Genomic DNA, 57671 nt, shown 5'->3' on the forward strand with positions numbered 1-57671 from the left:
TTCTATTGTAGATTTATGCTCTTCACTTCCAGCATAAAGATAAAATTTTCCAGAATCATTAACTATCGCATCACCTTCTAACACTGCACCAGCATACACCCACGAACTCGCATTACCATTAATAGTTAGGTCGTATACATAGCCATCAGGATATATCTCTTGAACAGCATTATCATGTAAAGTAACAGTGATAGCTGTACCTCCTGCAAAAACACGCTGCTTTCCATTCTTAAAAACTTCAGTATCTACCGCAAAACCACCCTCTCCCTTATTTCCTTGATAAATATTTTGTACTCCTCCTTGCATCACTTTTGTATTCCATGCTACCCCACCTTCATATATATTCTGTTGTCCTAGTTTTCCATCTTGACCGTAAATTACAGTGCCATTAGCAACACTCCCCGTCATTTGGCCGTTAACATTACCTTCCCCGAAAACAAACTGTTTACCACCATAAATTTGCGTTCCTTCTACTTTTCCTCCACTTTCAACCTTTTGTTGTCCACCTTTGTAAATAACAGCATTCTTTGAAAAGCCTTGTTTACCTATTGAAGCTTGAACAGTTTCAATACCACCATTCTCAATTTTAGTACCTTCACTAAAACCACCTGCATAAATATAAAGTTTTCCATTATTTCCAACTTTATTATCGATAGACTTACCTGGACTATCTTTCTCGCCACCATTTCCAACATAAACTCTAATGTCCTTATCTATCATTAAATTTTTTAGAACTGCTCCATCTTGAATAACAGTTGTTTGACCTTTTCTAAAAATTGCAATATTTTCTTCTTCCTCATTATTATCAGGTTTTAATATTGTAAAATTCTGATCCATCATAGCGTCGTCAAAAACACTAAAACTGTTTAACTCATTAGAAATTGGCAGAGTCATATCATTTCGAATTTTACTAAACTCTTTACATTTTTCAGTCTTCTCTACTTCATAAGTTCCATTTATGCTATAGTCTAAAGACCAACAAAAAGATTGGATTTCATTTTTATTTGCGTTTGCAACTCCCACAAAAGAGCTACTTATCATAAGTACCCAATAACCTAACTTCCACTTGTATTGCATAACTACATCCTTATTATTCTGTCTCGGACAAACTAATGGGAGTAAGTAGCTCTGCAAAATCACATTTCAACCAGAACTCATCAAAATTTACCAAGGGATATCATAAAGTATATGGGCATTTAATGGCTTGTGTTCGAAGGCATAAAACCATTCCACCTTTTCAAATCTTGCACTTGCGCTCTCAACACTCTATAAAAGAATGTCTTTCATTTTAATAAGCATATATTTTATTGCCTTATCCTTTTAAGAATCATTTTCAATGAATTAGATAATATACGTTTAATATTTTTTAAAACATCAAACTGTTTATTTTTATGATTATAAAGAATATATCATACATAAAAAAATCGAAAATCAGAACTTTTGATGACATTTCAACACGCTATTCTGAATTTTGGTGCAATATAATTTAAGATTTGACTAATGCTAATAAAATTCATCGGATACAAGTAAACGGATATTAGACTTATATCACAAAATAAAATTAAACATATTAGGAAGAACACTCTCTATTGCTTTCGAAGAATTATCACCATAAACATCAAAGATGTCTGCAAAATAACTTTAATCTGATTTTTGAAACGATATCAGACAAAAATAAAATATATTAATAAAATCAATATAAATCACAAGAATAAAACTATTTTACTTTTTAAGTAAACTATCAAAAATTAAACTATAACCTTTTAATAAAGGATTATTATTTAAAATAATTTATGTATCTACAAAATTTATGAGAAATGCTAAATTCTGATAGCATTTGGTAATTTTATTCAATAAAATACAGGCTTATCTGCACGCCTTTCTCACTATGCTCAACCTTACCACGTTCTAATGAAGTTGAATCTTTTAGAAAGCTCCTCTTGAAGTTTTTTCTAAAAGCCACCTATACACAAAAATCACATAAAATAAAACTTAAATTTTAACTAACTATAGCCATTTCTTTTGAGGATTAACTTTGAATCTTCTGGTTTGCAAATAGGCTTCTCTAACATCTCGAATGATTATTATAATTTCCTCCCTTTATTTACTGATAAGCCAACACTTTTAGCGAAGTTTTCATAATCCTTATTATCAATTGCTTCACAATCTTTAGCTGAGAGATGCCCTTTGATTTTGCACATAAACTTATAGATATCTTTGCACACTGAAGGAGAGGATTCTAAAATTTCTCTCTGCTCACCTTGTTGGCACGCTAAGAATATTTTGCACTCCTTGAATGGTTATTTTACCATTTTTCTAGAACACACTTCTAGCTGTTTTTCTAGTTCTTTAAAATACCGCCTCTAAAATTAGTTTTATACTCATCAACTGCTTGACTGAATTCAGATAAACTCCTTTCAGCATTTCTACACTTTGCATTTTATACCCAATAATTTCCTCTCCGTAAATTGAGAAATAGATTTAGGAGAATCTAAAATCTATTTAGCAAGTTGTGGATCAAAATCTGGAAAGATATTAATATGTTCCATCTCTATTTGCAATAATTCTGAATTGCTATAAATCAAGTTTTGAATAATGCTTTACATCTCTTTATTTCACTTCGACAAAAGCATTTTTAAATTTTTAAACCTTCTTGAATTTTATTATCGCTTACAGAACTAATTTTTGTGCTCAATTCTTCTACTTCTGACGTAGCAACAGCCGTACTATCATAAAATGTAAAGATTCACTACGAGTATGTCCAGCCATTCAAATACATTTCTAAATAAGCATTTATGAATCTCTTTTAGATAAGAGGAATCAAATCGCTTCTGCAACATTTTTAGGCTCAGATTAATAAATGCTTTTGTTACCTCATACGCACTTCTCTTATGAAGAGTAGCTGAATCTGTTATTTCATATTTATTCATATTTAGTTGTTAGCAGTTCGTTTTAGGATAAATCTTATCAAGAGTTAGATGTTTCTTTCGCACTTTTGCTTTTATTCTAGTTGCTTTCTTCACAGATTCGACAGAATTATTCATTCGAGTATTAAATTCCTCTAGTGAACAATCTCGGTTCGCATATTTTTCTCAAATGTAGAGCACTTTAAAAGGGTCGAGAGTATACCCTTCAATCATATGCGCGTTAATCACTGAATCAACAAATCACGGCGTTTTTGTAACATTTTTTAAGAACAGGATAAACATCTTCAGCTTTTTTTATGAATCCTGCTTAATCCTTTATTCTAAATCGCCTCTTACAACCATCATTTAACTCTCTTCAATTGCACCTAGAACATAGATGAAAAACACATCTTTATACCTTACTTTCTCTAATTTATACATTACTTTCTCTAAAGAAAATTATCAGAAAGTTCCTTTTTCTAACTAATTATGCATAAACGTTCAAATTTTGCAAAAAAAGATTAGTAATCACCAACTCATACGATAGATTTTTTAATGTTTTAAACATTTTTTCTTAATTTTGAAGTAAAAAAACATAAAAACTGATGATTTTGTATTAAAAAATATAATATAGTCCTACATCCTTCTTAACTTATAGTTGATATTTGCTCACATTAGCCTTTTACTTCTCATAAATATCAAAATATAATATTCGATGTACGATTAAAAATAAAACACTATTCATATGAATATGTAATCTTTCGTTCTCTTTTATATATTTATAATCCACAGCGATCATTAAAATCGATAGAGATAATGCTCGACACTGATATGAATTTTTTATAATCATAACGGTTTTGTAATTTAATTTTTATACACTAAAAGGAACCTTCTATCCATGTCTACAAACATAGAAAAATGTAGCACTAATCGACAATCTTCACCCGGCCGAATTTTGTTCGCGAGTTTTATTGGCACAACAATAGAATATTTTGACTTTTATGTTTTTTCAACTGCTGCAGCACTCATATTTCCTCGATTATTTTTCCCATCTCAAAATGAGCAACTCGCTATTTTGCAATCCTTTCTCGTTTTTGGTGTTGCCTTCCTCTCTCGCCCTCTAGGATCAGTTATTTTTGGGCATTTTGGTGATAAAATTGGACGAAAAATAACACTCATTGCCTCTCTCCTTACAATGGGTATTTCAACAATTATTATTGGTATCCTACCGACCTATGAAACAGCTGGTTGGTTAGCACCTTTCCTTTTAACAGTATGTCGTTTTGGACAAGGAATTGGATTAGGAGGAGAATGGGGAGGAGCGGTTCTGCTCGCAACAGAAAATGCTCCCCCAGAAAAACGTAGTTGGTATGCAATGTTTCCACAATTAGGCGCTCCAATTGGCCTATGCGTGTCCATTATAGTTTATTTAGCACTATGGCATGCGCTTGATGAAGAGCAGCTTTTCTCATGGGGATGGCGTATTCCTTTTATTGGCTCAATCTTTTTCATCGTTTTAGGATTATGGATCCGTATGTCGATCAATGAAACAATTGAATTCAAAAAAAATGTCGACCACAAAAAATCCTCTAGAATACCTGTACTAGATGTATTCCTCAAATACCCACGAATTTTATTTCTTGGTACATTCTGTAGTATAACAGCCCTTGTCTTATTTTATTTGGTCACGACTTATTTGCTAAGTTATTCAACAAACCATCTGCAATTATCATTCAATCAAGCACTTCAAGTAGAAATGGCTGGTGCTGTTTTCTTTGGTATTTTTACTATTCTGACAGGAAAAATTGCCGATCATATTAAACGCAGAAATTTGATGATTTGGGTGACAATGGCTACTGGCATCTATTCTTTTGCAATTCCTTACTTCTTCGACAATGGAATTTTAGGTATTTGCGCAATGTCTGTCATTGGTTTATCTATCATGGGAATGACATATAGTCAGATTGGCGCAGTTCTTTCATCAGCATATCCAACAGAAATTCGGTATAGTGGTGTTTCTATAACCTTTAACTTAGCTGGTATTTTAGGTGCAGCTATTGCACCTTACATTGCGGAATATCTAGTACAACATTTCAATGTTTCTTATATTAGTTATTATCTCTTCCTATCTTCTTTTATTTCACTCGTTTGTTTTATTGGCTTTACAGATGAAGAAATATCAAACTAAAATATAATAATGAATAATAAAACTAATATTAGCGGCAGAAATGCTGCTAATTTCATTTGTAAAGGTATCGGTTGAGGTAAAATGTACCATAATATTCCAGAAAATAATACAGAAAGGAAAAAGAATAAAATATCGACAATAGCATTAATATGAGAGACAGAAAATATCTGTGATAGGATATTTGTTGTGCCCAACCATGAAACACAAAAAAAAGCTAATGCTACTGCCCATACAATAAGTAAAACTCGGTCAAATATCATTATCATTCCATTTGAATATTTTAATCTTAGGCTATATTTTATATAACTCCTAAAATAAAAATCATAAGAAAAACTCAACAATTTCCTCCTGATTATTTCGCAATAAAGAACTATGAATTTATGATTGCCCAATACTGAAAAAATTAAAACAAAAGACATCCTTGTGAATCAAACCTGTTGCTCCCAACGATGATCTTCAGTCTGCTGCCAATAAGTTAAATAATAATTTTTTGTTTTATATTCTTTCCACTGCTTACGAATAAGATTCAATTGCTCATCATTATGACCATCAAACATAATGACAAGTCGTTGATAAATATCAATATCTGAACAAATTGCTCCCTCTATAAGAAAGCGCACTTTTGAGCCATTCGGATTTTCTTGTCCTATAGTAAGAAATACAGGCTGCAAATCTGGATATTTATCATATTCTGTTCCATGCCCAATAAATGATTCATCGGCATAAACCCATAGACAAGTATCTATAAAATTGCATTGTTCTTTACTCACACATTGTATTGTTATTCTACCAAAACGCTTCAATGCACGTTCCACTAATACAGGCAAAGTCTCTTTTAGAGTTGACTTCGTCAAATGATAGAACAAAATATCAACCATTTTAATCCTCAATACTTTTCATCACAAAGCACTATTAGAGCTTTAGTATTTTAATATAATCAAAGTAAGTTAGAGTTGAAAATCTCATCTTATTTTAATAATTATATTCTCAAAAAATAATATTATATTTATTTTATAGCTTAATAAGCCAATATCTTCATTATTTATTCATTCTTAATGTTACAATTGCCTTGCATTCAGATAGTTTATACAAAACATCTTGATTCCTTTTTCAAATGATTTTATTCACAGATCGGTCTCTTTTGTGATATATAAATAAGTGTTTTTTAATTCAAAATAAGAGAGTGAGAGAGATTGAAAAAATATCGCTCTATTTGAAGCTGATTATTCAAATTAATAAATTGATAGTTATAATTATAAATTAATTACTTGTACGATTAAAATCATGTTTTAGGTAAGTTAAAAAGGCTATTTATTTCATAGTCTATACTTTCTGTGTAGGCCACAACTGAAAATACAATATATAGTAAAATATAGTAAAATAAATGAAGATCAGTTAACCATTTTCTGTTACTGATTAGAAACATGCGTATATAAGACATAAAGAAAATCTTCAAATTTTGATTACGTGTTTAAATTTAACGCATTATAGAATACCTATTTTGAAATAAAAAACTGAGGACAACATCTATCTTATGCGTATTCTTGAATTATATATACTAAAACGCATCTTTCTTCTTTTTAGTGCTGTGATGATTGGGGCAATTGGTATCAGTTGGACAGTACAAATCCTTGCAAGAATTAATTTTCTTACAACAAGTGGACAAACATTCTTAACAGTTTTACATTTTTCATCCCTATTAATTCCTTCTGTTACTTCTCTTGTTATGCCATTCGGATTAGTTATTGCAATTACAATCATCCTTTCAACAATGAATCAAGATTCAGAATTAGCTGTTATCAGCGCATCAGGCATACCCAAAAATATTATTTGGAAGCCAATTCTTCTTTTAGCGATTCTTACTTCATTAACTTCCTTTTCCATTACTAATTTTATTGCCCCTAACGCGCGTCTTAATATGCGACAAATGTTAGCAAATACTCATTCTGATCTTATTAATCTTTTCATTCGTGAAGGTAGTTTTCAAGAATTAACCAAAAATCTTTACATAGAAATTGGTGAAACAAATACCAACGGAACTATTGGACGCCTTTTCATCGCTGATCAGCGCGATCGTCAGTTTGGTCTTTTTTATTATGCAAAAAAAGGAATAATTGTTAACAATAAAAAAGGCAATTTTTTAATCCTCAATGATGGCGAAATAGAAAGAATTGATTATAAAAATGATAATGTTTCAATTATCAAATTTAGCTCGCATACTTTTAGCCTAAGCGAATTTATTACCAATAAGAGAACACCGAATATTTATCCTAAAGATCGACCTCTTTCTTATTTATCAAACCCCGATCCAAATGATCCTCATTATCAACGAAAACCACTTCAATATAGAGCTGAATTTCACCGTCGCCTCACAGAATGTCTCTATCCTATCGTTTTTGCATTAATTGCAGTAGCCATAGCAGGAGATGCACGATCTTATCGACAAACGCATATATCTTCAACTTTTTCTGTAATTAGTTTCTCCTTACTGATTTATTGGTTAGGATATTTTTTCGCGAAAAAAACAGAAAATAACCCCGTTTATATCCCATTACTTTATATCATTCCGATAGGAATAAGCATATTAACCTTTTTCATGCTGCTCACAAACTGTAAAATTTTCGTCCTTGCAAAATTTAATGATACCATTCAAAAAATTTTTCAGAAAAAATCACAAAAAATTGATTTATAAAAATAATTTTTACTTATTCATACTGTATTAGAATTCACAATAGAGCAATATTTTCTTGTTTTAATCTTTCTTATTGTGAATCAAGCAAAACCGGTTATCTGAACATTAGAAGAACAATTAACGGATTGATACAATCTTAAGAAAGAATTCAAGATGTCTTCTTATTAAACCATCTGTATACAAGAGTAATGGTAATATTAGGAACTAACAAATAATAATGGTGCTGACTCGTTGTCTCATAAGCCTAAAAATAGGGAATCTCCATCGATTTTACACTACACCACCTGTGAGCAGTACCGAGGAATATAAATTATAAGTCTGTAGAAATGGCCTTTTTAAAATAGGTATGTGAATTAGCCATACAATATATTGATCTTGAAGTGATCCTATTTAAAAAAAAAAGAAAAGAAAAAATTTGAAGCTACGTGGGATCCCCATTATAAAAAATAATATTGCCTTAGACGATTTTGAAAACCGTAACGCCAAATTAATCAACACATCGTGAAACTGTACATTAATTTTTATCCTTAAATTTTATATTTTTACCCAATTAGACTTTATGTTATTTCTCTGAAATAAATCCAATGAATATATGTCAATTCTCATTCCAATCTGGAATACAGAAGATAAAATAGTTTTTATAGTGTTTTAATTTTATTCAATTATTGCTGAAGGAAAGCTATTAATCAGGCTATGGCTATACACCCTAAAGAATTACGAATAAGTAATTTATTTCAAAATAGCATCTATCTTTCTGAAACAAAAGCTAACGAAATAATAATAGTGAAACAGTATAGAAAAAGCTAGCAATGGCTAAGTTTCATACTTATCTACTTTTTATCTTAAATCTCAGCGTAATACGTAATTCATTTTTGATATAGGATTTTCTACACAAAATGCTGATAAAGAATACCAACTAGATTGGTTGAATCGAGATATAGTTATAGAAAGTTACCTTTTTTGAAAAATTACAAGATCTTTTTTCTATAACGTAAATATATGCAAAATCTTCAAAAATTATTAAGTATCTAAAAATTTCATGTTATCCAAAACCATTCTTGGAATTATCTTACTAATATGGATCAAAGTAGTGATGTATCATATCGGTAAAGTTTCAAAATACTGCAACCTTAATTAGTGCTTTGTAATGTTGTGATAGAGCATATCAGGCATTTAATAATCCTTATGATAAAGCTGCCTCGTACTTTATTGAATATTCAAATGCATCATGATATCTAAACATTGCAACTCTTAATATGCCTCGGATGGTATCATGATTGGATGGACGCTCGGACGATATTTTTTTGTACTTTATCTCAAAAAAATCTGTTATTTTTTGTTGGGTGTCTTTATCCTCACCCTCTTAATCGACTTTACAGAAAACTCTAGCCGATTAGAGTTGCTCCCTCATTATACAGTAAAAGGAGCATTTCTTATTTCATTGCTGCGAATCCCTTTTATTATGCAACAACTCTTCCCCTTTATTGCACTATTTTCTGCAATGACAATGCTTATCTCGCTTAACCAAAAACTTGAGCTTGTTGTTGCTCGTTCAATCGGTATTTCTGCATGGCAATTTCTCATGCCAGCTTGTTTTGGAGCTTTTCTCTTAGGGCTATTCTCTATTCTTTTCGTTAATCCACTCGCTGCATGGAGCTCTTCCCAAGCAGAAAAAATGATAGCAGCATGGCGCAGTAATAATATCGAAATATCTACCAGCAACACGCGTATTCCATGGTTAACACAACAAACAAATTTAGGAAGAACAACTATTGGTGCCAAATCAATCACACATCAAGGTCTTTCTCTTATTGATGCAATATTTGTACAATATAATGAGAATGCAACAGTAAAAAACTGGATTAATACTAAAAAAGCAACATTGACAAATGGCGCTTGGTTATTAACAAATGGAACAATCTATAAAATAGGACAAACTCCTGAAAAATTTACTGAATTACGACTAAAAACTCACCTAAAACCTGAGTTTTTAACTGAACATTTAGCCGACCCTGTAACTATTCCATTTTACAAATTACCAGAAAAAATTGCCGTTGCACGCTCATTTGGTTATTCTGCTAATAAATTTGATATGCATTTACAATCACTAATTGCGTCACCGATTTTACTTGTGGCAATGACTCTCATTGCAGCAACTGTATCACTAAAATTTACACGCTTTGGACAATCGAGAACATTAATTCTTGGTGGTGTAATTGCGGGATTTATACTTTATGTTATTTCTGTGCTGGTTCGAAGTTTTGGTAACGCTGGTTACATCCCGCCAATCATTGCTGCTTGGGTACCAGTTGTAGTGGCATTGTCTTTTGGAATCTCCTTTTTACTTCATACAGAGGATGGTTAAGTAAAAAATGTTAGCAAGTAAAAGGAGAATTTTAACAAAACTGACAACATTAGTTTTAAAAAGCCTCATCAGTTTTTCTGTAAATATCTTTATATCTCATTCTGCAATAGCAAAAAATCCTACTCCTTTTTTTAAAAATCATCTCCAAAATACAAAAAGTCCTCTCTTACTCTCTGCTGATAAACTCATTTACAATCGTGATGCAAATACCATTTCTGCACAAGGAAATGTCCAAATTGAATATGACAATAATAAAGCTGTCGCTCAAAGAGTCACTTACAATCAAAAAACAGGACGCGTCATAGCAAAAGGAAATGTTAAGATCATTCAAAAAGATGGAAATAAAATTTATTCTAATTATATAGACATGACAAAAGATTTTGGAGAAGGATTTGTAAATTCTTTACGTATCAAAACAACTAACAATACGTACTTCAAAGCTGAAAATGCTAAACGCAGCAAGAATCAAATAACAATTTTCAACAATGCTATCTATACAGCATGTGAACTTTGCCATAAAAAATTAGATCGAGCAGTCTCGTGGCAAATCAAAGCAAAAAAGATCATATGGGACAATGTCAAAAAAACAATTCGATTTGAAAACGGCCATTTTGAAACTTTCGGCATCCCAATTTTATACTTTCCAATTGTTGAACTCCCTGATCCAACAGTAAAACGTGCCAGTGGTCTTCTTGCTCCTCATTTTTTTTATGCTGATAATCTTGGTATTGGCGTAAAAAACTCCTACTTCTGGAACCTATCACCTTATAATGATTTCACACTTTCTGCTACGGTCTATACAAAACAAGGGCTTTTAACTGAAGGTACATGGCATCAACGTTTAAAAACAGGCTATTATAACATCCACTTTGCTCATATATACCAAATCAACCCCCAAAATTTCGGTAATGATAAGATTGATTCACAGAACACCAATCGTTATATGTTAGCAACAAAAGGTGACTTTCGTATTAATTCACGTTGGGTGTACGGTTGGAATATCTTTGCGCAGTCCGATCGAGATTTTAGTCGTACATACAAACTTGAAAATTATAGCGACCCCGTGCAAATTTCCCAGTTTTATTTAAATGGCCTTGCAGATCAAAATTACTTTGACATGCGTTTTTATCGTTTCAATATCCAAAATTCGATGTTTAAAGATACCCTCAACGAACATCATTCTCAGCAAGCATGGGTTTTACCTAGCATTGATTATTCTTTTATACCAAATAAATCAGTCCATACTGGAAAACTTACCTTCCGTAGTAATATACAATCAATTTATCGTCGTCATGCTGACTTTAGTAATACGAACTGGCAAGGTTATCTCCTAAAATCTCCTCAACTTTTCGGTATAGCTGGAAACAGTTTTCGTTTGACAAGCGAACTAGAATGGAAAAAACGTTTCAATACAAAAAATGGCTTAATATTAACCCCCATCTTTGCCTTACGCATTGATGCAAGTATAATAAATACTCACAATAATCATATTGCTAGCATAGAAAATGGCTCTTTAAAAAATTTTAATATTGCTTCCTCGAAAATCCGTAGCATGGCAACAGCAGGTCTGGAGTTACGTTATCCTTTTCTTATCACTGCTGGAATCTCGACACATATACTAGAACCAACAGCACAAATTTTCATGCGTAATAACGAACAATATATTGGACAATTACCAAACGAAGATGCGCAAAGCCTTGTATTTGATACAACTACCTTATTTCAAAGAGATAAATTTTCTGGTTATGATCGTATAGAAGGTGGAACAAGAGCAAATATAGGTCTAAGATATTCCGGAAGTTTTAATAATAATTGGTCGCTTTATGGACTTGTTGGACAATCATTCCATCTTGCAGGAAAAAATTCGTTCGCAGAAAAAGACTTTATCAATATCAATGTAAATGCTCACTCCGGCCTTGCAACAGCACGTTCAGATTATGTGACAATGTTTGAGGCAAATCATAATCGCGGTTTTTCTATAGCATCTCGTGGACGTTTTTATAAAAAAACAGGGAAAATTCGCCGTGGTGAATTAGAAGCATCACAAAAATGGTCAAATCTTTGGGCATCTATGCAATATGCCTATATTTCAAATCAACCAAGTGATGAACATACGCAAAATCGGCAAGAAATTTCCTTTCAAGTGGGACTTAAATTTTCCAACTATTGGTCTATCAATAATAGTGCCAGTTATGATTTAGCATCTAACACTTTGGTAAAAAGAGGAATAAATCTCAGTTATATAGATGAATGTTTTGGGATAAGTTTTGGCTATCAAAAGGTAACTAATCCAGAGAGAAATATACCTTTAAAGAACTTTAATTTTTCTTTTTCATTACGTACAATCGCAGATATTGGCAAAAAATAAAATCGGATTTATAATAGAGAACATATAGATCTTAACTTATCATTGTGTTTATGCAGAAAAACATATATTGGGATAATAGATGAGAATTGATCAACAATGTAAAGGTTTACTTACATGAATATACTAAAAAATAGTGTTCTTGCTTTATTTTGTATCACTTCTTTGAGTGTCAGCAGTTTATCCGTAAGCACATTTTTTACATCACAAGTCTTCGCGCAGACTTCAGTTGTCGTCACAGTTAATGGCAACCCTATTACAAGTTATGATATTCAAAGGCGTATTGCTTTTCTCAAATTGCAACAGAAACAAGGAAATCTCGCCGCACAAGCTAAAAATGAACTTATTGATGAAGCCCTTAAAAATAATGAAATAAAACGACGGAATATTGAGGTTAGCAAAGATGAAGTTGAGAGTGCTTTTAAGAATTTCGCATTACAAAATAATATGACTGTTGATCAACTCAATCAAATGCTCGCTCAAACTGATGTAACAGTAGAGCACTTTAAAACATATATTCTTGGACAAATGGGTTGGGGACGTCTTGTTAATGCGCGTTATCAAGCTGAAGGTGGAGTGCTTACAGAACAAGAAACTGCACATAGGATATTAAAAAATGGCGGTGTAAAACCTTCAACAAACGAATATACATTACAACGAATTATTTTTGTTATTCCTGAACATCGTCGTTCAGCAATTCTAGAAAAACGCAAGAAAGAAGCAAATAAGTTCCGTGCAAATTTCCATGGATGTCATAACGCTCAAAACCAAGCAAAAAGTATTTTAGATGTTACTATCCGTCATTTAGGAAAATTTTTGGAGCCTCAACTTCCTCAAAATTGGGAAAAAGCTATCCTTGCAACACCAGCTGGAAAAATGACCAACTTCCAAGAAACACAATATGGCATTGAAGCTCTTGCTATCTGTCAAATAAAAAGAGTTTCCGATGATCGTGTAGCTCGGCTTATATTTTCCATCCAAGATCATCAAAAAAAAGATATTCCACAACTTCTTGAAGCTCTCAGTGAAAAATATTTAAAAGAATTGAGACAAACAGCGCATATTCAAAACTCATAATGGCTCCACTAATCGTTAGCAGTGGCGACCCAGCAGGAATTGGTCCTGAAATTGTTATAAAAGCGTGGAATATGCGTAATATACGTCAAATTCCACCCTTTGTTCTTTTAGCTGATCCTGAAGTTATTCATTCGCGCGCTCGTTTTTTACGACTTAATCTTAATATTGATATAAAATCTATTTCCACTCATAATCTTGTAGAAGATTTTCCAATATCTCTTCCTATAATCCCCTTAAAAAATCGACAAAGTGATCAACTAGGATTATCTTCACCGAATAATGCTGCTGGAATCATTGAAGCAATCGAACGGAGTGTTCGGTTGATTCAAAGTGGTCATGCGCGTGCACTAATTACTTGCCCTATTGCTAAAAAAAGTCTTTACGATACTGGATTTCAATTTCTAGGTCATACTGAATTTCTTGCTTATCTTGCTCAAAAATCTTCCAATAAACAATATCACCCAGTTATGATGTTATCTGGACCTCGACTAAAAACAGTGCCAATTACTATTCATATTCCACTTAATGAAGTTTCCTCATATCTTACTTATAACTTAATCATTAAAACTGCATTTATTACTGAAAATGATTTAAAAACTAAATTTGCAATAACTTCACCCCGCTTAGCTGTTGCTGGTCTTAACCCTCACGCTGGAGAAAATGGAGCAATAGGAAAAGAAGAAACAAAAATTATTATTCCTGCTATTGAATATCTTAAAAAAAAGGGCCTTAATATTATAGGCCCCCTCTCTCCTGATATAATGTTTCATGAACGTGCAAGGCAAGCATATGATGCTGCTCTTTGTATGTACCATGATCAAGCTCTTATCCCTATTAAAACATTAGACTTTGATACTACTGTCAATGTTACTTTAGGATTACCTTTCATCCGAACATCTCCAGACCATGGCACTGCTTTTGATATTGCAAATAAAGGAATAGCTTCTCCTGAAAGTTTTATTGCTGCTCTTCAACTTGCAGACCAGCTTGCAAAAAATAATTCAATTACATGCTAATAGATAATCTTCCTCCTCTCCGTAATGTAATCAATACACATAAGCTACAGGCTAATAAATCTTTGGGACAGAATTTTATTTTTGATCTTAATTTAACAACTAAAATTGCTCATCAAGCAGGAAATATAGAAGGAAAACCTATTCTTGAAATTGGCCCAGGTCCTGGTGGTTTGACTCGCGCTTTACTTGCAAAGGGTGCTATTGTAACAGCGATAGAACGTGATGAGCGTTGTATGCCAGCTCTCTTAGAAATAGAAAAGCACTATCCACAAAAACTCAAGCTTATTTTTAATGATGCACTAAAACAAGATTTCTCAAAACTTTTTGAAGCATATCCAGAAAAACCAAGGATTATCGCAAATCTTCCATATAATATTGGAACACAACTCTTATTAAATTGGCTTTTAACAAAATCATGGCCTCCTTTTTATGAGTCAATGACTTTAATGTTTCAACGTGAAGTCGCAAAGCGTATTACAGCAACTTCCCAATCTCCTTATTACAGTCGTCTCAGCATATTGACTGGTTGGCGTAGCATCGCAAAAATCGCTTTTGATATTCCTCCTCAAGCTTTCATACCAGAACCAAAAGTAACTTCTTCCGTTGTTCATATCATTCCACGCTTACAACCTCTCGCTTGCTCTACACAAAAATTAAGCCTCGTAACAAAAATTGCTTTTGGACAAAGGCGCAAAATGCTACGTCAAAGTTTTAAAACTATTGGAGGGGAAACGCTTTTAGAAAAAGCTGGTATTGACGGAACACGCCGAGCAGAAACACTTTCTATTTCTGAATTTGTAACTTTAGCCAACCTAATCACTTAAAAACTAAAGCTCTTGTTAATTTGAAACTTCCCTTAAAATGAAAAGCATATTAATCAATTTTTTCAGCAATAAGCTCATCAATGAAAGATTCAAGAAAACAACAACGCTTACGTTTCATTGTTTCTGCTAAATAAATCGATTTAATAAGCAATAAAGACTGATTTAAATCTTCGTTAATCACAACATAATCGTAAGAGCGCCATTGCTGAATTTCTGCTCGTGCATTGTTTAATCGCAAATTAATAATGTCTTGGCTATCTTCTGCTCGACGATGTAAACGAGCAACAAGCTCTCTCATTGACGGAGGAAGAATAAAAACAGAAACAGTATCCCCTGGCATTTTTTTTTGAAGTTGTTCGGTCCCCTGATAATCAATATCAAATAACATATCCCGACCAGCGCTCAATGCATTTTCAACGTTTTCACGTAAAGTCCCATAATAATTCCCATGCACTTCTGCCCACTCAATAAATTCATCTCCTGCACACTTACGTTTAAATTCTTTTTCTGAAATGAAATGATAATGAACACCATCTACCTCACTAGGGCGCCTTGCCCGTGTTGTCATACTGATAGAAAGCTCTAGTTGCCCATCTTTTAAAATTAACCTTGAAAGTGTTGATTTACCAGCACCTGAAGGTGAAGAAAGAATAAGTAGAAAACCACGACGTTGATTTTTTTTTTGAGAACTCAATTCATTATAAAATAATGTCATAATGTTAATCTTTTCAAAATTTTCTAAATATGAATTCTAAATTTTAATAAGATTTATCGTTTTTCTAACGCACGCCATTTACGAACATTTGCATTATGTTCATCCAAAGTTTTAGAAAAAATATGTCTACCTGAACCGTCAGCTACAAAATAAAGCGCATCACTTTTCGGGAAACTCGCCACTATCTTTAAAGAATTGCGACTTGGATTTGCAATAGCTGTTGGTGGCAACCCATTAATCTTATAAGTATTATATGGTGTTTCTCTCTCAAGATCTGAACGATAAATTGGACGATCTACAGGTTTACCTCTTCCACCAAAAATACCATAAATTACTGTCGGATCAGATTGAAGACGCATACGTCTAGCAAGACGATTATAAAATACTGCAGCCACTTGCAGTTTCTCTTCTGCAATCCCTGTTTCTTTTTCAACAATCGATGCCAATATAACAAATTCATCGATAGACTTGATGGGTAAATCTGGTGAACGAGTAGCCCATATTGCATTAACTAATTTCGTTTGTTCTTCACGTAGTCTTTTTATAATTTCCATACGTGTTGTGCCACGAATAAAATGAATAGTATCAGTCACCAAACTGCCCTCTGGAGGTAAAACTTCCGGAAGATCACCGATCAAAATTTCATTGGCTGCTAATCGGTCAAAAACCTGTTGAACGGTTAAACCTTCAGGCACTGTAAAGGTATATTCAATAGACTTTCCTTTTACAAAAATATCCATAATATCACGCATCGAAGCATACGCTGGAATTAAATATTCACCTGCCTTAAGACGTGTTGTGTTTTTGTAATAACCAACTCCATAAATAAAAATATCAGATGATCGAATAAGACCACGCTTTTCAAGCAGTGATGCAATTTCACGAATTCCTTTTCCAGAATCTATAAGAATAACTTGTTCTTTCTCAGCTATCCCTTTACCTTCAAAAATGTTCTTTACAATATAAAGGGAAATACCGACAACCAAAAGAGCAATTACAATAAGCATTATAAAAAAATTACCGAGAATAATAAACGGATTGCGTAAAATATTTGATCTTTTCCGCTTTCCATGAAGCAATCCATCATCATTATCATTTAGCGAATAATTTAATGAAAAATCATCTATATCCTGCAATGATGATTTACTTTTCACATCAGACATAACTTACTAACCTTAAATAATTTTAGGTATTTCCTAATAATTTCTCACCAAAATCTTATAATCAAAAAGCTTATTAAAGCAGCCATAACAAATGAAAATGTTTATTATTGACTAAAGCGCCGCATTACTAAAGATGCGTTTGTTCCACCAAAACCAAATGAATTAGAAAGAATTGTATCAATTTTTTTCTCGCGTGGTGTATGCGGTACAAGATCAATTTTTGTTTCAACAGATGGATTGTCGAGATTGAGCGTTGCCGGAGCTATATTGTCTCGTATAGCTAAAATACAAAAAATAGCTTCAGCTGCACCAGCTGCACCAAGTAAGTGTCCAATAGATGATTTCGTTGATGACATTGATACCTGCGACGCATGATGACCTAAAACACGCTCAACAGCAGCTAATTCTATAACATCAGCCATTGTTGATGTACCGTGAGCATTAATATAATCAATATCGCACACATTCACTCGCGCACGCTTAAGAGCAAATATCATACTACGCTGCGCACCTTCACCACTCTCCGAAGGAGCTGTAATGTGATAGGCATCACCAGATAAACCATAACCAATTACCTCTGTATAAATGCGAGCACCCCGCTTCTTTGCATGTTCGAGCTCTTCTAAAACGATAACAGCAGCCCCCTCACCCATAACAAAACCATCACGATCTACATCATAAGGACGTGAGGCACGCTCAGGTTCATCATTACGCCCAGTAGAAAGAGCTTTACAGGCAGCAAAACCAGCAAGAGATATACGATTAACTGGAGATTCAGCTCCCCCTGCCACCATCACATCCGCATCACCTAGTGCAATTAAACGAGTTGCATCACCAATCGCATGAGCACCGGTTGAACAAGCTGTTACAACCGAATGATTAGGACCACGCAAACCATGCTTAATAGAAACATAACCAGAAGCAAGATTAATCAAACGCCCTGGAATAAAAAAAGGAGAAATTCGCCGTGGACCTTTATCACGAAGTGTATAACCAGCCTCAATAATACCTCCAATGCCTCCAATACCCGAACCAATCATAACACCTGTCTGAATCTGATCTTCATCATTTTTTGGAAACCATTCAGCATCTGCAAGTGCTTGATCAGCAGCAGCTATTGCATAAGTAATAAATGGATCAACCTTACGCTGCTCCTTAGGTTCCATATGTAGATCAGCATTATATGTACCATTTGTTCCATCCCCTAAAGGAATACGGCCAGCAATTTGACATGGTAAATCAGCAACATCAAATTCAGTGATACGCCGAACACCACTTTTCCCTTCAAGAAGCCGCTTCCAAGTCCATTCAACATCACCAGCTAGCGGAGATACCAATCCCAAACCAGTAACAACAACACGTCTCATATTTCTAACCTTGAATCACCTACTCCTAGAAGCTACATTGCCAAATATACTCTAACTAGAAAATAGGGCAAAAGCATAAAATACTTTTGCCCTTTAATAAATTATACAGAAGCTTTATCAATAAACTTCACTGCATCACCAACTGTGAAGATTGTTTCGGCAGCATCATCCGGGATTTCTATACCGAACTCTTCTTCAAAAGCCATAACAAGCTCAACTGTATCAAGGCTATCTGCTCCTAGATCATCGATAAAGCTTGCATTTTCTACTACCTTATCTGCGTCAACTCCAAGATGCTCTACAATAATCTTTCTAACGCGCTCTTCTGTATCACTCATATTGAATCCTCGAATTTATATTGTTTTCCTGTACTTGGTTAGCGATATAAGTTCATATAATCAAGTAATAGATGCATTGCTCCAAAACTTTAGCGATAAAATATAGGACATTCCGTGGATATCTCATCTCAAATGTACTAAATTGATATCCTGATAAGTTGAACAATTACCACACTTAAAGAAATAAACTTATTGTTCTATTTCATTCATTGTTATCTAAAATAATAATGATTATAAATCAATGTAGAATAAAGAAAATACTCAAATCATTGCCATACCACCGTTGACATGTATTGTTTGTCCAGTCACATACCCTGCCTCATCACTCGCTAAATAAACAACTGCAGAAGCTATTTCTTGTCCGATTCCCATACGTTTCATTGGAATTATAGCCATAATTTTTTCTTTCTGCTTTTCATTCAATTGATCAGTCATCGCGGATTTAATAAATCCTGGAGCAATACAGTTAACAGTTATATTTCGTGATGCAACTTCTTGCGCCAATGACTTGGAAAATCCTATTAAACCAGCTTTCGCAGCACAATAATTCGTTTGTCCAGGATTACCAACAACACCAACAATAGAAGTTATATTAATAATACGTCCATAGCGTCGCCGCATCATATTATATGTCAGTTCACGTGTTAAAGTAAAGGCAGCTGTCAAATTAACTGCCAACACATCATCCCAATCCTGGTCCTGCATACGTACAAAAAGGCCGTCTCGAGTAATACCAGCATTATTAACAATAATATCAACCCCATCCATCTCTTTTTCCGCTGTCTCAGCCAATTTCTTGATAGCATTACGGTCAGAAAGATCAGCGGGAAAAATAAAAACGTCTTTACAAAAATCTACAGCAATTTCTTTGAGTCTTTCTTCACGCGTTCCATGCAACCCAACAATGACTCCTTGTGCATGTAAAGCACGCACGATTGCTTCACCAATATCTCCTGATGCTCCCGTTACAAGAGCTTTACGACCTGTTAATTTAAACATCCTTTAGACTCCCTCAGATTAAACACCTAGCAATTGTAATGCTGCTTCAATTTCCTCAGCTGTACCAATTGTCAAGCTATTGATATTTTTATTAATACGGCGCGTTAAACTTGTTAATACTTTCCCAAAACCGACTTCAAAAAGAACATCAATCTCATTAGCTCCAAACCACTCGATTGTTTCACGCCATCGCACTCGCCCAGTCACCTGTTGAATAAGAAGCATAAAAATACGTTCCGGATCACTTTCTGGTGTAACAGAAACATTTGCAATAAGCGGAACAATAGGCGCTCTTTTATTAACTAATCTTAAGGCGTTTTTCATCGCATCAGCTGCAGGACTCATTAGAGCTGAATGAAAAGGAGCTGATACTGAAAGAAGCAACGCGCGTTTAGCTCCTTTTTGTGAAGCAATCTTGATCGCTGCTTCGACAGCTTTTGCTTCACCTGAAATAACAATTTGCCCACCTCCATTATCATTGGCAATTTGACACAAACCTTCTCCTAAAACAAGCTTGCAAATTTCTTCAACATCTTGTTCATTCAAACCAATAATTGCTGCCATTGATCCTTCACCAACAGCAATAGCTGTTTGCATAGCATTTCCACGAATCCGTAAAAGTCTTGCTGTATCAGCTAAACTAAATGTACCAGCAGAACAAAGTGCTGAATATTCTCCTAAAGAGTGACCTGCGACAAATTTGACTTTTTTTGCTATATCAAGTCCTAACTTTTCCATTACACGAATAATTGCCATAGATACAGCCATCAACGCTGGTTGTGCATTTGCCGTTAACGTCAAAGCCTCTTGTGGACCTTCAAAAATAATCTGTGATAATTTTTCACCTAAAGCATCGTCAACTTCCTCAAAGACCATGCGTGCTTCAACAAATTGCTCTGCAAGTACTTTTCCCATACCAACAACTTGGCTCCCCTGTCCTGGGAAAGTGAATGCTGCTACCATCATTATCTCCAAAATTGAATTTCAGATTTATAAATTCTTTAGCCAATTCAATAAACATAAATTACAACAAATCAACTTATTTAGAATGAATACCTATATGAAAATTATATTTTAAGGGCGGAATTTGATATAAAAATTGAGGAAAATATGACGCAACAAACCGGATAATAAACCAACTTATGAGGCTTCCTAAAACCACACCAGCTAAAACATCAAGAGGATAGTGTACGCCTGTAAAAACACGCCCCCAACAGATTAATAACAAAAATATCAATGCAAACTTAGAAGCGACTTTGTACCGATACAAATAAAGACTAACAAAGTAAGATACAATAATCAATGCATGATTACTAGGAAAAGAAGCTGTTTCCCGATGCTTAATAAGAGGCTGCACGAGACCTGCAACAAATGGACGCGGACGATAATAAATAAGAGAAATAATATAGCCTACAAAAAGGGCAATACAAATGCTAACACAAATACTTAAAACAATACGCCTCCCCGTATATCTACCGCAAAACCATAACACACAAATATGTATGGGAATAATATAAATCAAAAACTTTGCACAAATGATACCAAACCAAACCAAAACCAAATGCGTTTGATGATTACTAGCAAGCATTTCAAAAAGTGCTATATCAATCTGATGTAAAAAATTCATTCTTATCTCATTTCTCATTCATTATATCGCTATCTTTCTCTCTATCATATCAATAAACACTGATACGATACTGATACGATAGAGAAAAGTGAAACGCGAAATGTATAAAAAATATCCCAAGACTCAATAAATCATATTTTTTGTAAACACCAACTTGCTATTTTAAAAGATAAGCTGTAAATATCTATTGTTCATTACTGGTATTTGGCTGGGGGTTGAACGGAGGACTGGGAAATAACCAGTAGGAATATAATAATTCCGGCCTCCCGTATCTCCGCTCTCGAGTGTCTCGAATTGCAAACGCGTCCTTTCTTCTTTGGATCTTCCAATAAAGACAAGTCGCAGAGGCTTTGCGCCAAAACTAGTCGAATTTAATTGAAGAAAGGCAAAATAATGGCTCTTTATGAACACGTTTTCCTTGCCCGACAGGACATTGCACCGCAGCGAATTGATGAGCTTTTAGAAACTTACAAGGGTGTTATTGAAGCGCATGGTGGGAAAGTTGGGCGTATAGAGAATTGGGGTCTTCGTTCTCTTGCTTACCGAATCCGCAAAAATCGTAAAGCTTATTACGTATTGATGAATATTGATGCTCCAGCTGCAGCAATCGTTGAACTTGAACGCCAAATGCGTATTAATGAAGACATTTTGCGTTATATGACTATCCGCGTAGAAAAACATGAAAAAGAGCAATCTACGACGCTTTCACGGCTTAACCGTGATGACTTTCCTAGTAAAAATGAAGAGAAAGGTCAAAATCTACACCATCAACGTGAAAATCCAACAGAAGGAACAGAATGATGACTGACATTAACCAAACTTCAGTACGTCGTCCTTTTCATCACCGTCGTAAAACATGTCCATTTTCAGGGGCAAATGCTCCTAAAATTGATTATAAAGATACCAAGTTGTTACAGCGTTATATTTCAGAACGTGGGAAAATTATTCCTTCACGCATCACAGCCGTTAGTCAGAAAAAACAACGTGAATTAGCTAATGCTATTAAGCGTGCCCGTTTTCTTGGCTTACTTCCATACGTTGTTAAATAAATTTTAAATTTATTGCGTAGCCAGAATTTCTTCTGGCCACTTATTCTTTTTCTTTGATGTTTTAACAACACATTTTAATTATAATATATCCAAAGTTGGGGCATTATATGCCTCTAACTGCAAAAAGCAGGACAGCAATCAATGGAAGATTCTTATTCTTATAAAACGATAATCGGTATTTTAGCAGGATTATTTACTGCTGTCATAGGAATGGCAATCATCAGCATCTCAAATGTCATTCCTTATTGTTCTCTCTTCTTTGGTTGTTTTATTTCACTTCCAATCTTTGTTTCCGCATTCAGATATGGTACATTACCTAGTCTTGTCGCTCTAATTAGCGCTACTTTTATTCTTTCCATAATCAATAATATTTATATTGGTTTTGGTTTTATGTTGTTGTTTTTTCTTCCTGCTGTTTATGCTTCCTGGCTTCTTGGGCTTGCGCAACCAATACAAGAAAAAAATTCGTTGATATGGTATCCACTATCATCAATCATTTTTCTTTTAACTAATTTTATTGCTTGTATATCAACTCTTATTGGAATCTATGTTCAAAATCATCCAGCTGCCCCTACTATTGCAAAACGAATTACTGAGAACATAGTACAAACTATGCAACAATCGCAGTCTATAAAAGAAACTGATATCTTTGCTTTTAGTGAACTTTTAACGACACATACAGGCACTTTAACAGCGGTAGCATTAACTATTTACAGTTTAATTTTTTTTATTGCTAATCTCTACTTTTCAATAATAATAGCGCGACATATAAAGTGGCTGAGAAGACCTTGTGATGATTGGAAACAAAATTTCCGTCTTCCAATTTTTGGGCTCATTATTTTTATTATCGCTTCTATAGCTTCAATGATTGAAATCGGTTTTATATTTAACTTGAGTGCAAATGTTTTTACTACTGCCTACATATTTACCATATCGGTTAGTGGTCTAGCATATCTCCATAATATTACAAAAGAGATAAGCGGTCGAATAATAATATTGTCCCTCGTTTATATTGCTATTTTAACTGTTATTTTTACTGTACCTATTTCTTTTATGCTTCTGCTTATGGGTATTTGGGCAACTATCCAATATAATAGCCAATCACGCAAATCTTACTAATTGACTTATTCGAAAGGAAAAAATTATGGATATTATTTTGCTTGAACGCATCACTCATCTTGGTCAGATTGGCGATATTGTCTCAGTTAAAAACGGCTATGCACGCAATTTTCTATTACCTAAAGGCAAAGCTTTACGTGCTAACGAAGCTAACAAAAAGCATTTTGAAACACAACGCGCACAGCTTGAGGCCCGTAATCTTGAACGCAAAAATGAAGCTCAAAAAGTTGCTAAAAAACTTGATGGACAATCGTTTATTATTATCCGTTCAGCTGGTGAAACAGGACAGCTTTACGGTTCAGTATCAACACGTAATATTGCCGACACTATAACAGAGAACGGCTTTTCTATTGAACGTAATCAAGTTGAGCTTAATCACCCAATTAAAACTATCGGTCTTCACACGATTCCTCTTAACTTACACCCCGAAGTTCAAGTTTCTGTAAAAATTAATATTGCACGTTCAACTAATGAAGCGCAGCGTCAAACGGAAGGTGAAAATCTGACTTCTATTGAAGCGATATATGGTACTCCAGAAAAACCATTAACAAAAAAAACTGATGACCATAAAGAAAATAATCCAAATGAAGAAAGTCAAAGTTAATGAATATCTTTTACCTATTTGGCTGTTTGTTTTTTCTTTTTTCCCATTAAAATTTATTTATATATCATGATAATATTCAGCCTCTTGGCTGAATATTTTTAATAGGAAGATTGTTATGGAAAAAACTGGCATCTCTAATCCCATCCTTCAGCAAAAAGAAGAACTCAACTCTTTTCGGCAGATGCCACATAATATTGAAGCTGAACAGGCACTACTTGGTGCTATTCTTATTAACAACGACGCACTTGATCGCGTGTCAGATTTTTTAAAACCAGAACATTTTTTCCAACAATTGCATCAAAAACTCTTTGAAATTTTATCACAAATTATCAAAAAAGGAAAATTAGCAACCCCTGTCACTATCAAACCTTTTATTCCAGCTGAAGAAAAAATTGGAGATATCACTGTATTTAATTATGTTATCCGTTTGGCTAAAGAAGCAGTAACAATTATTAATGCTGAAGATTATGGACGAGTAATTTATGATCTTTTCATCCGACGTTCCTTGATTAATCTTGGAAACGAAGTTGTCAATACAGCATTTGATGCGCCTGTAGAATTTGCACCAATTCAACAAATTGAAAGAATTGAACGTGATCTATTTCAGCTCGCAGAAAAGGGGAAATATGGTGGTGGATTTGAGAGTTTTGATGAAGCTGTCAAAAAAGCTATTGATATGGCAGGAGCAGCAAAAAAGCGATCTTCACGATTATCAGGTATCGCTACTCACATAAAAAAACTTGATGAACAAATGGGAGGATTACAGCCATCTGATTTAATTATAATTGCTGGACGTCCTGGTATGGGCAAAACCTCTCTTGCTACCAATATTGCCTTTAATATTGCAAACACTTATAATTGTGATGCAAAAAAAGACTTATCGCAAGAAAATGAGGGAGGTATTGTCGGATTCTTTTCGCTTGAAATGTCATCAGAACAACTTGCGACACGTATTATTTCTGAGCAAACAGAGGTCCCTTCTTCTGATATTCGTCGTGGTAATATTTCAGAAGAGCAATTCACAAAATTATTACGCATAATGAACCGCCTACAAAAAGTCCCACTTTATATTGATCAAACTGGTGGTATATCGATCACTCAATTGGCTGCACGTGCACGCCGTCTCAAACGACAACACGGTTTGGATGTATTGATTATTGACTACATACAATTAATGACAAGCAATTCAAGACGCTCATCTGAAAGTCGTGTTCAAGAAATTACAGAAATCACTACAGGACTCAAGGCCTTAGCTAAAGAATTGAATGTTCCCATTATTGCTCTTTCACAGCTTTCGCGCCAAGTCGAAAATCGGACAGATAAACGCCCACAACTATCGGACTTACGTGAATCTGGTTCAATTGAGCAAGATGCTGATGTTGTTATTTTTGTATATCGTGAAGAGTATTATCTCAAAAATGAGGAACCTAAGATAGGAGGTCCAGAACATTTAAAATGGCAAACATCAATGGATGAAGTTTTTGGGAAAGCTGATATTATCGTGGCAAAGCAACGCCATGGACCAACAGGCATAGTTAAACTTTCTTTCCAAGCTGATTTCACACGCTTCAGTGATCTGGTAGACAGTAATTATCTTCCAGAACAATATGGTTAAACCATTATGGCACGCAATCGTCTTCAATTTATTTGCCAAAATTGTGGTACCGCCCATTTGCGCTGGACTGGAAAATGTCATTCCTGTGGAGAATGGAATTCTCTTGCCGAAGAGAGTATGAATAGTGGTTTAGCTAGTGGCCCTTCTAAAAATATTCGTAAAGGTCATATAGTTGCACTTACATCTCTTTGTGGAGATATTGAAGATGCTCCGCGTATTCATTCTGGCATTGCTGAACTCGATCGTGTCACCGGTGGTGGCTTTGTTCGTGGATCCGCATTACTTATTGCTGGCGATCCAGGTATTGGAAAATCAACACTGCTAACACAAACAGCAGCTGCCTTATCGCAAAAAGGATATAACATCATCTATGTCTCAGGTGAAGAAGCTATTGCACAAATTCGCTTACGTGCACAGAGGCTTAAAGCAACAAATACATCGGTTCAACTCGCTGCTGAAACTAATGTTGAAGATATTCTTGCAACCTTAAATACGCATAAAAAACTTGATATGGTTATCGTTGATTCCATTCAGACTTTATGGTCGGATGTAGCAGATTCAGCCCCTGGAACCGTAACACAAGTCCGCATTAGTGCTCAAGCGATGATCCGCTTTGCAAAAAATACAGGAGTCGCTGTCGTTCTTGTTGGTCACGTCACAAAAGATGGACAAATTGCTGGACCTCGTGTTGTTGAACATATGGTTGATGGTGTTCTTTATTTTGAAGGTGAAGGTGGATATCATTATCGAGTTTTAAGAACTATAAAAAACCGCTTCGGACCAACAGATGAAATTGGCGTCTTTGAAATGTCTGACAAAGGATTACTGGAAGTTTCCAATCCATCTGAACTATTCTTAGGTGAACGTAATGAAAAAGCACCAGGAGCTGCCGTTTTTGCAGGAATGGAAGGTACACGCCCTATATTAGTGGAAATTCAAGCCCTTGTTGCTCCCTCTTCACTTGGTACACCACGACGTGCCGTTGTAGGATGGGATGGAAATCGTCTTTCAATGATTCTAGCCGTATTAGAAGCTCATTGTGGTGTACGCTTTGGACAACATGATGTTTATCTTAATGTTGCAGGTGGTTATCGAATATCAGAACCTGCTGCCGATTTAGCAGTTGCAGCAGCCTTGGTATCTTCTCTTTCAAACATCCCTCTCCCGACTCATTATGTATATTTTGGTGAAGTCAGCCTTTCAGGAGCAATCCGTGGCGTTGCACATTCAGGACAACGCATTAAAGAAGCTGAAAAACTAGGTTTTCAAGGAGCGTTTCAACCTACAGTAACAACCGAAACAATAAAATCACAAAGCTTTCAACAACACGCATTCTCTGATCTTCCTGAATTGATTGCCGCTATTGCTTCAGATAAAAAACATAAAAAATGATCTATACCACAGAAAAATAATTAAAGAGAAAATTCTATAAAACGCAAAAGATTCTTGATATAAACATAGAAAGTGGACATAACCAAAAATCAAAAATGCGTTTTTATGCATTTTTTATACTGATTACAATGGAATGCAACGTATACATATAAGGAATCAAAAAATGAGTGTAACAATTCTAGACGGTATTGTCGTAGTAGTTATCCTATTTTCCTCTTTTCTAGCCATGCTTCGCGGTTTCTCACGTGAAATACTATCATTCATTTCTTGGATAATTGCAGCCGTTGCAACATTTTTTTCATTTAAACTTATATTACCCTTCACGGAACAATATCTCTCTAATAAAATGATAGCATTGATTGTCACATTTTTCATGATTTTTATCATTGTTCTTATCGTTACTTATATCATCACGATGAAAATTGCTGATTTTATTATTGATAGTCGAATTGGTGCACTTGATCGCACCATCGGGTTTATTTTTGGAGCATTCCGTGGCTTATTGATTACTGTCATCAGTATATTGCTCATTAATGCGCTTGTTAAACCTGAACAACAGTCGGACTGGCTAAAAAATGCACAAACAAAACCTCTGTTAGATTCACTAAGTAAAAAAATAGCGAAAATGATGCCAAAAGATCTCGATTATACCTTTGAAACAATAGAAAAATTCTTTAAAAAAGATGACACTACAAACAATTAAACTATAAATATTATTAGAACAATTAACGATGCTATTACTCACAAAATAAGAAATAGTTTTTATAATGAGCTTTAAATAATATGTGGTGTAGGGTATTAGCTATTTCCTACGTCACAACTGAAAGAATATGATGAAAAAAATCAACATCTCTTGTCAGGAATTTTCATTAGATGACGATACGCTTCATGAAGAATGTGGGGTATTTGGTATACTTGGACACGAAGAAGCAGCAACATTAACCGCTCTTGGATTGCATGCATTACAACATCGTGGACAAGAAGCTGCTGGAATTGTTTCTTATCATAACAAGATGTTCCATCAAGAAAAACATTTAGGTCTTGTGGGTGATCACTATACAGATTCCGCAACATTAGCCCGTCTGCCAGGAGATCGTGCTATTGGGCACACCCGTTATTCAACAACAGGTGAAGTAGCATTACGTAATGTACAACCTCTTTTTGCAGAATTAAACGCTGGAGGTATTGCTATTGCTCATAACGGCAATCTAACAAATGGCCTTACATTACGCCGTGAATTAATTGCCTCTGGTGCTATTTGCCAATCAACATCAGACTCTGAAGTCTTTCTCCACCTTATTGCCCGCTCACGCCATGAATCATCATCTGATCGCTTTGTTGATGCCATTCGGCAAGTAGAAGGTGGATATGTTATGTTGGCGTTAACACGTACTAAACTTATTGCTGCGCGTGACCCAACAGGTATTAGACCGCTTGTTATGGGTGAGCTTGATGGTAAACCAATCTTTTGTTCAGAAACCTGTGCTCTTGATATTATCGGAGCAAAATATATTCGCGATGTTAAAAATGGTGAAATCGTCATATGCGAAATACAAAAAGATGGTCAAATCACTACAGAAATTATTAAACCAGCAATAGAACAACCAGAAAGGCTTTGCCTTTTTGAATATGTCTATTTCGCTCGTCCTGATTCAATCGTCGGAGGACGAAGTGTTTATGTAGTCCGAAAAAATATGGGTATACATTTAGCACGAGAAGCACCTTGCGATGGTGATATTGTGGTTCCTGTTCCTGATGGAGGTACTCCTGCAGCAATTGGTTACGCACAAGAAAGTGGAATTCCTTTTGAACTAGGCATTATTCGTAATCATTATGTTGGTCGTACTTTTATCGAACCAACCCAACAAATTCGTGCTTTCGGTGTTAAATTAAAACATTCTGCAAACCGTTCTATTATTGAAGGGAAGCGTGTTATTTTAATTGATGACTCAATTGTACGTGGAACAACATCCATCAAAATTGTAAGAATGCTCCGCAGTGCAGGAGCAAAAGAAGTTCATATGCGTGTTTCCAGTCCAATGATCTTATATCCTGATTTTTACGGAATCGATACACCTGCAATTGAAAAACTTTTAGCTAATCAATATCCAGATCTGCAATCCATGTGCAATTTTATCGGTGCTGATTCATTAGACTTTCTCTCAACTGACGGCCTATATCTTGCCATTATAGGGGAAAAACGGAATAACTCTCATCCACAATTCACTGATCATTATTTCACTGGTCATTATCCTACACATCTAACTGATCAAAAAAATACTCCAACAGTTCATAAATTATCTGTGCTGAAAACAAGAAATTAATAATGATCAAATCTGATTTTAATCTTGCTGGACGTGTTGCACTCGTCACAGGTGCCTCTAGAGGAATTGGTTATCATCTAGCATTAGAACTAGCAGTACGTGGCGCTCATATTATCGCACTTGCACGCACAATGAATGGTTTGACAGCGCTTGATAACGAAATTAAAAAAAAAGGTGGTTCCGCAACATTAGTACCAGTTGACTTGAATAATATGGAAGCTATTGATGCATTAAATATATCAATTGATGAACGTTGGAAGAAACTTGATATTTTAGTTGCAAACGCTGCAATCTTAGGAATACTTTCACCAATAGCTCATATTGAAAATATGATGTTTGAAAACATTTTACAAATAAATCTTACCAGTCAATGGCGTTTGATGAAAGCAGTTGAACCTTTATTGCGCAAATCTGACGCTGGACGTGCTATCTTTCTGTCATCAAGTGTTGCTCATTGCGCGCGCCCTTTCTGGGGACCTTATGCAGCTTCTAAGGCCGCTCTAGAACTTCTTGCTCGCTGCTGGGCAGAAGAACTGAAACAAACATCTATTAAAGTTAATTGTGTTAACCCAGGTGCAACATGTACTACAATGCGGGCACAAGCTATGCCTGGTGAAGATCCTCAAACCTTACCTTCTCCACAAAAAGTTGCAGCAGAAATAGCCCATCTCTTATCCCCTCACTTAAAAGAAACAGGAGGACTTTTTGATGTCCGTCAAAAACGATTCATGAACTATCATATTCCTGATTAACCGTAATCTGTCTATACTACCAACTAATTGAAATCTTCTAGAGCAGATACTCTTCTTTTTTATAGCTAGTATAAAACTCTCTGATTGTTAATTAGCTATCTATAATATTTTTCATTTTTTCTTCTAAATTCTAAAACAGCCCGTTTACTATAAATCCAAGCACTATAAGGAAGAAAAGCCATATAACCAATAGCTGTTATTAATAAAGTATACCACATATAAGTAGCCAGAAAACCAACATAAATAACAATGGCCAACATACACGGTACCACAATATCGCGCCTCAAATTATGACCTATTGTTTTTCCACTCCATACTGGTAAACGACTTACCAAGAGAAAAGCAATAATCACAGTATAAAAACTAAAAAATAAAGCCCATCCCCAATCGGGGACTAAACCTATCCCTCCTAAATAAACAGGTAATAAAAGCATTAGTGCACCTGCTGGTGCAGGGACACCAATAAAATAATTTTTCTGCCACTCCGGTATATCAGCATCATCCAACATCACATTAAAACGAGCTAACCGCAAACAACATGCAACACAATAAACAAGTGCCGCTACCCAACCTACTTGATGAGCCTGAGTTAGAATAAAAGAATAAACAACAAGAGCAGGAGTAACACCAAAATTAATAACATCAGCAAGTGAATCCATCTGCGCCCCAAAAGACGAAGTGCCATCCATCAAACGAGCAACACGACCATCAGCTCCGTCTAAAATTGCTGCCAAAAGTACTACCAAAATAGCTGATTCATAGCGATTCTCAAAAGCCAAACGGATACCATTCATTCCCGCACAAATTGCTAAAATAGTAATAATATTAGGAATAACATACCGCATCGGTATAGGTGAACGCCGCCGATGCGCAACATTATCGTTTTGTCTTTCAGGTTCAAACGAAGAAAACGGTGAAGAATTTTTCATACCTCATCCTAATCAAGTCTAAAGTCATTTACAGCAGCGTCATCACCAAAAGAGCCTAAAACTGTTTCTCCAGCAATTACTATCTGACCAACTGCAACACGCAATTTTACATTAGCTGGTATATAAACATCAAGACGAGAACCAAAACGTATTAGCCCAAAGCGCTGCCCAGAAACAATTAAATCATCTTTTTTTTGCCAACAAACAATCCGACGTGCAATTAATCCTGCTATCTGCACAACACCAACTTTGCCATGTTCACTGTCAATCACCATTCCATTACATTCATTAAATTGACTAGCTTTATCAAATTCAGCATTAGAAAATTTACCCGGACGATAAACTATAGACTCTATCGTACCACTCACAGGAACACGATTGATATGACACGAAAAAATATTCATAAATATAGAAACACGTACCATTTCTTGATCACCTAATCCCAACTCCGCAGGCGGAACACATGACTCAACAAAAGAAATACGGCCATCAGCAGGAGAAAGAACCCAATTCGAATTCACGGGTATCACTCGTTCTGGATCGCGGAAAAAATATATACACCACATTGTCAGAACAAGACCACACCAAAATAATGGACTCCAGATTAAACCTAAAATGAGTGAAATGACAAAAAATACTACAATAAATGGATAGCCTTCTTTATGAATTGGGACGAAGCCATTTTGGATAGATTGTGCAATAGTCATATAATTTCCTATTCATAGATGATTTAATAACTAATAAATATTGTTCTCCCCCTATTTGTATATTTAATCAATCACTATACATAAACTCGGCTACCACTTTATGTAATTTATTTACCACGATTAACAACACCTAGTTCATCCTCCTCACGCATTTTTCGTAATTTCTCTTCAGCTTGTGAAACTTCAAGCTGCTTATTCCACATTGATGCATATAAACCTTTTTTGCATAAAAGATCAGCATGTGTCCCTTTTTCAATAATACGACCATTTTTGAGCACCAATATCTCATCTGCACCAATTACAGTTGAAAGACGATGGGCAATAATCAATGTTGTACGCCCGCAGCTTACAACATTCAATGCCTGCTGTATCTCCTGCTCTGTTGTTGTATCAAGAGCTGCAGTTGCTTCATCTAAAATAAGAAGCGGTGGTTCTTTTAAAAGTGCTCTTGCAATAGCTAAGCGTTGTTTTTCACCACCAGATAATTTAAGGCCACGTTCACCAACTAAGGATTGAAACCCCTCTGGAAGCATTTCTATGAATTTCGATATCTGAGCTATTTTAGCAGCTTTGCGCATCTCTGCATCTGTAGCATTTGGACGTCCATAATAAATATTATATGCAATTGTATCATTAAATAAAACTGTATCTTGTGGTACCATACCAATTATTTCACGCAAACTTTTCTGAGTGATATCACGAATATCCTGTCCATCTATGGTTATTGAACCCTCATTAACATCGTAAAATCGAAAAAGTAACCGAGAAATAGTTGATTTACCAGCGCCTGAAGGCCCAACAATCGCAACTGTTTTACCCCCAGGTACTTCAAAATCAATATCTTTGAGAATTGGACGAGCTGAATCATATGAAAATTTCACTCGGTTAAACCGGATAGTACCATCGGTCACCACAAGCGGTTTAGCATTTGGTTTATCAATAACTTCTTGCGGAACATCCAAAAGATCAAACATCGCTTCAATATCAGTTAAACCCTGCCGAACTTCACGATAAATTGAGCCAATAAAATTCAATGGAATTGACAACTGCATTAAAAGCGCATTAATAAAAACGAAATCTCCCAAAGTTTGCATCGCGTGAGCTACTTCGTAAGCTGACATTAACATAAGAATAGTCATCCCAATACCAAAAATAAGGGCTTGACCAAAATTAAGCCAGCTTAAAGAAGTCCAAATCTTCACCGCAGTTTTTTCATAACCGGCCATAGAAGCATCAAATCGACGCGCTTCTAGAGTTTCATTGCAAAAATATTTAACTGTTTCAAAATTCAATAAAGAATCAACTGCACGCGTATTTGCTTCTGTATCCGCCGTATTCATCTCTTTCCGAATACTAATACGCCAATCGCTTGCCTTAATCGTAAACCAGGTATACAAACCAACCGTTATCACAACTACAAGAAAATAATACCATCCATAACTTATATAAACAATAAATGCTGTTAGAATAAATTCTAAAATAGTTGGGATTGTATTAAGAATTGAAAATCGAACAACTGCTTCAATTCCCTTTGTGCCACGCTCAATAATGCGAGAGAGACCACCAGTTTGTCGTTCCAAATGGAAACGTAAAGATAATCCATGAAGATGAACAAAAGTCTTATATGCTAATTGGCGAATAGCGTGTTGTCCAACGGTCGCAAAAAGAGAATCGCGTAATTGGTTAAATCCAGCTTGAGCAATACGTGCAACATTATAGGCTAAGACTAATATGATAAGAACCGCCCAAGTAGATGGAAACCACACAGGTAACTTAAGACTCATATCAAGCGCATTCATAGCATATTTAAAAAAATATGGAACAGATATGAGAATCAGCTTTGCTAAAACAAGGTAAAATATCGCCCATACAACACGCATTTTTAGATCAGATCGATCTGATGGCCACATATAAGGCCATAAATTATAAAGTGTGCGTAGGGTTTGACCTGAAGCCGCTGACACAGTTTTTACAATTCTATTCTGTTTCATAAAGTCTTTACTTATTTAATACACAAAAAAACAACGCTTATATTGCTCTTTCATAGATCATATCATACCTCTTGTTTACCTCTAGTAAATTACACAATAAAATGACATTAAAAAAAAATGACACTTAAAATTAAACCGTTTTTGGAAAAGGAACAAGAAATAATCCACTATAAAATTTATTGTTTTTATCTGTATTCTCATACCATTCTGCAGCAAATAAATCTTCAACTTTTACATGTTGCTTTTTCAACTCTGCCTTAAGCCATTTCTTTGTTTTACCAATCTCTCTAAGATTTTCTTCGAGTATTTCGCCATTTGTTACTAAAATGACAGACTTCTTACCCTCCTCTTTTTTAACAACAGAGAAATCACCATTCGTTTCTAATCGAACAAAATCTGCTTCATATAAACTACACCCTTTAATACTTAACATTGCAGCCAGATCATTCACACAGATCCCTAAACGCTTAATCTCATTAAGCTGAAATACACCATCTACAACAAGTTTGACATTTCCTCCTGCAATAAGTCGGTGAAAAAACACTGAATATCGTGCAAGAGAATTAAAAGATGTAATTAAGATTTGCCAAATAAATAAAACAAATAACAATTGGATACTACTAATATTTGAATTATAAATAACTCCTCCAATAATGCCCCCCATAACAAAATTACTCACCAAATCAATTGGTGTCATTTGGCTGAGACTACCACGACCTGTTGTTCTTAAAATCAACAAAAAAGCGACAAGCCCCACAACTAGCTTAAGTGCGATATATCCATAACTATATAATTCCATCAAATTCTCTCCTCATATTTATGAGAGCTGCTAGAATATGGGAATTATAGTCGTTTCATCTCCCACGTGGTTATACGCTCACCAGTCTGCGGATCCTTACTATCTTTTAAGAAGATCCCCCCTGCTGCAAGCTCATCACGAATTTTATCCGCAGCTGCCCACTCCTTATTATGGATAAGACAAAGCCTTTCAGCAATACGCTGATCAATAAATTGTAAATCAAAATGCATCTTGCTAATGAAAAGAGGACATTCTTTTTTCTTAACCAATTCTTGTCGCAATAACCCCAGAAAATCCATACCATGTGCAAGAGCTACAGCATTTTGTTCTTTATAAAATTTTCGTAAAATAGTAATTGTATTCGATGTATTAATATCATTACTTAATGTTTCAATTAAAGAAGAATCAACAGATTGATTATTATCAGAATAATATTTTTCACGACGAAGCAATTCATACCAGCGATACAACTCACTACTAGATTTTACTAAACGCTGCATTGTCCAATTTAAAGGTTCTCGATAATGCGTTTGTAACATTGAAAAACGTATAGATAAACCAGCCCAGATCCGTTTTACTTCTTTTGATAAAACATTCGCAAACTCGAAAAAATCATTCTCTAAGAGTGAACGAATAGTAATGAAATTCCCAAGACTTTTAGACATTTTTTTGCCTTCAACTTGCAAAAAGCCATTATGTATCCAAAAATTAGCCATCCGTTCTGTGCCAAAAACTGAACAACTTTGTGCAATTTCATTTTCATGATGAGGAAAAATCAAATCACTACCACCGCCATGAATATCAAAAATATTTGCCGTTGGATCTTCACAAACTAAACCACCACCATAAGGAGACAATAACTTCGCCATCGACATTGCTGAACATTCAATATGCCAACCAGGACGACCTAAAACAGAAATTCCTGCTGGTGATGTCCAACCAGGTTCTCCTTGAGCAGAAGGTTTCCATAAAACAAAATCCATTTCTCCCTTTTTATAAGAAGCTACATCTATACGTGCTCCTGCCCTCATTTCATCAAGTGATCGTTTTGCAAACATACCATAACGAGGATTGTCTCCCATACTACTGACAGAAAATAATATATGATCATCTGCTATATAAGCGTATCCCTTTTCAAGAAGCCTTTCAATCAAAGACCGTATTTCCTCCAAATGATCCGTTGCACGCGGTTGACTGGTCGGCTGCAAACAACCAAGCGCTAATGTATCTTGCTGAAATTGATAAGATGTATACTCCGTTAATTGATGAATAGCATTGTTAAGTTCTAGATCGGGATACTGGAGAGCTGCTTTTGCATTAATTTTATCATCCACATCGGTGATATTACGGGCGTATATGACATGGTTCTCACCATAAACATGACGTAATAAACGAAATAAAACATCAAAAATAATAACAGAGCGGGCATTACCAATATGGGCGTAATCATAAACTGTTGGACCGCAAACATAAAGGCGTACTTTAGTCGCATCAATCGGTTTAAAATCCTCTTTCTTCCGTGTAAGCGTATTATAAAAGCGCAACTTTCCCATCATCACACTCCATTAGTGATACTCCTTAGTCATTCCTTATATCATCGCACTAATAGCACTGTTTGCAAAGAAATATTGCCCTGTTGCATCCGCTAGCATCTTATATAACATAAAAAAATAGCAATAATGCTTATTAACAAACACACTAACTATTTGTACTCAGTGTACTCAGATAATTAAAATAAATCAAACTGCTCATTTTTTTGAAAATTGGATAAATCAGCTGTTTGATTTTGCAAAGATACAGCCTCAAAAATATCTGGTAATGTATAAGTTATCTTATTAACTTTATTTGAAATATTATAAAATTCAAAATCATCATATACTGGACTTACTATAAGGTCGATAACATTATTTCCCTTGTAATGATAACAATCAAGCCACTGCACAATATTGTATTATTACGATTTATTATAACAGGCATAGGATGATTAATGGCAGATAAAGATGCTGAAGCACATAATCGTGTAATAATTGCAATAATCGTGTAATAATTGCAACTGTATCAATCTCTAATCCATCCACCATCCCAGGTTTCCATAAGCTCTGCAAAACCAATAAGTCCTATATCGTTACGATAAATAAAATAAGGTTGTAATTTTTTCATATCATATTTTTTCCATTCAAAAAATCCACTTGCCGGTATAATCACGCACCGATAATTAAATGCATGAACAAAAGATTTTTTCTCTTTGACTGTTTATGAACAAATATTGAATATCAATAGTCAACTATCTAATTGCTTAACCCAAGAGAGAATAAATCTCCAACGTGCAAAAAAATTATGAAAAGGAAAATTAGAAGATGTATATTTATAAAATTCTCGGTCGCAAATTACTTAAGATAGATTGAAATGGTGCAATATTATCGAGAGAGCAAATCACCTTCAATCCAGTAACAAAACTCTTTCGACATCTGCTGAAATGTCGCATAGAGTAAAAATCTACCGCACATTATTATTGATTACCCTTTTCAAACATTACTGATAAAAATGTAATTTGAAAATAAAAATCTATACATACATTTTTTATAAAATATAGAGTTAATTTCTTTTATATTCCAACAAAGAGATATCTATTTTATGCTAAAAACAATAATCTGTTTTTATTAATGAAGCGAAGTCATTTTATTAGTTATTATTAGCAAATGTTAACTGCCTTTATGTATTGAAAAATTTCCCTAAAGATAGAATCACTAACAAAAAACACTATGTAATCTTACGGGGAAAAGAAAATTGATTGCATGAGAAAAAACAAATAATCTAAAATGCTTAATTTTAATATTTTCATAATTATTTTCTTATTGTCATCATACCCTAAATATCTATTACACATCTATAGCGAATAAGAATGAGTGAGCTATTTTTTGACTATATTTATCAACATATAGTCCACAATAAGACTTCTCTATCCATTATTGATAGTTTATAGAGATACAGTTAAAAGTGAGCAATAAAAATAATGAATAAAGTATTGATAAATATCATTTTTTTAATTTTTTTCTTAATTTCAAAACCAACCTTTGCACAACAATTTCCACCATATCATATCAAACTTTTACGATTAGCAGAAATTTTAGGATCTCTGCACTATCTACGTAATCTTTGTAGCCATCCAACAAACCAATGGCACGACCACATGGTTGCATTAATTGAGGCAGAAAAACCAACACCACAAAGACGTGCTCACCTATATGAAACCTTTAATGCAGCTTACAGGGCTTTTTCAGCAAATTATCATCGTTGTACAGATTCAGCAATCGAAGCAGATCAAAGATATGTAAAAGAAGGAAACGCATTATCGACAAGTTTACTTAACCATTTCAACAATGAAAACTAGAAAACAAACTGACAAAACTCTTATTCAATTTATATAAGTAACTATAAAAAATAAATTAATTTATAGGAAGGAAATACAAGAAATTTTATCTCTGATAAACATGCATTTTTGCTATTCTTCTATTATAAATCTCTATAATCTTCACATTTCTAGATTTTTCGATTGAATTTTCTCTATCTTTATCAACTTTACCCAGCGCTCTTCGTATTACTATAAAATGCACTCTATCTGAAAGCCTCAGGATCAGTAGATATACCTATCATAAAATAATATCTTATGATTTTCTGAAAAATTCCAAATTAATAAAGTTTTCAAATCTTACCAACTTGTTAGATGAAGGCGCACTAGAAAATTGCTGATTAAGATATACTATTAGCTGAAGAAGCAATTTTAGTAGATTGTCTTTGTGTATCATCATCGTTACAACAAGAAAGTAATTATTCGAATAATTATTACTCTTACCAAAGTAATTAAAAAAACGATCCTAATATCCAATAAATCCTTTTTTAGCTAATATGCGGCATCACCACATAGTTGATTTGCTTTATATACAAAATATCAGCTTTTTATTGAGCAAATTCAAATAATTAAGAGAAAAAATTGGCAAAAAGAATGTACTCTATAGAAACACATTTAAAAATCCCACTCCTATTATAATCTTCCCAAGTTCTATAATAATACTAATAAAATCAATATATTATATTGCATAAAACTTATATTGAATATTTTGAATTAAAAAATTATGCAATAACACTTATCATTTTGCAAATTGCACTACAATAATGATTCTGTAAATCTAACAGGTTCACCTTGCGAAGGCGTAACAATTTCACCTTCCCACATAACCCTCCTACCACGAATAATTGTTCCCACTGGCCATCCTTTTACATTTTTACCATCATAAGGCGTCCAACCAGCACGTGAACCAACTAATTCATTTACAATAATTTCCTCCCGTTTAAGGTCAACAATAGTCAAGTCAGCATCATATCCAACAGCAATACGCCCTTTACAGCTTATACCAAAAACGCGATTAGGACCATGCGAAGTAAGATCAACAAAACGTTCAAGAGAGATTTTCCCCGCATTAACATGAGTAAGCATGATTGCTACTGTTGTCTGTACACCTGTTATCCCCGAAGGAGATAAGGGATAAGGCTTATGTTTCTCTTCAAACGTATGAGGAGCATGATCAGAACCTAAAATATCGATAATACCTTGCTGAACCCCATACCAAAGACCCTCACGGTGATGTCTTTCGCGAATAGGCGGATTCATCTGAATTAATGTACCAAACCTTTGATAATCATCAGCACTCAAAGTCAAATGATGCTGAGTGACTTCAACTGTCGCTATATCTTTATGATCTTTCAAAAAATCAACTTCTTCCACCGTAGAAAGATGTAATATATGGATACGTGCTCCTGTTTCACGTGCAATTTTAACTAAACGTTGTGTACATTGTAAAGCTGTAACCTCATCACGCCAAACTGGATGTGATGATACATCCTCTGTAATATAAAAAGCTTTACGTTCTTTAAGTCGTGTTTCATCTTCAGAATGAAAAGCTGTGCGACGGCGTGTATTTTGCAAAATAAGACGCACACTTCTATCATCATCCACTAGGAGATTACCTGTCGATGATCCCATAAATACTTTAATTCCAGCAACACCAGGAAGTCTTTCTAAATCTGCCAATTCATAAATATTGTCACGCGTTGCTCCAACCCAAAATGCATAATCACAGTGCATCCGATGAAATCCACGTTTAACCTTATCATTCAAAGTTTCTTCCGATATCGTTAATGGATTGGTATTTGGCATTTCAAATACTGCTGTAACTCCTCCTAAAACAGCAGAACGAGAACCACTTTCCAGATCCTCCTTATGTTCATTACCCGGCTCACGAAAATGAACTTGACTGTCAATTATACCAGGCAAAATATGAAGTCCTGTACAGTCGATTACCTCTCCACCAGACGCGCATGTAAGATCGCCAATTTCAACAATACGACCATTCACAACACCAATATCGCGCTTGCTGCTACCATCATGATTAACAAGCGTCGCACCTTTAAAAATTGTATCAAATGTTTTAAACATAGCCATGCTCCTTGTATATCGCCTTTCCATCGTTATGTAACTCCGCCCAGAAAGGCAAGAACCATGATTGAAAAACAGAATGCCATAAATTTAAAAAATCGTAAGATTATTAAAGTTACAGGTGAAGAAGCAACACATTTTCTGCAGGCTATTATTACTACGGATGTAAAAAAAATAAACTCACGAGAGCTCTTTCCTGGTGCCCTCTTATCCCCACAGGGAAAGGTTATCGCTGATTTTCTCATCAGCAAAATAGATCAAAATTATATGATTGATATCGCGGCTTCTTTAGCTGATGCTTTTCACAAGCGTCTCATCCTCTATAAACTTCGTAAAAAAGTAGAAATTACAAAACCATCACAAGAGATTATTAATGTTTTTTGGCAAAATGAATCAGATAATTTAAATTTTGATTCAAGTTTTACAGATAAGCGATTTCCAAAGAAGGAAAAAGTGGTACGAATTTATGGAAAAATTCCTTTTCTTACTCCAGAATGTAATGCTCATTGGGATCGAATGCGTATCCATTATGGAATAGCTGAAAGTGATCAAGATTATGAAATAGGTAAAGTCTTTCCCCATGATATTAATTATGATCAAATTCATGGACTCTTCTTCAACAAGGGATGCTATATTGGACAAGAGGTTATTTCGCGGATGCACCATCGCAGGACAATTCGCCGCCGTTTTTTAGTGGTCAAAAGCCAATACCCCTTAACCTCAGGTTCTACCGTTAAAGCAGGCACAAAAATACTTAGTCAATTGGGAACATGTGTCAAAAATGAAGCTTTGGCCTTAATGCGTATTGACCATGTCAAAGAAGCTATGGACAAAAATTTTCAATTTACAGTAGATAATGTTCCTGTAACAATTAATATTGCTGAAAATATGAATTTCACCTTCCCTGAAAGCTCCGTAGAGGTTGACTAATGGCTAAAACTGAATTATCACAAGATGGAACAGCGCGTGCGTGGCAAAGAATGCTTTCTGGTCGACGGCTTGATTTACTTAATCCTTCTCCTTTTGATGTTGAAATTGAGGATATTGCCCATGGCCTCGCTCGCGTTGCACGTTGGAATGGACAAACAAAAGGAGAATACCCTTATTCTGTTGCACAACATTCACTTTTGGTCGAACAAATATTTCAGCAACTTTTTCCACAATCTTCCAATGAAGAACGTCTCTTTGCTCTTCTCCACGATGCACCAGAATATGTTATTGGTGATATAATTTCACCTTTTAAAGCTGTTATAGGAAAACATTATGAGCTCGTAGAAAAACGCCTACAAGACATCATTCACATACGCTTTTCTCTACCTGTCAATCCACCTCAAAAGATCTTAAAAAAAATCAAACAAGTTGATCGCATCGCTGCTTTTTATGAAGCCACCACTCTTGCTGGTTTTAGTAGAGAAGAAGCTCTTCGTTATTTCGGTCATCCAAATAATATTTTACCTGATGAACTCCATTTGCAACCATCTTCCACACAACAAATTGAAAATTCCTTTTTAATTCGTTTTAATGATATTGATGTTCAAAGATCACATTCTGGTTTCTGACTTTTTTTGTCATAACTGAAAAAATATAAAATTCTACTATCATACTGCCATTACTTTTGAGGTATTGAGATTCTATTGTATCTCTCCCTATGAATCTCTTCAAAAATTACTTCATCCCTTTGTAGAATTTCCTTTATAAACTGAATTTATTTAAGCTTGTAAACCTCTGATTCATCTGGAAAAACGCGTGATTTAACATCATTCGCATAATCCCTAATTGCTGTATCCATCGCTTGCTCGAAAACACCATAACGACGCACAAATTTAGGTACATAAGTACCATAACCTAACATATCTTCCATCACTAAAATCTGTCCATCACACTGATTGGACGCACCAATACCAATAGTAGGAATAGAGAGATTCTTTGTAAGCTTTACCGCTAATGGCTCTACTACCCCTTCCACAACAACAGAAAAAGCACCTGCTGCTTCAATTGCTGCAGCATCAGCTTCAATTTGTAACCAATCACTTTCATTACGTCCTTGCATCTTAAAACCACCAAAACGATTCACCGCTTGTGGTGTGAGACCAATATGACCCATAACTGGAATACCACGACTGCATAAAAAACCAATTGTTTCTGCCATATAAGCACCACCTTCAAGCTTAACTGCACCGCATCCTGTTTCTGCAATAATACGGGATGCATTAGCAAAAGCTTGTTCTGAACTTTGCTCATAAGAACCAAAAGGCATATCGACAACAACAAGAGCTCGTTTAGAGCTACGCACAACCGCTTGTCCATGCAAAATCATCATATCCACGCTAACAGGGAGTGTCGTATCAAAACCATATACAACCATACCAACGCTGTCACCAACCAAAAGTAAATCACAATGTGAATCAGCAATCCGAGCGCTATAAGCCTGATAAGCTGTTAAAGCAACAATCGGTTCTTGTTTCTTTCTCGAACGTATTTCAGAAGCAGTAATACGCTTTATAGTTTTATGAAAACTCATTTTTTCAGCCTTTTTATTGTAATATGCATTGATCAATAAGTCTGACTTCACCAAAGCAAACGGTAAGCAATAAAACCGCAGGTGTGTTTAATTCCTTTTTAATCACGCACAAAGTTTCCATATCTCGTAAATCTATTGATTCAATAACAATACGCGGTTCTTTATGTAAAACAGAGCGGACAACTGTGCACAATTTATCAACGGATCGTTCACCTTGCTCATAAAGTCTCTTAACAACTTTAAGGCTTTCAGGAATAACCTTTGCAGCTTTGCGATCTTCTAATGTCAAAAGCTTATTACGTGAAGAACTAGCAACTCCATCTGCATCACGTAAAGTAGGTACACTAACAATTTCAATAGGAAAAGCCAAATCTTTAACCATACGACGGATAATCAAAAGCTGTTGAAAATCTTTTTCCCCAAAAAAAGCTTTATCTGGTTGAACAATATTAAAAAGTTTAGCAACAACACTAGTCACACCACAAAAATGTCCTGGACGTAATTTCCCCATCAAAATACGTGATAATTTTTCTACTTTTACAACTGTCTCATTGCCTAGCGGCCACATTTCTTCTACAGAAGGCACAAAAACATATTCAATATTGGCTTCTTCCAATAAAGCGCAATCACTCTCTAGATCCCTTGGATATACATTAAAATCCTCACGGTGACCAAATTGCTTAGGATTAACAAATATAGAAACCACTACACAATCACACATTGCCCGTGCTTGTTGCACCAATGCAAGATGGCCATCATGCAACGCCCCCATAGTCGGCACAAACCCAATTGAAAGCCCTAAACGTCGTTCCTCTCTGAGGTATTGACGCAACTCAGCAATTGTTTGCAAAGTTTGCATTCTATCCACTTTCATAAAATTAAAATGTTGACGCCTTCATACAAAATCGCCGTTCAAACAATTGTATCAAACTAATACGCAAAGACGGCTGTTTTATACCTCTCTCTTTCCAAACATAGCGTGTTAAAAAAAAATCTGTCAGAATTAGCCCCTTCTTTATATCATTAAAATCAACAGGACAAATGGTTTTTCGTGCAAGAAATTGTGGTAAAAATAAAAGCTTATCTTTCCAAGGACGTCCTACTTCCTCACACACAGCACGTCCCGATTTTGGAGAAACATAACAAAGTTTTTCCTGGCGACCTGTTACAGCACAACAAGACAAATCGAGCCCAAAACCAAGTTCCTCAAGCAGTAGAAGCTCAAAACGCACAAGTAATTCAGCATTTATAAATGGATCATCAAAATTTTGCATAAAAAAATATAACATATCATACAAAACGGGATGAGGATCACGCTCAGGAAGAAGCCGCAAATGAGAGGCCATCAACTGGAAGGAATAAAGCGCTTCTGGTAAAACTATCAATCTTGAAGCATGTAAATCAAGCGCTTCAAGCCTAAATAATCCTAAATGTTCATCTAAACGTGCCCACCATTCAGCTTCAACAAAATTTCCAGGCTGAAGAAGAAAAGCCATACGACGAGAACGTCCCCCTTTTACAATTCCCATATAGCGACCACGCTGACGTGTCATAATTTCAAGAATAACGCTCGTTTCACCATGTTGGCGTGTACCGAGAATAATAGCTTGTTCTTTCCATTTCATTGCATTAAAAAAAATCCAATCCCATCTCTTGATAACGCTCTGGATTAGAGTCCCAATTATCACGTACTTTCACAAATAGAAAAAGATGAACCTTCTGTCCCATAATATCCATTAACTCCTTACGTGCTGCCTGACCAATAGCTTTAATGGTGCCACCTTTTGCTCCTAAAACAATTTTTTTCTGGTTATCACGTTCTACATAAATGACTTGACTAATTTTAACCGAACCACTTGCACACTCTTCCCAATTTTCTGTTTCAACTGTTGAGGAATAAGGAAGTTCTTGATGTAGACGAAGAAAAAGTTTTTCACGCGTAATTTCAGCAGCAAGCTGACGCATAGGCATGTCAGAGATTTGATCTTCTGGATAATACCATGGCCCCTCTTGCATGATTGTACTGAGATAATACAGCAAATCCTTACAACCAGAACCATTTAAAGCTGAAATCATAAATGTCTGCAAAAAATTCACTCGCTCATTCACTTTAGCAGTTAATGCTAAGAGAGATGATTTAGCAACCGTATCAATTTTATTCAGAACAAGAATTTTATCTTGTTCAACACTTTTTAAAATATCTAACATTGCATCAACTTCATCTGAAAGACCACTCTGGACATCAATCAGAACCAGAAGAATATCAGCATTCTTCGCACCACCCCAAGCAGCAGACACCATAGCCCGCTCTAATCGCTTATGAGGACGAAAAACACCTGGTGTATCAATTAGAATAATTTGGGTCTTATCATAAATTACAATACCACGAACTAAAGTCCGCGTTGTTTGTACTTTATGTGTTACAATTGATATTTTTGTTCCAACTAACTGATTAACTAACGTTGACTTTCCAGCATTAGGCACACCAATGACCGCAACAAAACCTGAACGTGTTTTAATAACATCATTCATTGATTATGTTTCCCCTTTGTTTCCCATATACCTTCACGTCGCAAGATTCTTTCAGCTGCGTCTCTCTCGGCTTGACGTTTAGAACTACCTCGCCCTATCTCAGATGCAAAACCACAAATACTTACCTCGACTACAAAGATCGGATCATGATCTGGACCACAACGCTGTAGAACCTGGTAATGAGGATGTGCTCTATCTTTTGTATGAGCCCATTCCTGCAACTCTGTTTTGGCATCACGGCGACCAGCATTCATTTTCTTTGCTCGATTCTGCCAATATTTTTGAATGAAAGGTCGAACGCTCTCTAAACCTCCTTCAAGATATATTACAGCGATTAAGGCTTCAATGACATCGGCATACATATTAGCTAACCGACGACCTTCTAAGTTTTTCATTTCACAACCAACACGAATCATATTGGGTAAACCCATTTCCAATGCAATATCGGCACATGTTTGCGCATTTACCAAGCCATTTAAACGTACTGATAATTCACCTTCACTCGCTTGTGGAAAAATTTGATAAAGCATTTCAGCAATTAAAAGCCCAAGAACTCGATCACCTAAAAATTCTAATCTCTCATAATTACCCTGCTCTGAACTTTGTACACTGGAATGTGTCAATGCTTTTTTCAATTTATCTGCATCTTTAAAACTATGCTCTGTCAGCCTCTCCAGCTGATCAATAATTTGATGCTTCATCACTGAATTCTCACTTATTTATCAAGCGGAAAATAGCGAATATTATGAACAAAAGAAAATAAACGATCCCAGCGCACATCAAATGGCCAACGCCAAATCTGCCACGCGCTCGAACCATTACTAATAGAGAAAAAAATCAAATTTGCTCGACCAATAAGATTCTCATCCGGAATATATCCCACACCCAAACGGCTATCATCTGAATTATCACGATTATCACCCATCACAAAATAATGTCCTGGTGGAACCTCAAAGGTCTTTGTGTCATCAACCTGAGGAATAAAACCTAAACTAAGTGTATTATAACTTACACCATTAGGCATTGTTTCGCGATAAACATCAACAGGGTGGCTAACCTCTGTCACATCAGGATCATCAATCTTACCCATAAACTGACGTGGAACAGCTTTATCATTGATATAAAGAACACTTTGACGAACTTGAACACGATCACCCGGTAAGCCAACAACACGTTTAATATAATCAATATCCGGATTACTAGGTAAACGAAAAACCAAAACATCCCCACGCTTAGGCTGGGATGCCCAAATACGTCCTGAAAAAATAGGAGGAGAAAAAGGTATAGAAAAACGAGAATACCCATATGCATATTTGGAAACAAAAAGATAGTCCCCCACCAGCAAAGTAGGACGCATCGAACCAGAAGGAATAGTAAAAGGCTGAAAAAAAAGTGTGCGAATAATTCCAGCCAAAAGCAAAGCTTGAATTAAAACAGAAAAAAATTCAACAATCTCACTTTTTTTATCTTTTTTTTGCGTTTTCTCTTCTTGTTTCATCTTGTACTACCTTTTTATAGATAAAACTTATTTTGGCATCATAATACCCAAATAATAAAAGCACAATCTCTCATGGAATCTATCCACGTGGAAGTGCTTCTATAATAACAAACGCCTGCGCCCAAGGAAAATCATCTGTTATACTGAGATGAATGATCACTTCATGGTGAGGAGGTAATAATTTTTTTAATTGCATGAGTGCGCAATTCGCTAACTTCATAGTCGGTTTACCGGATGATAAATTAACTACCCCCATATCTTTCCAACTAATACCACATGCAATCCCTGTTCCTAAAGCTTTAGCACACGCTTCTTTAGCAGCAAATCTTTTAGCATAGGAATTAGATCGATGATAGAGACTTTCAGACTTTTCCTGCTCAACATCTGTAAAAATACGCTGGATAAAACGGCTACCATAGCGAACCAACATTCTCTCAATCCGTCTTATATCAACTATATCATTGCCAAGACCAATAATCATAAAATATTACCTGAACTTTTTTACTTTGAACATCTTTTCTTCACCATCTTGTGACAGCGATTTTTTTGAAAATGAATTATTGTTCTATAAACACCTATATAAGACAAACTACCAAAAATAAAACCTAAAAACATTCCACCTACAAGCATCGGCATCATAATCAAATCCCATGTTTCCAAAAAAAATGGCCATGCTCGCGAAAACGTTAAACCATGGAACATAGTGCGAATTTGTGAAAAAGAAATTTCATCCCTATTACCAAAGAACAATAAAAATAAACGACCTATCTTATAATCAGCCATAACAATAAAAAGAAATGTCAGTGGATTAGAAAAAACAGTCCCGATAATTGCTGCAGCAAAATTACCACGTAAAACCCAAGAAAAAAATATTGCTAAAATAATGTGCAATCCCAAAAAGGGAGAACAAGCTGAAAAAATGCCAATCGAAAACCCCAATGCCACTTTATGAGGTGTTGCAGATATACGTAAAATACGTTTACGCATATAATAAAATGAACGAATAAATAGACGACACAGAAAAAATCTACGTCGAACACGCTCTCCAAAATTCATCGGTGTTCGATGACTAAAAAACATATGGTTACTCATATATACCTTGTACACACTAAATAATGCTTATTATTTCAAGCACTTTCATAGAAAAATTAAAAAAACTATCAAATATTTCGGCTCCCTGGCTTAACCGCTGGAAGCACAGCAAGTTCAGAAGGCAAAGCATTAGCATCATAAGATGCAATTTCATACTCAGCAAGTGAAATCAGTGGAACTCCTAAATCAACCTTGCCACCAGACCTATCAAGAATACATGCACTTGCTACCACATTGGCTTTTGCTGCAACCAATGCTTCAATTGTCTCACGAATAGAAAGACCCGTTGTCACAATATCTTCAACAATAACAATCCTCGCATCTTTTTCAATTTCGAAACGACGTAATTGGAATATACCATTCACACGCTCCACCCAAATAGAAGGAACACAAAGATGACGTGAAGTCTCGTACGAAGGAATGAGACCACCAATTGCAGGCCCAACTATATAATCAATTTTTCCCTCCACATATTTCTTAATTTTTTGAGCCAGAGCGTAACACAGCTTTTCGGTAAGATTAGCATGCATAAATACTTTTGCCTTTTGTAAATAAATAGCACTATGGCGACCTGATGTTAAAATAAAATGCCCTTCTAAAATAGCATCTGCTTGTCTAAAAATATTAATCACATCTTGTGTATTCATTGCACAATCTCTTTATCCATAAACTCGATGCACCATATTCACTGATCTTGCTCTTTTTAACTGAGAAAAGATACGATTTAAATGTTTTAAATCCCAAACCTCAAGATCAATGATAATTTCTGTAAAATCTGTCGCCTTACGAATAAAAAATAAATTTTGAATATTGGCATCATTGACAAAAATAATCTGAGCAATTTCAGCTAAAGAACCAGGACTATTCACAGCTAAAATATTGATTCGAGCAGGAAAACGTTCACTCATCTCAGAATCAATATCCCAACGTACATCAATCCACCGTTCTGGCTGATCATGATACGCCATTAAAGCCGAAGATTGTATTGGATAAATAATAATACCCGCACCTGGTTGCATAATACCAACAATTTGATCTCCCGGCACAGCCCCCTCAAGAGAAAATTGTACTGGAACATCCCCTTTCGTACCTTGAATAGATAATACTCTATATTTATGTTCTTTCTTTGAAGTTTTGCTTTTTTTATTCTCAAGAATCTTAAAAATCATACCTTGAGCATTTTCAATATTAAACCAACTTCTTTCCTTAAACTTAAACGAGGGTTTGTTTACCACATAATGATCTTTATAATTTGGATAAACTGCTTTAACTACATCTGTAGCAGCTAATTCACCACGCCCAACAGCTGCTAATACATCTTCCACATCCTTACGCGCTAAACGCGGTAAAATCTGCTTAAGCATGTCTTGCGAAAATTTTTTTTCTATGCATTCAAATGAACGTTCAAGAATACGATACCCTAAACCAGAATATTGCTTATGTATTGTTGAACGTGTTGCTCGACGAATTGCAGAACGTGCCTTTCCTGTTACAACGAGCGATTCCCACGCTGCCGGCGGAGATTGAATCTGCGAGCATATAATATTAACCTCATCACCATTTTTTAATTTGGTCATTATAGGCATAATACGACCATTGATTTTTACTCCCACACAAGAATTGCCAATATCGGTATGTACTGCATAAGCAAAATCAATAGGTGTAGCACCTTTTGGAAATGCAATTAACTGCCCTTTCGGAGTAAAACAGAAAACCTGATCATGGAAAAGCTCAAGCTTTGTATGTTCTAAAAACTCTTCCGGATTATCGCCATCCGATAAAGATTGAATTGTTTGACGCAACCATTCATAAGCATTAGTCTCACTTGATAATTTTGATGCTGAATAATCAGAACCATGATCTTTATAAATAGCATGTGCCGCAACACCATATTCGGCAATCTTATCCATTGCACTAGTTCTAATTTGTAATTCAACGCGTTGTCCTGAAGGACCAACAATCGTTGTATGAATTGAACGATAATCATTTTGTTTAGGTATGGAAATATAGTCCTTAAAACGTCCAGGAACCATCGGCCATGTGGTATGTATAATACCAAGAGTGCGATAACAATCATCTACACTCTCAACAATCACACGAAATCCAAAAATATCAGATAATTGTTCAAAAGATAAGACCTTGCTTTCCATTTTACGAAAAACTGAATAAGGCTTTTTCTGACGACTTTTAACATTGGCTTTAATACCATTTTTTAAAAAAAGTTTTGTCAATTCTTTTTCAATTGTGGAGAGCAAATCGCGATTGCGCTTTGATAATTCAGAAAGCCGATCAATAATAGTACGATAACCTTCTGGATTTAAATAAAAAAAAGAAAGATCCTCCAACTCTTCACGCATATCTTGCATACCCATACGGCCAGCAAGTGGCGCATAAATGTCCATTGTCTCTTCAGCAATCCACCGACGCTTATCATCACGCATAACACCAAGGGTGCGCATATTATGAAGACGATCTGCCAGTTTAACTAGAAGAACACGAATATCATCAGAAATAGCAATAAGAAGCTTACGAAGATTTTCTGCCTGCACAGCTTTCTTCGATACAAGATCAAGCTTATTAAGCTTTGTAAGTCCTTCAACTAACTTACCAATTTCAGATCCAAAAAGCTGATCAATTTCTGCTCTTGTAGCATTCGTATCTTCAATTGTATCATGTAAAAGGGCAACAGCGATTGTTGCTTCATCTAAGTGCATATCCATTAAGATAGCGGCAACTTCTAAAGGATGAGAAAAATAAAGATCACCTGAAGCACGCTTTTGATGACCGTGCTTCCGCATTGCATAAACATAGGCTTTATTCAATAAATCCGCATTTACGTCAGGTTTGTAACGCTGTACACGCTCAACCAGCTCACACTGACGCATCATATAGGTATATCCTCAGAAATTTTGTAACTTAAACTATTACTGAATATTCTATCAATAAATAAAAAACAAATCTACCAAATGATAATCTATGTATTACTTTTTCAATAAGACATAGCCATTAATAATCATCATTTTTCTCTGGTACAACTAAACTTTCAATACCTGCCAAAAGCTCTTCTTCTGACATGTAATCAAATGCACTATTGCCCTCTTCTGATGAAGAGCCCAAAACATCTCCGGATTCGCTTGAATGAGAAATGAACTCCATTGCTCCTTCTGGTTCATCGACTTCCACATACTTTTGTAAAGAATGAATAAGATCTTCTTTTAAATCAGCAGGAGATAAAGTTTGATCTGCTATTTCACGTAAAGCAACAACTGGATTTTTATCATTATCACGATCGATTGTAATCTGTGCACCTTGTGAAATCTGACGAGCCCTATGCCCAGCTAAAAGCACCAACTCAAAACGATTATCAACCTTATCAATACAATCTTCTACTGTTACACGGGCCATTTATGTCCCTTTCTTCAAGATTCAAAAATTAATGATTATCGCAAAATATATACAATAATCAAAACAAAAAACAAGAAAAACAAAATACGCCTTATTATTTTTTCTAAATAATTATTTTTTCTAAATACACTAAAACTCTTAGAAAGATTTTAGTTTATAAAGATACTAAAATTCATAAATTTTTGAAAAAAAATAATTTCAAACTATTTCATTCTTAATAACACAGTGATTATCATAATTAAAGAAAATGGATTACACAAAAAAGTAAGCGCGTTCATCAAGAAAAAATCACAATGTAACGCATTGATCTATCTCTTCTCTATCATATTCAATTCATAAAAATTGATTTAGAATATGATTTAGAAATAATGAGAACTGATAGCATATTACAGTTAAAAACTAATCGCAGAGAACAGTGCTTTGATCAAATAGACTGCTACGAAACACTATATTAGAAAGACATGTAGCATGAATACTCTTCCCCCCTTCCACTATTAAATTAAAATTACCTAACCCAAAAGCATCTTTAAAAGATATAACTCTTTTTGATCTATAACTATACGAAAATGAAGTTTACTATAATCAGTCCCTCTTCAGAAGAACCAAAAACCTCGATTAAACACCTACCAAAACACACTTTCTATGAATCCCTAGTTCTTACATTCTATGTTAAGTCATCAACATCACAGACTTTATAGATAACAAAGAGATTTAAACTCATTTGGTACTGCGTTAGTCAATACATTAGCAACTAATCGTAGCAATACATATTCTCGCTACAATACAATCAGTGATAAATTCATCTTAATCATATTGTGGAAAAAATCCTTGTATGCATTATTAAGACTGTTTACAAAGATATACTCTACTGAATACCAAATAAAATAACTTAAAAAGATTTTTGATAAAACATAATTGGTACCTGCAATCTATGAACAGTAAATTAACATCATTGTGCCCAGAACCACCCCCAAATTGTAATCTGTGCCCTCGCCTAAACAACTTTATCGCCGATTGGCGTATTAAAGAACCCCATTGGCACAATGCACCTGTAAGTCCATTTTTTCCTCATAAAGGAGCTGCAACAACACGCCTTCTTATTGTCGGACTTGCTCCTGGATTACGTGGAGCAAACCGAACTGGACGCCCTTTTACAGGCGATTATGCTGGTCATCTCCTTTATTCCACTTTAAAAAAATTCAATTTCGCTCAAGGTACCTTTGCAGAAAGACCAGATGATACACTCGAGCTCATTGATGCAGCAATTGTTAATTCAGTACGTTGTGTACCACCAGACAATAAACCCACTGGCGCTGAGATCAACACTTGTCGGCATTTTTTTTCACCTCTTTTAACAAACCTTCCTCAGCTCAAAGCTATTATTACTCTTGGTAGCATTGCTCATAACTCCACTATACGAGCTTTAAACGCAAAAATCGTAGTACACCCTTTTAGTCATGGAAAAGTCAGTGATATCGGTAGATTACGTATTTTTTCAAGCTATCACTGTTCACGCTATAATACTAATACTGGCCGCTTGACAGATACTATGTTCCATCAAATCTTCCAAGCAGCAAGAATATATTTAAATCAATGTTGAAATCTCTTAACAAAGATATGTAAATTTCCTCTCTATTATCGATGCTTTCTCAAAAGTCGTGCTTTTTCACGCCCCCAATCACGCTTTTTTTCTGTTTCACGTTTATCATGAAGTTTTTTACCACGCGCCAAAGCAATCTCCAGCTTAACACGTCCTCGCTCATTAAAATAAAGTTTAAGTGGAGTAATAGTCATTCCCTCACGAGAAACTGCATTAAAGAAACGTGCCATTTCACGCTTTGAAAGTAATAATTTACGCAAACGACGTGCTTCGTGATTAAAACGATTCGCTTGCGTATATTCAGGAATATAAGCATTAATCAACCATAATTCCCCTTTCTCAAAGTTAGCATAACTTTCAGAAATATTGGCATGATTGGAACGCAAAGATTTAACTTCTGTTCCTTGAAGAATAATACCGACCTCAAGAGTATCAAGAATTTCAAAATTGAAACGTGCTTTACGATTATCCGCAATAACTTTTCGTATTGATGCAGTCTTTTTTTTGTTCATGGCTATTTCAACACCATTTTATTCTTTAATAAGACCTGCATGTTGCAAAGCAGCATCAATAATTCTCTTTGTAGTATCCTCTAATGGAACAATCGGTAAGCGAACAGTATCACTACAAAGTCTTAATTTTGCAGTAGCATATTTAATACCTGCTGGATTTGGTTCAATAAATATTCCGCAATTGAGAGGAATTAAACGATTATTTAATTCTAATGCTGCATTATAATCACCACGATGACAAGCAGTATAAAGCTCTGCACAAAGCTTTGGAGCAACATTGGATACAACTGAAATACACCCCACACCTCCATGTGCGCAAAAGCCTAACGCTGTTCTATCGTCACCGGAGAGCTGTATAAAATTCTGACCACACTTTTCTCGTTGTTCACTCACCCGCTCAATTTTACCTGTTGCATCCTTAACACCAATGATATTTTTGAAGTCCTGATAAAGATTTTTCATAGTTTCTACAGCTAAATCGACAACAGAGCGCCCAGGAATATTATAAATCACTATGGGAATAGAAACAGCTTTCGCAATAGTAGAAAAGTGAGCGTATAATCCTCTTTGATTAGGCTTATTATAATAAGGGGTTACCACTAAAACTGCGTCTGCACCTACTTTCTCTGCATGCTGTGCAAGCTCTACAGCCTCATCTGTGCTATTTGATCCTGCCCCTGCAACAACAGGAACGCGCTTAGCAACCTGCTCAACACATAATTCTACAACTTTCTTATGTTCTTCATGACTCAAAGTAGCTGACTCGCCTGTTGTTCCAACAGGACTCACACCATGAATACCTTGTCCGATTTGCCATTCAACTAAATTACGAAACGACTTTTCATCAATAACACCATCTTCGTTAAACGGCGTAATCAATGCAGTTATTGCTCCCTTGAGCATAATAAACTCCCGATAATGTTTAACTTTATTTTATTTCCAATAACCACCTCATTGTAAAACATAGTCTTGCTCTATAGCTGAAGCAAGTTGAATCTCATAAAGATCTTACAATATTAGTATTAGTCTATATTTTATACTTTATATCTTTGTATGCTGAATATTTCCTAAAAACGCAACCAAGCCGTTAACATGTCTTTCACGCTTCTCTTTTAAAATTTATAAAATATTGCCTAAAAAGCAAGATCTAAAGGTCTTTCCTCAATGCATATAATCCCTGTTCTCTTTTTCGTATCAATTTTTATTATACTCAAACTGGCAACTATAATTTCACTCTCAAATGCCTCAGCACAAGCAGTTTTTTTACCACAAAATGGACCAATCCCCTTGGTTCATCCTCATCCTCTTATCACCATAGAAAAACTTAAAAAACCTCTTGAGGCTATTCATCCTATAAATAATAATATCCCAACAAGAATTAATATTAACAGTACCAACCAACTTAAATTCGGCTTAGATGCTCTTTCAAACAAAGATATTACAAAAACAATAGCCCTTCGCAATACAATGCCTCAAAACAGTCTTGATCGCCATATCTTAACATGGGCAATCAATACATCGTACCAAACGAATATACCAAGCTCTGAAATATTAAGTGCCATTAATGAATTAAAAGATTGGCCAGGTATGAATATCATGCAACGTAATTTTGAACGTGCTTTCATTAATGAAAACGATTCTGCGCAAGCGATTATTCAAAAGTTTATTCACCACCCCCCCCTTACAGTACAAGGAATGGCTGCACTCACCAAAGCACTTATCATAACTGGGCAAACCACCCGTGCGCGACAAATCATCGTGCCATGGTGGTACACAATACAGCTCAACGCTCAAGAAGAAGATCTTATTCTTAAAAACGCAAGCGCTGCATTAAAATCTACTGATCATTTGAAACGTATGAAGATTATGCTTTATGCAAATCGTATTAACTCAGCCCAACGAGTTGCAAAATTAGCCCGTGCCCAATCCCTTTTTAATGCTTTTGCTGCTGTTGAAAAAAATGAACCTCAAGCCGCACAAAAACTAAAAGCTGTTGATCAATCATGGAGAAAAGATCCTCTCTTACAATTTGCCAAAATTCGTTATTTTCGACGAACTAGACAATACGATATTGCTGCACAACTCATGATGCAAGCACCACGAGATGCAATAAATCTTATTAATCCTGATGCATGGTGGAGAGAACGACGTATCCTTTCTCGCGAAATGCTTGATTTAAACAAACCTAAAATCGCTTATCAACTTGTTTCAGTTCATATTGGAGGGACACCTTCATTAGAAATTGATGCTGCATTTCACGCAGGATGGTATGCACTTCGATTTCTTCATAACCCCAAGATAGCAATGCGTCATTTTGCGCGTATTTCTCAACTCTCCTCTTCTCCCCTCTCAGCATCCCGTGGCTATTATTGGATGGGGCGAACAGCAGAAGCTTTAGGTGAACATAAAAATGCCCAACATTATTTTCATCGTGCTGCTCATTTTGGTACAACTTATTATGGTCAATTAGCAGCTTCACGACTTAACAAAAAAAAACTTGAAATTCATTTTCCTAAACCAACAATAAATGAACGGCAAAATTTTAATGCACGAAAAGGTGTTAAAGTTATCCAAAGGCTTGAAGCTGCTGGCTATGCTAATCTCGCTAAAATTTTTTATAAAGAACTCAGCAAAACAATAGAAAATCCTGGTGAACTAGCTCTTTTAGCTGTTATGTCAGAAAAAAATGGCGACTATTATACCAGCCTTAAAATCGGTAAAACTGCTGTTTTTCAAGGCAAGGCCGTCAGTGCCCTTTCTCATCCTATCGGTGCTATTCCAACATCTGTCAATATTTCTGCAGTAAAAAAAGCACTCATCTATGCTATTGCACGCCAGGAAAGCGAATTTAATCCCATTGCTATATCAAAAGCAGGAGCTCAAGGTATGTTACAATTGTTGCCTACTACAGCAAGAGCTCTGGCCAACAAGCATTCAATTGCGTGGTCTCACAAAAAATTCAGCAGTGATGTCAGTTATAATACTATATTAGGTGTTCATTTTCTAAGCGAACAATTAGAGCGTTTTAACGGATCTTATATATTGGCTTTTATTAGCTATAATGCAGGTTTCCGTCGTGCAAATGAATGGATAGAACGTTACGGTGATCCTAGAGGACAATCTCTTGATAAAGTTGTCGACTGGATCGAACGTATCCCTTACACAGAAACGCGTAACTATGTGATGCGTGTTATGGAAAATTACGAAGTTTACAAAGCACGCCTCATTGGAACAATGGACATCAAATCTGATCTCGTTTCCGGCTACAAAAATCCGTAAGCTCTCGTCTACTTCAAAATAGACCTTCTTCTATTTTTATTGCTAAGATATGATATAATAGCATTATATAAACGCCTTTCAAAATAAACAAACACAAAGCTAAACATGTTATTGTTATTTAATAGAGCATTTGATATAAAGTCGAGATATCTCTCCAGTTCATAGCGGAGATGTTTTTTATCACTTTGTTTACCTAATTTTAAAGAGCATATTTTAGCCTTTACCTTTAAATAAATATCGATCTCTAATGCAGCAGTATGTTGGATAGTTTAGAGCCCTGTTATTTCAACTTTTGTATACCAGATTGCAATGAAAATGTTACATATACCGATTTGACTTATCTTTAAAAGAGAGAGACGTTAATGTGAAGAAAATATGATCAAATTAACAACCAATGCTCAGCTTCATCACCTTTTTGAACTCAGTTTTACGGTTTTCAGAATTACCTAAAGCAATATTTTTCAAATAATGGAGATTACCACTAGCTTTACACTTTCTTCTTTTCGCATTCTTTAATAGGATAATATCCCTCGCGAAAAAACATTGCATAACTAATTTACGAAAATCTGTTTAAAAGATATCTATACTTGCTCTTAAGCTTATTTCTTGGCATCATCCATAGAAAATATAAGAAAAAATCAACTGAGTTCCACCATCTTTACGATTATAAACAAAAATCAACACCATCATTATTTTAATTTTTATTCACTCACAATATTGTGACTGCTCTTGTATATATAAGGTACTTTTCCTTTGTATAATCTATTGATTTTATTTATCTTATTTAATTTAAGAGAATAGGTTTTTTACATTTT

General features: G+C 35.1%; 49 protein-coding genes and 2 pseudogenes. 21 read left to right on the forward strand and 30 right to left on the reverse strand.

The window, feature by feature from the left end; all coding sequences use genetic code 11:
- Positions 1-1041, reverse strand: a pseudogene (locus T420_RS0106295) (autotransporter outer membrane beta-barrel domain-containing protein); the annotation flags it as partial.
- A 2763-nt stretch (positions 1042-3804) separates the two neighbouring features.
- Between T420_RS0106295 and T420_RS0106310 the strand changes: the two are divergent.
- Complete coding sequence (locus T420_RS0106310) at positions 3805-5094, forward strand: MFS transporter (protein ID WP_013544906.1); 1290 nt, start codon at positions 3805-3807, stop codon at positions 5092-5094.
- On the opposite strand, the gene T420_RS07550 is transcribed toward T420_RS0106310, so the two are convergent.
- The gene (locus tag T420_RS07550; RefSeq protein ID WP_026501237.1) at positions 5091-5354 is read right to left on the reverse strand and encodes a hypothetical protein; all 264 of its coding nucleotides are present in this window, start codon (positions 5352-5354) and stop codon (positions 5091-5093) included. The genes T420_RS0106310 and T420_RS07550 overlap by 4 nt on opposite strands.
- Positions 5355-5522: 168 nt before the next feature.
- Positions 5523-5972, reverse strand: a complete 450-nt coding sequence (locus T420_RS0106320) for a DNA polymerase III subunit chi (RefSeq protein ID WP_013544905.1) — start codon at positions 5970-5972, stop codon at positions 5523-5525.
- A 656-nt stretch (positions 5973-6628) separates the two neighbouring features.
- On the opposite strand from T420_RS0106320, the gene lptF reads away from it, so the two are divergent.
- The 6 genes from lptF to rsmA all read left to right on the forward strand — a co-directional run bounded on the left by lptF (position 6629) and on the right by rsmA (position 15433).
- The gene (gene lptF, locus T420_RS0106325; RefSeq protein ID WP_013544904.1) at positions 6629-7786 is read left to right on the forward strand and encodes an LPS export ABC transporter permease LptF; all 1158 of its coding nucleotides are present in this window, start codon (positions 6629-6631) and stop codon (positions 7784-7786) included.
- 1273 nt (positions 7787-9059) lie between these two features.
- Complete coding sequence (gene lptG, locus T420_RS0106330) at positions 9060-10151, forward strand: LPS export ABC transporter permease LptG (protein ID WP_013544903.1); 1092 nt, start codon at positions 9060-9062, stop codon at positions 10149-10151.
- A 7-nt stretch (positions 10152-10158) separates the two neighbouring features.
- Entirely contained in the window at positions 10159-12519 is a 2361-nt protein-coding gene (locus T420_RS0106335) for an LPS-assembly protein LptD (protein ID WP_013544902.1), read from the forward strand.
- A 114-nt stretch (positions 12520-12633) separates the two neighbouring features.
- The gene (locus T420_RS0106340; protein WP_013544901.1) at positions 12634-13593 is read left to right on the forward strand and encodes a SurA N-terminal domain-containing protein; all 960 of its coding nucleotides are present in this window, start codon (positions 12634-12636) and stop codon (positions 13591-13593) included.
- Positions 13593-14609 (forward strand): 4-hydroxythreonine-4-phosphate dehydrogenase PdxA, encoded by a 1017-nt coding sequence (pdxA, locus tag T420_RS0106345; protein WP_013544900.1) that lies wholly within the window; start codon positions 13593-13595, stop codon positions 14607-14609. Before T420_RS0106340 ends, pdxA begins: the two co-directional genes overlap by 1 nt.
- A complete protein-coding gene (gene rsmA, locus T420_RS0106350) occupies positions 14603-15433 on the forward strand; it encodes a 16S rRNA (adenine(1518)-N(6)/adenine(1519)-N(6))-dimethyltransferase RsmA (protein WP_013544899.1) in 831 nt (276 codons plus the stop codon). The genes pdxA and rsmA overlap by 7 nt, the downstream gene beginning before the upstream one ends.
- A 49-nt stretch (positions 15434-15482) precedes the next feature.
- Here rsmA and gmk read toward each other — a convergent pair whose 3' ends face one another.
- The 7 genes from gmk to T420_RS0106385 all read right to left on the reverse strand — a co-directional run bounded on the left by gmk (position 15483) and on the right by T420_RS0106385 (position 21642).
- On the reverse strand, positions 15483-16148 hold the full coding sequence (gene gmk, locus T420_RS0106355) for a guanylate kinase (RefSeq protein ID WP_013544898.1): 666 nt from the start codon (positions 16146-16148) through the stop codon (positions 15483-15485).
- Between the two features lie 53 nt (positions 16149-16201).
- Positions 16202-17311 (reverse strand): endolytic transglycosylase MltG, encoded by a 1110-nt coding sequence (gene mltG, locus T420_RS0106360; RefSeq protein WP_013544897.1) that lies wholly within the window; start codon positions 17309-17311, stop codon positions 16202-16204.
- A 104-nt stretch (positions 17312-17415) separates the two neighbouring features.
- A complete protein-coding gene (gene fabF, locus T420_RS0106365) occupies positions 17416-18678 on the reverse strand; it encodes a beta-ketoacyl-ACP synthase II (RefSeq protein WP_013544896.1) in 1263 nt (420 codons plus the stop codon).
- A 101-nt stretch (positions 18679-18779) separates the two neighbouring features.
- The gene (locus T420_RS0106370; RefSeq protein ID WP_013544895.1) at positions 18780-19016 is read right to left on the reverse strand and encodes an acyl carrier protein; all 237 of its coding nucleotides are present in this window, start codon (positions 19014-19016) and stop codon (positions 18780-18782) included.
- Positions 19017-19277: 261 nt separating this feature from the next.
- Complete coding sequence (gene fabG / locus T420_RS0106375; RefSeq protein WP_013544894.1) at positions 19278-20015, reverse strand: 3-oxoacyl-[acyl-carrier-protein] reductase; 738 nt, start codon at positions 20013-20015, stop codon at positions 19278-19280.
- Positions 20016-20033: 18 nt separating this feature from the next.
- Positions 20034-20978: an ACP S-malonyltransferase gene (gene fabD, locus T420_RS0106380; RefSeq protein ID WP_013544893.1), complete on the reverse strand. Its 945-nt coding sequence runs from the start codon at positions 20976-20978 to the stop codon at positions 20034-20036.
- A gap of 76 nt (positions 20979-21054) precedes the next feature.
- Positions 21055-21642 (reverse strand): undecaprenyl-diphosphatase, encoded by a 588-nt coding sequence (locus tag T420_RS0106385; protein ID WP_013544892.1) that lies wholly within the window; start codon positions 21640-21642, stop codon positions 21055-21057.
- Between the two features lie 393 nt (positions 21643-22035).
- Here T420_RS0106385 and rpsF point away from each other — a divergent pair, with 393 nt between their 5' ends.
- The 9 genes from rpsF (at position 22036) to T420_RS0106430 (ending at position 30497) form a co-directional block, all read left to right on the forward strand.
- Positions 22036-22443 (forward strand): 30S ribosomal protein S6, encoded by a 408-nt coding sequence (rpsF, locus tag T420_RS0106390; protein ID WP_013544891.1) that lies wholly within the window; start codon positions 22036-22038, stop codon positions 22441-22443.
- Positions 22443-22691 carry a 30S ribosomal protein S18 gene (gene rpsR, locus T420_RS0106395; RefSeq protein WP_013544890.1) on the forward strand — a complete coding sequence of 83 codons (249 nt, stop codon included), beginning with the start codon at positions 22443-22445 and terminating at the stop codon, positions 22689-22691. Before rpsF ends, rpsR begins: the two co-directional genes overlap by 1 nt.
- A gap of 141 nt (positions 22692-22832) precedes the next feature.
- Positions 22833-23810 (forward strand): hypothetical protein, encoded by a 978-nt coding sequence (locus T420_RS0106400; protein WP_013544889.1) that lies wholly within the window; start codon positions 22833-22835, stop codon positions 23808-23810.
- Positions 23811-23835: 25 nt separating this feature from the next.
- Positions 23836-24414 carry a 50S ribosomal protein L9 gene (rplI, locus tag T420_RS0106405; RefSeq protein ID WP_013544888.1) on the forward strand — a complete coding sequence of 193 codons (579 nt, stop codon included), beginning with the start codon at positions 23836-23838 and terminating at the stop codon, positions 24412-24414.
- Between the two features lie 115 nt (positions 24415-24529).
- Positions 24530-26029 (forward strand): replicative DNA helicase, encoded by a 1500-nt coding sequence (locus tag T420_RS0106410; protein ID WP_013544887.1) that lies wholly within the window; start codon positions 24530-24532, stop codon positions 26027-26029.
- A gap of 6 nt (positions 26030-26035) precedes the next feature.
- A complete protein-coding gene (gene radA, locus T420_RS0106415) occupies positions 26036-27421 on the forward strand; it encodes a DNA repair protein RadA (protein ID WP_013544886.1) in 1386 nt (461 codons plus the stop codon).
- Positions 27422-27584: 163 nt separating this feature from the next.
- The gene (locus T420_RS0106420) at positions 27585-28124 is read left to right on the forward strand and encodes a CvpA family protein (protein ID WP_013544885.1); all 540 of its coding nucleotides are present in this window, start codon (positions 27585-27587) and stop codon (positions 28122-28124) included.
- Positions 28125-28251: 127 nt separating this feature from the next.
- Positions 28252-29745 carry an amidophosphoribosyltransferase gene (gene purF, locus T420_RS0106425; RefSeq protein WP_013544884.1) on the forward strand — a complete coding sequence of 498 codons (1494 nt, stop codon included), beginning with the start codon at positions 28252-28254 and terminating at the stop codon, positions 29743-29745.
- A gap of 2 nt (positions 29746-29747) precedes the next feature.
- A complete protein-coding gene (locus T420_RS0106430) occupies positions 29748-30497 on the forward strand; it encodes an SDR family NAD(P)-dependent oxidoreductase (protein WP_013544883.1) in 750 nt (249 codons plus the stop codon).
- 95 nt (positions 30498-30592) lie between these two features.
- On the opposite strand, the gene pssA is transcribed toward T420_RS0106430, so the two are convergent.
- The 6 genes and pseudogenes from pssA to T420_RS07270 form a co-directional block, all read right to left on the reverse strand.
- Positions 30593-31426: a CDP-diacylglycerol--serine O-phosphatidyltransferase gene (pssA, locus tag T420_RS0106435; RefSeq protein ID WP_013544882.1), complete on the reverse strand. Its 834-nt coding sequence runs from the start codon at positions 31424-31426 to the stop codon at positions 30593-30595.
- A gap of 8 nt (positions 31427-31434) precedes the next feature.
- Complete coding sequence (locus T420_RS0106440) at positions 31435-32133, reverse strand: phosphatidylserine decarboxylase (protein ID WP_013544881.1); 699 nt, start codon at positions 32131-32133, stop codon at positions 31435-31437.
- 107 nt (positions 32134-32240) lie between these two features.
- On the reverse strand, positions 32241-34124 hold the full coding sequence (locus T420_RS0106445; protein ID WP_013544880.1) for an ABCB family ABC transporter ATP-binding protein/permease: 1884 nt from the start codon (positions 34122-34124) through the stop codon (positions 32241-32243).
- Positions 34125-34254: 130 nt separating this feature from the next.
- The gene (locus T420_RS0106450; RefSeq protein WP_013544879.1) at positions 34255-34923 is read right to left on the reverse strand and encodes a DUF421 domain-containing protein; all 669 of its coding nucleotides are present in this window, start codon (positions 34921-34923) and stop codon (positions 34255-34257) included.
- A gap of 44 nt (positions 34924-34967) precedes the next feature.
- The gene (gene cysS / locus T420_RS0106455) at positions 34968-36476 is read right to left on the reverse strand and encodes a cysteine--tRNA ligase (RefSeq protein WP_013544878.1); all 1509 of its coding nucleotides are present in this window, start codon (positions 36474-36476) and stop codon (positions 34968-34970) included.
- Between the two features lie 505 nt (positions 36477-36981).
- Positions 36982-37164 (reverse strand): annotated as a pseudogene (locus T420_RS07270) (SOS response-associated peptidase family protein); the annotation flags it as partial.
- A 772-nt stretch (positions 37165-37936) separates the two neighbouring features.
- Between T420_RS07270 and T420_RS0106470 the strand changes: the two are divergent.
- Positions 37937-38314: a TIGR02301 family protein gene (locus tag T420_RS0106470; RefSeq protein WP_026501239.1), complete on the forward strand. Its 378-nt coding sequence runs from the start codon at positions 37937-37939 to the stop codon at positions 38312-38314.
- A gap of 774 nt (positions 38315-39088) precedes the next feature.
- Here T420_RS0106470 and T420_RS0106475 read toward each other — a convergent pair.
- A complete protein-coding gene (locus tag T420_RS0106475) occupies positions 39089-40417 on the reverse strand; it encodes a dihydroorotase (RefSeq protein ID WP_013544872.1) in 1329 nt (442 codons plus the stop codon).
- 63 nt (positions 40418-40480) lie between these two features.
- On the opposite strand from T420_RS0106475, the gene ygfZ reads away from it, so the two are divergent.
- Both ygfZ and T420_RS0106485 read left to right on the forward strand, forming a co-directional pair.
- Positions 40481-41347, forward strand: a complete 867-nt coding sequence (gene ygfZ, locus T420_RS0106480) for a CAF17-like 4Fe-4S cluster assembly/insertion protein YgfZ (protein WP_013544871.1) — start codon at positions 40481-40483, stop codon at positions 41345-41347.
- Positions 41347-41976, forward strand: a complete 630-nt coding sequence (locus tag T420_RS0106485) for an HD domain-containing protein (protein WP_013544870.1) — start codon at positions 41347-41349, stop codon at positions 41974-41976. Before ygfZ ends, T420_RS0106485 begins: the two co-directional genes overlap by 1 nt.
- A gap of 146 nt (positions 41977-42122) precedes the next feature.
- Here T420_RS0106485 and panB read toward each other — a convergent pair whose 3' ends face one another.
- The 11 genes from panB to rpoZ all read right to left on the reverse strand — a co-directional run bounded on the left by panB (position 42123) and on the right by rpoZ (position 51465).
- Positions 42123-42938: a 3-methyl-2-oxobutanoate hydroxymethyltransferase gene (gene panB / locus T420_RS0106490; RefSeq protein WP_013544869.1), complete on the reverse strand. Its 816-nt coding sequence runs from the start codon at positions 42936-42938 to the stop codon at positions 42123-42125.
- 13 nt (positions 42939-42951) lie between these two features.
- Complete coding sequence (gene panC / locus T420_RS0106495; RefSeq protein WP_013544868.1) at positions 42952-43797, reverse strand: pantoate--beta-alanine ligase; 846 nt, start codon at positions 43795-43797, stop codon at positions 42952-42954.
- 19 nt (positions 43798-43816) lie between these two features.
- On the reverse strand, positions 43817-44563 hold the full coding sequence (gene recO / locus T420_RS0106500) for a DNA repair protein RecO (RefSeq protein WP_026501240.1): 747 nt from the start codon (positions 44561-44563) through the stop codon (positions 43817-43819).
- Positions 44564-44567: 4 nt separating this feature from the next.
- Entirely contained in the window at positions 44568-45470 is a 903-nt protein-coding gene (era, locus tag T420_RS0106505) for a GTPase Era (RefSeq protein WP_013544866.1), read from the reverse strand.
- The gene (rnc, locus tag T420_RS0106510) at positions 45467-46171 is read right to left on the reverse strand and encodes a ribonuclease III (RefSeq protein ID WP_013544865.1); all 705 of its coding nucleotides are present in this window, start codon (positions 46169-46171) and stop codon (positions 45467-45469) included. The genes era and rnc overlap by 4 nt, the downstream gene beginning before the upstream one ends.
- A gap of 14 nt (positions 46172-46185) precedes the next feature.
- Positions 46186-46968 carry a signal peptidase I gene (lepB, locus tag T420_RS0106515; protein WP_013544864.1) on the reverse strand — a complete coding sequence of 261 codons (783 nt, stop codon included), beginning with the start codon at positions 46966-46968 and terminating at the stop codon, positions 46186-46188.
- A 79-nt stretch (positions 46969-47047) separates the two neighbouring features.
- Entirely contained in the window at positions 47048-47449 is a 402-nt protein-coding gene (acpS, locus tag T420_RS0106520) for a holo-ACP synthase (RefSeq protein ID WP_013544863.1), read from the reverse strand.
- Positions 47450-47469: 20 nt separating this feature from the next.
- Entirely contained in the window at positions 47470-48048 is a 579-nt protein-coding gene (locus T420_RS0106525; protein ID WP_013544862.1) for a DUF2062 domain-containing protein, read from the reverse strand.
- An 80-nt stretch (positions 48049-48128) separates the two neighbouring features.
- Positions 48129-48707 (reverse strand): orotate phosphoribosyltransferase, encoded by a 579-nt coding sequence (gene pyrE, locus T420_RS0106530; protein ID WP_013544861.1) that lies wholly within the window; start codon positions 48705-48707, stop codon positions 48129-48131.
- 12 nt (positions 48708-48719) lie between these two features.
- Positions 48720-50948 carry a RelA/SpoT family protein gene (locus T420_RS0106535; protein ID WP_013544860.1) on the reverse strand — a complete coding sequence of 743 codons (2229 nt, stop codon included), beginning with the start codon at positions 50946-50948 and terminating at the stop codon, positions 48720-48722.
- Positions 50949-51066: 118 nt separating this feature from the next.
- Positions 51067-51465: a DNA-directed RNA polymerase subunit omega gene (rpoZ, locus tag T420_RS0106540; RefSeq protein ID WP_013544859.1), complete on the reverse strand. Its 399-nt coding sequence runs from the start codon at positions 51463-51465 to the stop codon at positions 51067-51069.
- Positions 51466-52396: 931 nt separating this feature from the next.
- On the opposite strand from rpoZ, the gene T420_RS0106545 reads away from it, so the two are divergent.
- Entirely contained in the window at positions 52397-53065 is a 669-nt protein-coding gene (locus tag T420_RS0106545; RefSeq protein WP_013544858.1) for a uracil-DNA glycosylase, read from the forward strand.
- Between the two features lie 35 nt (positions 53066-53100).
- On the opposite strand, the gene smpB is transcribed toward T420_RS0106545, so the two are convergent.
- Both smpB and dapA read right to left on the reverse strand, forming a co-directional pair.
- Positions 53101-53577, reverse strand: a complete 477-nt coding sequence (gene smpB, locus T420_RS0106550) for an SsrA-binding protein SmpB (RefSeq protein ID WP_013544857.1) — start codon at positions 53575-53577, stop codon at positions 53101-53103.
- A gap of 18 nt (positions 53578-53595) precedes the next feature.
- Positions 53596-54480 (reverse strand): 4-hydroxy-tetrahydrodipicolinate synthase, encoded by an 885-nt coding sequence (gene dapA / locus T420_RS0106555; protein WP_013544856.1) that lies wholly within the window; start codon positions 54478-54480, stop codon positions 53596-53598.
- 261 nt (positions 54481-54741) lie between these two features.
- On the opposite strand from dapA, the gene T420_RS0106560 reads away from it, so the two are divergent.
- Positions 54742-56856: a lytic transglycosylase domain-containing protein gene (locus T420_RS0106560; RefSeq protein WP_013544855.1), complete on the forward strand. Its 2115-nt coding sequence runs from the start codon at positions 54742-54744 to the stop codon at positions 56854-56856.
- The last annotated feature ends 815 nt before the right edge of the window (positions 56857-57671 follow it).

Source organism: Bartonella clarridgeiae ATCC 51734 (genome assembly GCF_000518185.1).
GTDB lineage: Bacteria > Pseudomonadota > Alphaproteobacteria > Rhizobiales > Rhizobiaceae > Bartonella > Bartonella clarridgeiae.

Bases quoted from the DNA above. Each gene is read 5' to 3' on its own strand.
- T420_RS0106400 (WP_013544889.1), top strand. From the start codon at position 22,833: ATGGAAGATTCTTATTCTTATAAAACGATAATCGGTATTTTAGCAGGA.
- T420_RS0106535 (WP_013544860.1), bottom strand. From the start codon at position 50,948: ATGATGCGTCAGTGTGAGCTGGTTGAGCGTGTACAGCGTTACAAACCT.
- rplI (WP_013544888.1), top strand. From the start codon at position 23,836: ATGGATATTATTTTGCTTGAACGCATCACTCATCTTGGTCAGATTGGC.
- T420_RS07550 (WP_026501237.1), bottom strand. From the start codon at position 5,354: ATGATATTTGACCGAGTTTTACTTATTGTATGGGCAGTAGCATTAGCT.
- T420_RS0106475 (WP_013544872.1), bottom strand. From the start codon at position 40,417: ATGTTTAAAACATTTGATACAATTTTTAAAGGTGCGACGCTTGTTAAT.
- pssA (WP_013544882.1), bottom strand. From the start codon at position 31,426: ATGAAAAATTCTTCACCGTTTTCTTCGTTTGAACCTGAAAGACAAAAC.
- recO (WP_026501240.1), bottom strand. From the start codon at position 44,563: ATGAAATGGAAAGAACAAGCTATTATTCTCGGTACACGCCAACATGGT.
- T420_RS0106335 (WP_013544902.1), top strand. From the start codon at position 10,159: ATGTTAGCAAGTAAAAGGAGAATTTTAACAAAACTGACAACATTAGTT.
- T420_RS0106370 (WP_013544895.1), bottom strand. From the start codon at position 19,016: ATGAGTGATACAGAAGAGCGCGTTAGAAAGATTATTGTAGAGCATCTT.
- radA (WP_013544886.1), top strand. From the start codon at position 26,036: ATGGCACGCAATCGTCTTCAATTTATTTGCCAAAATTGTGGTACCGCC.
- lptG (WP_013544903.1), top strand. From the start codon at position 9,060: ATGATTGGATGGACGCTCGGACGATATTTTTTTGTACTTTATCTCAAA.
- fabF (WP_013544896.1), bottom strand. From the start codon at position 18,678: ATGAGACGTGTTGTTGTTACTGGTTTGGGATTGGTATCTCCGCTAGCT.
- T420_RS0106340 (WP_013544901.1), top strand. From the start codon at position 12,634: ATGAATATACTAAAAAATAGTGTTCTTGCTTTATTTTGTATCACTTCT.
- rsmA (WP_013544899.1), top strand. From the start codon at position 14,603: ATGCTAATAGATAATCTTCCTCCTCTCCGTAATGTAATCAATACACAT.
- panC (WP_013544868.1), bottom strand. From the start codon at position 43,797: ATGCAAACTTTGCAAACAATTGCTGAGTTGCGTCAATACCTCAGAGAG.
- pyrE (WP_013544861.1), bottom strand. From the start codon at position 48,707: ATGAATACACAAGATGTGATTAATATTTTTAGACAAGCAGATGCTATT.
- lepB (WP_013544864.1), bottom strand. From the start codon at position 46,968: ATGAAACAAGAAGAGAAAACGCAAAAAAAAGATAAAAAAAGTGAGATT.
- T420_RS0106485 (WP_013544870.1), top strand. From the start codon at position 41,347: ATGGCTAAAACTGAATTATCACAAGATGGAACAGCGCGTGCGTGGCAA.
- dapA (WP_013544856.1), bottom strand. From the start codon at position 54,480: ATGCTCAAGGGAGCAATAACTGCATTGATTACGCCGTTTAACGAAGAT.
- T420_RS0106445 (WP_013544880.1), bottom strand. From the start codon at position 34,124: ATGAAACAGAATAGAATTGTAAAAACTGTGTCAGCGGCTTCAGGTCAA.
- lptF (WP_013544904.1), top strand. From the start codon at position 6,629: ATGCGTATTCTTGAATTATATATACTAAAACGCATCTTTCTTCTTTTT.
- smpB (WP_013544857.1), bottom strand. From the start codon at position 53,577: ATGAACAAAAAAAAGACTGCATCAATACGAAAAGTTATTGCGGATAAT.
- T420_RS0106410 (WP_013544887.1), top strand. From the start codon at position 24,530: ATGGAAAAAACTGGCATCTCTAATCCCATCCTTCAGCAAAAAGAAGAA.
- acpS (WP_013544863.1), bottom strand. From the start codon at position 47,449: ATGATTATTGGTCTTGGCAATGATATAGTTGATATAAGACGGATTGAG.
- T420_RS0106450 (WP_013544879.1), bottom strand. From the start codon at position 34,923: ATGGAATTATATAGTTATGGATATATCGCACTTAAGCTAGTTGTGGGG.
- pdxA (WP_013544900.1), top strand. From the start codon at position 13,593: ATGGCTCCACTAATCGTTAGCAGTGGCGACCCAGCAGGAATTGGTCCT.
- purF (WP_013544884.1), top strand. From the start codon at position 28,252: ATGATGAAAAAAATCAACATCTCTTGTCAGGAATTTTCATTAGATGAC.
- rpsR (WP_013544890.1), top strand. From the start codon at position 22,443: ATGACTGACATTAACCAAACTTCAGTACGTCGTCCTTTTCATCACCGT.
- T420_RS0106560 (WP_013544855.1), top strand. From the start codon at position 54,742: ATGCATATAATCCCTGTTCTCTTTTTCGTATCAATTTTTATTATACTC.
- T420_RS0106525 (WP_013544862.1), bottom strand. From the start codon at position 48,048: ATGTTTTTTAGTCATCGAACACCGATGAATTTTGGAGAGCGTGTTCGA.
- cysS (WP_013544878.1), bottom strand. From the start codon at position 36,476: ATGGGAAAGTTGCGCTTTTATAATACGCTTACACGGAAGAAAGAGGAT.
- rpsF (WP_013544891.1), top strand. From the start codon at position 22,036: ATGGCTCTTTATGAACACGTTTTCCTTGCCCGACAGGACATTGCACCG.
- gmk (WP_013544898.1), bottom strand. From the start codon at position 16,148: ATGACATTATTTTATAATGAATTGAGTTCTCAAAAAAAAAATCAACGT.
- T420_RS0106310 (WP_013544906.1), top strand. From the start codon at position 3,805: ATGTCTACAAACATAGAAAAATGTAGCACTAATCGACAATCTTCACCC.
- rpoZ (WP_013544859.1), bottom strand. From the start codon at position 51,465: ATGGCCCGTGTAACAGTAGAAGATTGTATTGATAAGGTTGATAATCGT.
- T420_RS0106470 (WP_026501239.1), top strand. From the start codon at position 37,937: ATGAATAAAGTATTGATAAATATCATTTTTTTAATTTTTTTCTTAATT.
- T420_RS0106545 (WP_013544858.1), top strand. From the start codon at position 52,397: ATGAACAGTAAATTAACATCATTGTGCCCAGAACCACCCCCAAATTGT.
- mltG (WP_013544897.1), bottom strand. From the start codon at position 17,311: ATGTCTGATGTGAAAAGTAAATCATCATTGCAGGATATAGATGATTTT.
- fabD (WP_013544893.1), bottom strand. From the start codon at position 20,978: ATGGTAGCAGCATTCACTTTCCCAGGACAGGGGAGCCAAGTTGTTGGT.
- ygfZ (WP_013544871.1), top strand. From the start codon at position 40,481: ATGATTGAAAAACAGAATGCCATAAATTTAAAAAATCGTAAGATTATT.
- T420_RS0106440 (WP_013544881.1), bottom strand. From the start codon at position 32,133: ATGACTATTGCACAATCTATCCAAAATGGCTTCGTCCCAATTCATAAA.
- rnc (WP_013544865.1), bottom strand. From the start codon at position 46,171: ATGAAGCATCAAATTATTGATCAGCTGGAGAGGCTGACAGAGCATAGT.
- T420_RS0106385 (WP_013544892.1), bottom strand. From the start codon at position 21,642: ATGAATTTTTTACATCAGATTGATATAGCACTTTTTGAAATGCTTGCT.
- T420_RS0106420 (WP_013544885.1), top strand. From the start codon at position 27,585: ATGAGTGTAACAATTCTAGACGGTATTGTCGTAGTAGTTATCCTATTT.
- fabG (WP_013544894.1), bottom strand. From the start codon at position 20,015: ATGTTTAAATTAACAGGTCGTAAAGCTCTTGTAACGGGAGCATCAGGA.
- T420_RS0106320 (WP_013544905.1), bottom strand. From the start codon at position 5,972: ATGGTTGATATTTTGTTCTATCATTTGACGAAGTCAACTCTAAAAGAG.
- panB (WP_013544869.1), bottom strand. From the start codon at position 42,938: ATGAGTTTTCATAAAACTATAAAGCGTATTACTGCTTCTGAAATACGT.
- era (WP_013544866.1), bottom strand. From the start codon at position 45,470: ATGAATGATGTTATTAAAACACGTTCAGGTTTTGTTGCGGTCATTGGT.
- T420_RS0106430 (WP_013544883.1), top strand. From the start codon at position 29,748: ATGATCAAATCTGATTTTAATCTTGCTGGACGTGTTGCACTCGTCACA.